Here is a 57,671-nt window from a genome sequence, read left to right as displayed (position 1 = left end):
CCAATCTCGGGTCCACCTCAGCATTATGAATAATCCACTGATCTAAACTGAAAGCACAGGCTTCAGCATGAGGAATCCCAAATTCAGAAGTTAAATAATAGCTCATAGCATGTGAACCGCTCGTTGCTGTCTGGCTGAATGCAAGACCTGCAGTCATGCTTGCCAATGCCATATTTGCACGTGCTTCTGCATTTGTCCCTTCAGTATATGCTGTTTCCAGGTTATCAAATGCCAATTTTAAAGCTGTTACAGCAAGGCCGTCTGACACTGGATTATTGTTGACCGCGCCGATGGAATCCAGCGAATGGCAAATCACATCGATACCTGAAATTGCCGTGACAGCCGGCGGGCATGTATAAGTCAGTTCCGGATCGACAATTGCGATTTTCGGATACAGCGCCTTACTGCTGATCGACGTTTTAATTCCTGCCGACTTGTCGCTGATGACAGAAAATGGGGTCACTTCAGAAGCGGATCCGCTCGTTGAAGGCAGGGCAATAATCGGCAGTGCCTCATTAATATTCTTGTCCTGAATAATCGTTCGTGCATCTGTATTTTTAACCACTGCAGCGGCTGCTGCTTTTGCAGCATCCATTGTTGAACCGCCGCCGACAGCAATTAAAGCATCGACTTGATATTCTGCTGCAGCGTTTATAATTGCATCGACATTTTCAACAGTCGGATTTTCTTCAATCTCAGATACAACCGCTTTGATTTGACCTGGCAGAAGTGATTCTAACAGCTCTGCTATACCATTTTTTACTTGAGACCCCGAGGCGATGACTACATAGGATTGATAGCTGTATTTTTCAAGTACAGTATCGATCGTCTGCAGCACTCCCTGGCCAAAATGAATCTCAGTCGGATTATTAAAAGTAAACATAATGTTTTCCCCCTGTTTTTTCTATTTATAGTGATACCGTTTAAAGCGCACAGTCAGCGGTTGGAATAATAATAAATATAGTAAAAACAAAATAAAACTGATTAACAGCGATGGCAGCATCGGCCAATCCATAATCGGTATTAAAATAAAAATAAATAATGCGACTAAAAGAATGGCAATGTAATCATAAATAATCGACAAGGTCGAAGGTTCTAGATATTCTTTGCATTCGGGACATTTAATGCGTGTCCGCGGTTTTAGAGCATAACCGAGCAGTTTTTCTTTATAAGTCCACGTATGTTTGCAGTACGGGCATTCTCCCATGACATCACCCTGCTTTATATATTCTTAAAGGTCATTATAGCAAAAAAGAAGAGCGCATTCGCTCTTCTTATTCATCATCTTCAAATTCGTAGTAATCCTGTAAAATATCTTTAATCTGATTTTCTTCTTTTGACTGAATCAGTTTGATATTCGTTGTAACTTGTTCACAGCCTTCATTTGCTAAATGCGCGTTAATTTTCTTAACTAAGTTAAAGAGCTCATCAACACTGCCTTCAACAGTCGTTTCCTGAGGGCCGACGAAGTGTGTCAAACCGCTGTTTTCAATCAGTTCAATTGCACCTGTTGTATGAGAATACAGCTTAGCATCCCCAGGGTGATAAGGCAGTACCTGGATACTCATCAAATAATTCATATAAATCTCTCCTCAAACTTTTCTCTTTTTCATTATGATACTATAATTAATAGAAAACAAACATTTTGAGGTGATACAAATGTTTAAAGTCAGTAAAGGTCTGAATATTTTACTCGTCGTCATTGCACTCGCTGCAATTTATTATTTTACACAGGACTATATCAGCAGCACATGGGATATTCCCTTCCTCATATTATTAATCATATTTGGCGCGATATCCATACTGTCGATTCTTAAAAAAGAAGAACACATAGACTAGTCTAAGTAAGGCACCACGTTCACTTTATCGCTGTATGATGTCATATGTTCTTCTACATCACTGTAGACATCATCCATGCCCATGTCGCCTAATGGATGCAAATAAAAATCTTCATATTCGTTACTGTCGACATAAGTCGGCATAAAACGCACATCCCCGACACTGGTATCATTACCGGACTGCTCAACTGTGACTTCCAATATCCCGCCGAGACGCGTGTTCAGCGACTGCTGCGCACTGAAGAAATTGGACATAGAATAGGCAATCAGCGCCTCTGAGCCGTCCTCTCTTTCATAATGCTCAATCGGCTGCAGCGTATGCGGATGAGAACCGACGATAATATCTGCCCCGGCATCTGCCATCATATGGTATTCCGGCACGTGCTCATCACGCGGGAATTCATCGTATTCTACGCCTTGATGATAGCTGACGATCAGCACATCGACTTTCTCTCTCAATGCTTCAATATCCGATGTAATTCTCGGCATATCAATTATATTAACCAGATACTCCTGGCCTTCAGGCACGGGAATGCCATTTGTACCGTATGTATAAGCTAGAAATCCAACGTCGATGCCGTTCACTGTAAAAATTCTATCGCGCGCCATATCCTCTTCACTGACATTCGCACCAACATATTCGATACCGCGTTCAGTCAGGTTTTCAGCAGTTTGGACAACGCCTTCAGTACTCCGGTCAAGCGTATGGTTATTACCGAAATTCACAATATCCGCATCAAAATAACTGAGCATATCAGCAACTTCTTCCGGCGCGTTAAATGTCGGGTAGCCGCTGAGACCCAGCTCCTCGCCGCCAATCGGTGTTTCCTGGTTCATAAAGACTAAATCCTGCTGCTGTAAATACGGTGCAACAGTTTCAACGCGCGAGATAAAATCATAACCCTCTTCAGTTCTAACATCTTCATATAAATAATCGTGAATTAAAACATCGCCGGTCGCAGCAAAAGTAAAAGAACTGTCTAAATATTGACCGAGATTTTCAAAAAATGCTTCTTTGTTTATAGAGTTAAACTCTTTTTCATAGATTTCTAAAGGCTCTTCTTCCGGTGAACCGGAAAAAATATTTAAAAATAACAATACTGATAAAATAACTTTCATTTTACTCCCCCTGTAAAGTATCACCTTGTTTAGGTTCGAAATCTAACTCTCCAAATTTGATACGTATCGACCGCGCCTTCTCATGATCTTCTGTATCCATAACGTGAAAATGCAGATGCGGTGTATCGCTGGCTCCGCTGTTGCCTGACTTCGCAATCAGATCGCCGAGTCTGACATCCATGCCTTCTTTTACAAGAATGGAACCTTCCTGCAGATGGGCTAAAAGAGAATATTCTTCTTCAGCATGTTTAATGACTACTGCATTTCCAGAAGGTGCTTCCATGTTCATAGAGAACGGTGCATTATCCTTAACCCCGTCAAATACTTTGACTACTTTGCCTGACAAAGGCGCGGTCACCGGCAGTCCATAACTGTAGTGCTGATCCAGCGTCTGACCGTCACCGCTGTATGGTTTACCGTCTTTTTTTACGATAAAATCATAGGCATAGCGCTGAGATTCATGTGGATAATGATAATTCCAAAAATTATTAGCACCGCCCCACAGCACGAACCATTCATCTCTAAAAGGAAGACTGTATGATTTTTCAGTATAGATCCTGTCGCTGTCAAATGTCTCATGCATCCCAAACTGCAAACCGACAATATCTCTTTCAACTGAAAAAGCTGCTGTAATCATCCGCATTGATTTATCATCTACATAACTGTAACGTTTGACCCCCGGCTCCAGCTGATTATGTTTAAACAGCTTAAAGTCTTCGGTCCCTTCGTGAAAAGCAGCCGCTTCTTTTTTAAATTGATTTAAAGGCATTACTTCCTGAAATCCTTTTAAAGTCTGAAAATATATTTGTTCAAATTTCTTCTGATTAAAATAGTAGCCAAGTTCTTCCGGATATATTGCAGTCATTTTATTCACTCCGTTCATTGAGCGCATCAATAATAAATTCAGTCTGATTTCGAATCGATATTAAATCATTAGTAATAAAATCTTCGCTGTTTAGTAAAATAACGTGTTCAGCTGGAATATCGAGTGCGTGTGCGAATGCTTCCCGGATGGAATCGTCAGCTGTATTTGTCACATTAACGAATAGATAATCTGTTTCGAATTCAGAAAAATCCTGCGGCTGTTTTATATCAAACAGCTCATTTTCAAGATTGCTCTTCGCGGCATCATCCATTTGAAAACCGAGAACATCATATACAGCTTCTGTACCGTAACTCATATATTCATTGTACATTAAGTAACCATCTTCATGCTGGACGGCAACAAGCGCCATCTGATCATCTGCCTGCTCGTTCAGCTGTCTTTTTAATACGGTCGTTTCTGCTTCCCATTCATCGCCGATCCGGTTAGCTTCATCTTCTTTGTTCAATATAACGCCAAGATAATACAGCTGGGTTAAGTAAACACGCGGATTGAATGGACTCATAATACCTGTTGAATATGTAATTCTGATTGTCGGAGCAATATTTTGATACGATTCGAAGTATTCGTCAGGCGAATACGTCACGATTAAATCCGGCTGGATTTCTTCCAGAGATTCTATATTCCCCGGCTCAAGGTAAGTGATATCCGCCCCAAAAGCATCCTCGACAGTCTGGTTATTTTGTATCCCCTGATTGACAGCAGAAACATCATAACCCAGTAAAGATGCATTGCCGGGATCGATTGTACGGAACAAAACAATATTTTTTGGTTCCGCCGGTATATCTATTTCATTTGTATCTTCAGTCGCAATCCGTCTAGTCTCGCCGTCTTCTGTTACATCGATTTCTCTGAAGCTGGAACAGCCTGATAATATTAATAAAGCTGTCAGCAAAAGCATTAATTTTAGTTTCATCTCGTCACCTTCGTCATTTATACCGCCATTATACACATAAAAAAAGCCGGGGGATACCGGCTTTTCCTTTAAGCAAATGCTTCTTTTTCTGTTGTATGCTGTGCTTTATATTTGTAGAAAAATTCCAGAAACTTATCGAGCTTTCCTTCTGAAATACTCTTGACACTGATGAGCAGCTGGTCATCCTTCCAAATATGAAGAATGTGTCCCACCAGTAAAAGCTCCTCTACTGTCACGCGTGTAATATTGTCAAAACTAATTTCTTCAATACATACTAAATCATGATCTTCCAAGTTCATAAAAAGTCTGTGCGTCGTTGCAACGAGTGATCCGTGGTATGTATTTTTCTCCCCATTAAAATACTCCACAGATCCGACTAAGGCAGGACCTACGACTTCTTTCGGCAGTAAATTAACGCCTTCAATGTGTTTTAATTTGTTGTACATAGACAACATCCCCTTTATTTGATGTTATTTCTTTGTTTACCACCAAACAGGGCATAATAAACATTTTTAAACTTTAAAAATATAATGCCGAGCAGAACACCAGTAATGCCGCCAATCGAATTAAGGATCGTATCATCGATACTCGTAATTCTGCCAATCGGCATTAAGTACTGCATCGTTTCGATAAATATCGACAGCAGCAGACATAGAATTGTCGTCAGCAATTCTTTTCTTATAATAATATACAGAAAGAATGATGCCGGTATAAACAAGACAATATTCATCAGCACACTGTTAATTAGCGCCTCAGTTGTCGCATAGTACCACAAATCCTTAATGCTTTCAAAAGGTGTCATCTGAACAATATCACTGTCATTTGACGTCGGCATCAGCGTGACCAGAAAAATGCCGACGAGGCTCATCGTCAGTCCAATCACCGATAAATACTTAATTTTTTTAGAAATTGAATCCAGCTGGTAGCCGTTTTTTGTATTGATCATCATCGTTATGACAGTGATCAGCATAAAAATGACTACAAATATCGGAATAACCGGCTGGAATGCTTCAAATAAAATACCCATAAAATATACTGCCTCTAATCTTCTCCAAATTGCTGTGCTGTAAATGCTTTATACATGTCGTGCGATGCCATTAATTCTTCATGTGTACCTTCACCTGTTAAGTGTCCGCTGTCGATAAAGTAAATTTTATCGGAGTTGACAATCGTCGACAGACGGTGCGCAATCACCAGTACTGTTCTTCCCGCCATCAGTTCGTTTAAGGCTTCACCAACAAATTTCTCAGATTGTGAATCGAGACTTGCCGTCGCCTCATCCAGCATTAAAATTTTAGGATTGCGTAAAAATGCCCGGGCAATGCCAAGACGCTGACGCTGTCCGCCGGACAGCTTCACACCGCGTTCGCCGACTTCTGTTTCCAGACCTTCAGGCAAGTCATTAATAAATTCGCTTGTATATGACTGCTGCACGGCACGCTTGATATCTTCATCTGTGTACTCGCCAGCCGTCAAACCGTAAGTAATGTTTTCTTTAATCGTCCCTGAAATAATTGCACTTTCCTGGGCAACGTAGCCGATACCGCTGCGGTAAAGGTCAAGCGGTATATTTTCGATATTCGTATTATCGATTGTAATCTCGCCATCCCAAACTGAATAATAGCGTTCTATCAAGGAAAAGATAGTTGATTTCCCGCTGCCGCTCGGACCGACGAAAGCAATCTTTTTATTATTTTCTGCGGTAAAAGAAATATTTTCAAGCACCGGTGTTTTATCGTAGCCGAAAGTCACATTATTAAACGACAGCGTTTCATATGTCAACAATTCTTCTGTGTCAGCAGCTGATTTTTCATTTTCCATTTCCAGTATGCCTATAATTCTCCCTGTCGCACCAAGTGCTTTATTGTATTCAGTAAAGAACATCGCAAACATTGTCATCGGCATGATAATCTGGAACAGATAAAGTAAAAAGGCCACCAGCGTACCAATCGACATCGTGCCGGCGGCGCCTCTGAGCCCCCCGTAACCGATAACTAATATAATGACAAACATCATAATAGTGTACATAATCGGCGATAGGAGCGCATTAATCACCGCTTCCTTCATGCCGTATTTAAATAGTTCATTAATGCCTTTATTACCTTTTATCTTTTCGTAAGATTCAGCATTAAATGATTTCATTAAGCGGATTTCACTCAGCGTTTCCTGAATAGAACCGGTGAATGATGCTGTTTCATCCTGCAGCTTTTTAGAAACCTTCTGCATGCGTGAACCGAGCGGCATAATGGCCACAATCGAAATCGGCAGTGCGATAAACATAATCAGTGTGAGTTTCCAGTCTAAAAAGAATAAAATGACTATAGAGCCTGCTACGCTTAAAATTCCGCTGATTAACTGCGGAAAGTGGCTGGTAATTAAATTCTGTATAATGCTGGTATCATTGACAACACGGCTGACCGACTCCCCGCTTTTAGTCTTATCAAAGTAAGAGACAGGCAGTCTGAGAAATTTATCCCACACCATTTCCCTTAAACTTTTTACAACAGTCTGTCCGATTTTAGCAAGCATGTAGTAAGAGATACCGTCTATAATGGCACTGATTAAAAATACACCAATAATTAAAGCGGCCAGCGGTGCAGTAATCAGATCGGTATTAAAACCGTCTATAAACATTTGCGTTAAGAGCGGAACAATTAATGACCCAGCCGTTCCGATTAGTGTTAGAAACACTCCTGTAAAAAATAATCCTTTTTTCACATTGGTACTTTTAATCAGCATAATAAATTTTTTGAATGATGCTTTTTCTTCTGTTTTCTCCAAGCTCTCGCCCCTCTCATATTAACCCACATTATATTATAACGTTTTTTTCAGTTTAAGCATTATGGTAAACTGACTTTAATAAGATAAAGGAGGACTTACATGGCTCTCGAAATTAGTAATCTTACTAAAGTATTCGGCGAACAGACAGCTGTGGATTCAATTAATATTAATGTGCCTGACGGCAGCATGTACGGATTTCTCGGCGGAAATGGTGCCGGTAAAACGACGACTTTCCGCATGATCTTAAAATTACTGACTCCGACTGAAGGCTCCATTTTGTATAATGGCAAGTAGCCGATGCTATCATATGACAGACAGCATCGGCTACTTGCCAGAAGAGCGCGGACTGCACCCTAAATTAACTGTATTTGAACAGATTATTTACTTAGCTGAATTAAAAGGCATGTCAAAAAAAGATGCCAATTCAGCACTGGATTACTGGCTGGATCGCTTTAAAGTAACAGAAAATAAGTTCAAAAAGATTGAAAAACTTTCAAAAGGGAACCAGCAGAAAATTCAGCTGATTGCTTCGATTATTCACAATCCGAAATTGATTATTCTCGATGAACCATTCAGCGGTCTCGACCCGATTAATGTTGAAATGCTGAAAGATGCTGTTAAAGATTTAAACCAGCAGGGTTCGACCATTATATTTAGTACCCACCGCATGGAACACGTTGAAGAACTGTGTGAAGAGTTATGCATCCTCGACCGCGGCAAGCAGATTGTCAGCGGCAATATCGATCAGATTAAACAGGACTTCGGTCAAAAAGAAATTATCATCGAAGGCGAACATGATATTTCCTTTATTAAAGATATGCCCGGCGTTCTTGAAATGAAACAGGTCCGTCATAAATCAGTCATTAAGATTGCTGAAGAAAAATATGCCGAAGAAATTTATAACAGAGTGACTGCTCTCGGATTCTTTAAACGATTCCAGATCAATGAACCTTCATTAAATGATATCTTCATATCGAAAGTAGGTCGTGACTATGAATAAATTTATGACGACATTTAATCTCACTTTCTTTTCAAAAATTAAAGCCAAATCTTTTATCTTCACTACTCTCATTATTATTGCGGGTATGTTTATCGCGTTTAACTTAGATAAAATCATCAATCTGTTCAATTCGGATGATGAAGCTTTAATGCTGGAAGTGGATGCTGAAGAATCATTCCTCACAGTATTTGAACCGACGCTCGCCTCTTTCGATGACACGATAGAAATTGTAGATTCGGACGGCAGTGCGACGCTGGAAATTGTCAGTACTGAACCCCTTCAGGCTGAAATACGCATGGATGAGGAAATATCAGATACGCGAGAACAAAATATTCAGCTGGCCTTAAATGAAACCAATCGGGCATATGTTCTGCAGACACTCAACCTGAGTGAAGCGGAGATTTCACAAATGTATGAAGAAGTGCCTGTTGATTTCCTCGTCGCTTCTGAAGAAGGCTCAGGTGGATTTGAAGCAGCAGATGCCGACGAGACCAATATTTTAAACATGGTTATTTTCTACTTTTCAGTCATTCTGATGTTTATCATCCTAATAAGCTACGCCAGTCAGATTGCGACTGAAATAGCCAATGAAAAATCATCTCGCGTCATAGAAATGATTGTCTCGAGTATTCGTCCGACTCAGCATTTAATGGCTAAAATTTTTGCTATGATCGCAGTCAGTGTTCTGCAGATTGTGCTGATTACTATTGGCGGCCTGATTGCATTTTATTTCTCAGACACGACAGAACTGCTGGACCAGTTCGGATTGGAAGCGAACGATCAGACACTTAAAATCATTATCTACTGCATCATCTTTGTCATACTCGGTTTAATACTCTACTTGTCAGTCTCAGCGATGCTCGGCTCGTTTATAAACCGTATGGAAGATCTGCAGCAGGGACTTATGCCGGTTACTTTCCTCAGCATGATTGGTTACTTTATCGCGCTTGGCGGCATTTCATTTGCAGATAATATTGCGGTGACAATCACGAGCTACTTCCCGTTCTTTACACCGTTTGTTATGCCGCTCCGCCTGCTGGTAAACGATACGGGACATGCACCGATGATTATCGGTATTGTTATAATGATTATTACAATAATTATCACGCTGCTCCTTGCAGGCTACATTTATAAGAGAAGTGTCCTGTCTACAGAAAGCGGCATCATGAAAAACATTAAAAGAATACGCAAATAATGATTAGACTCTTCATTTATGAGGAGTCTTTTTTTTTAAAATGCATCTTTCTGCATTTAATTCTCTAAAAATTAATTTCTAATTTTTTTAAATATATCTTTCAAATTCTATTATAAAATATTCTTTGAAATACTCATTGACAAAGTTAATTTATGATGTATTATGATGTAGACGAAAGTAAAGGAGTCCTGAATATGCAAGTAGAATTAACAAGATTTAGGGTGAAAAAAGGTAAAGAAGAACTGACGGACCAATGGATGGAATTTCTTAACAAGCACATGAATGATGCGCTGCTTACACTTGACGGCGAGAAGATGTTTGTTGAAACGATTATGCGTGATTCTATGGGCAATTATGAATATCTTTACTGGTATTCTATCCAGGCAGATGACGGTGACTCAAACTCGGAAACCGAAAAATGCATCGATACAAAACACCTGGAGTATTTCGACAAATGTATCGACCGCACCTACAGACCTAAAAACTTAAAAACAGAAGTGGTTATGATTCCACAGCGTATTAAAAAACAAATCGAAGCTGCGGCGGAAGAAGTTTAAAATATGTATAAGAGAAAAAATTCATAAAACGGCATTGAAATCTAATTTTAGAATTCAACGCCGTTTTTTTAATTGGTATCTTTGTTTTCTTTTTTTAACTCTCTGACACTGAGGAAAATATAATAGCCTGCGAAAAGTACTGCAATGACCTGCAGAGACCAGTTCACTTCGACCATAGTGTTTGCGAGAATTAAAAAGATAACAAGCAGTGCACCAGTGTATATTATTTTTTGTTTATGTTCATTCATTAAAAAATACTCCTAACACATTTGTATTAGAAGTATTATCTCATAATTTAAGTTTATTCACCAATCGCAGCAGTGTCTGCAATGATTGTTACATCTTTATGGTTGTTTAAAACAGAAGCCGGATTGTTCTCGCTGACTTCACCGCTTAACAATTCAGCCAGAGCTTCTTTTTTATTTTCACCTGAAATTAAAATAACGATTTTTTCAGCTTTCATTATAGAGCTTAAGCCCATAGTAAATGCTTTGTTTGGCACGTCTTTTAAATCATCGAAGAAACGTGAGTTATCTTCAATCGTTTCCGGTGTTAAATCCACGATATGTGTTACTGAATCAAATGAAGTGCCGGGCTCGTTAAATGCAATATGACCATTGCGGCCGATACCCAACAGCTGGACATCAAGACCTGCTTGATCAATAGCTGCTTCATAAGCTGTAACTTCTGTTTCAGCATCCTCTGCTTTACCATTTAAAAGGTGAATATTTTCTTCCGGGATTGATACATGGTTAAAGAAATTTTCGTGCATATAATATGAATAACTCTGTTCATGATCTTTGTCGAGACCGACATATTCATCAAGATTAAATGTCGTAATATCATTTTGGTTAACGTCGCTGCTGTTCAGTTTTTCAATCAGCGCTTTATACGTCCCTTCAGGGGTAGAACCTGTTGCCAAGCCAATAACCGGTTTGTCATTTTCTTTAATCACATCGAAAAGAATCTCCGATGCTTCGTTGCTCATTTCTTCGTAAGTGCTCACTTTGACTAACTTCATAATTTCCTCCTAGTTACTTTCCAAGTTTTCAATAATAATATGGACTGCACGTGTAATATCTTCCTGCGGCCAGCTCGGTACACGCTGTGCGATGCCGATTTCATGACTCGGCGGCACATGGACAAAACCAGCAGGGATATTGAGATTTTTCTCTTTCAAATAGTACAATTCACTGTACATTAAATTATTGCACAGATAAGTACCTGCTGAATTAGAAATATTTACAGGGATATTATCTTTCAGCAGAGCTGCCTCCAGGCGTTTTAACGGTAAAGTTGAAAATATACCGTCTGCACCATTTTCATGAATTTTTTCGCCGTTCGGTTTAAAACCTGTATTATCTTCCCGTCCGTCAATTGTATTGATGGCGATACGCTCGAGATGAATGCTGGAAATACCGCTTGCCAGCCCAAGTGATACTACAGCATCTGGTTCAACTGTTTCAATATCCTGTTCAATCAATTCATTAATTTCACCAAAAGCTACAGGATAAACCTTACCGGTAATTATATAATCCCCAATCACCTTGCCGTCTAAACTCTCTACAGCAGACTGCGTCGGATTAGTTTTAAATTTCAAAAATGGCTCATAACCTGTTAATAGTAACTTTTTCATTTGATATCACCCTTTTTATATCACTCTATAAATAAAGTAATAAGTAAATAAATAGTAGCACAAAATGATTTAAAAGTGTGAAATTTCTGTGCTCTGACAAAGACTTTTTTGCCCGTCAACAAGTGTGGACCAGCTATTTTTCACGCTCACTCTTTACCCACTTTTTCTTTCGCACATTCATATAAGTAACAATTCTGAGAAAGTATTCAAGCGGTCCGTATCTAAAGTGTTTTAAATACAAAGTCGACATATACATCTGTCCTAAATAGATAACGATTACTATCAATATGCTCCATATAAATATATCAGCACCAAATAGTCCCAAACCATAACCGTAAAATATAGATGTCGCAATTATGCTTTGTAAAATATACATAGTCAGAGACAACTTCCCCATGTTTTTAAGACCTGCGATTATTGCACTATTTTCGTAACGCTGAAAGAGTAATTTGATCAAACTCATCAGTCCAAAAGCGAGTACCATCCCGAACATTAAATTAAGGGATGAAGCGATTTCTTCATTGATGTTCCAATAGATGGTTGATTTCAGAATAATACTGACTAGAAAACTCAGTAAACCTTTATTTTTCTATGCAGACTGGCTCAGTCAGCTGTCAAACGGCTTATTATATAAACCGAGTACAGTACAAAATCTAAAGAAATCTAAAAGGATGTATAAAGAACTGGATGATGCTGTTGAGTCATTAAACAGCCAGCTCCTACACGACCGTTTATATCAAAATCAAATAGATTACTATCGAAATCAATGGCTCGGACAGATTTCTCATGATTTGAAATCACCATTAACTTCAATTTACGGTTATGCCAAAGTCATGCCTTATTTTCCTAATGAACAGAAAAAGTATGCTTTGCTGATTTCAGACAAAGCAAAGTATATGGAAAATCTTATCGATAGTTTAAACAGTAATTTCAAATGGGAAACAGCACAAATGGAAGTTTCCAAGGATATGTTCTCACTAATTGAAGTCGTTAATGATATTAAAAATACAGTCGGCTACGATAAACTTGAATTAACAGCAGATTTAGATGATGAATATTACTACGGAAATAAACTTTATATAGGAAGAATGTTTATAAACTTAATCGATAACAGTCTGGATCACAATAAAGTCAACCTGAATATTTCCATACATTTATCTGACGGGCCTGAAGGTATCAGTATTATTTATAAAGATGATGGTACTGGTATAAACAGTGAAGCGGCACAAAAATTAATGACTCACGGTGAATCGACAAAAACGGATAAGGAAAATCACGGTATCGGTTTTTCAATCATACATGATGCCATTAACTTCCACGACGGATCTTTTGTTATGATTCCGGAACAATCCGGTGTACATTTTCAAATTATACTGCGTTAAAAACCCAGTAGCTGGGTCATAAATAATCCGTACGCTAGACTCCTAGGAATCTAGCGTACGGATTTTTTTGTTTATATTTATTCGAGTTCTTTCAAGTAAGGGAAACTGCTCGGATACTGATAGTAGCCGTCTAATTCTGAATTAATTCCCGTTAATAATGTCGTATGGAAGACAGAAATTAACGGCTGTTCATCGATGATAATCTGCTGTGCATCTTCATACATCTGCAGACGTGTTTCCTCATCCATTTCAACACGTGCATTGTCGAGTAATTCATCGACTTCATCATTTTGATAGCGCGTTCTGTTTCCTGGTGCTCCAATGTTATCAGAGTGGAACATCGGATACAGACCATAATCTGCATCGAGTGTTACTGTGCCCCAGCCGCCCATGAACATTTCATGATCGCCGTTTGCAGTGTATTCCTGGTATGCACCAGCTTCCATCAATGTGATCTCAAGCTCAATACCGATTTCAGAAAGTACCTGCTGCATATATGTCGCAACATCCTGGTGTGTTCTTGAGTTCAATACGACTTCAGCTGTGAAGCCTTCAGGATAGTCACTGTCTGCCAGATATTCTTTAGCCTGTTCAAGATCGTATTCGATTGGATCAAGGTTTTCACTGTATCCGTGAACTGTCGGATTTAAAGGTGTTTCCGCCACTTCGTGAATGCCGACTAAAATATTTTCTATAATCGCATTTTTATCGATCGCAGATGCAATCGCCAGTCTGACATTTTGATCGTTAAATGGTTCCTTTTCAGTGTTGAATCCAAGGTAAGTCATGTTAGCACTTGGACGCTGCTGAACCTCACTGCCATCATTAGCATCAACTTGTTCAACATCATTCGGGTCCATCGGATAAATAATGTCTGCCGTACCTGAAGTTAATTCAGCGATACGCGATTGGTCTTCCGGCACTGCTCTAAATGTAATACCTTCAGGTTTTGCAGGCTCACCCCAGTACTCTTCGTTCCGTACAAGAGAAATCTGTTCTCCTTCAGTAATCTCTTCAAATTTAAAGAAGCCCGTACCGACTGGTGTGCGGTTGACTTCTGTCAGCGGATTGCCGCCTTCTTCCATTTGTGCATAATCCGCATCGATGACTTCTTTACTGATCATATGACCGCCTGGATGTGCCAGGTGAGCAGGCAATGCTGCAAATGGTTCTTTTGTATGTATTTGAACCGTATAATCATCTATAATTTCTACTTCATCAATTTCTGTAAATAAGAATGAGAGCGGCGATGCGACTTCTTCATCGCGCACACGGTCTAAGTTTGCTTTTACAACTTCAGCATTAAAGTCACTGCCGTCATGGAATTTAACGCCTTCTCGCAATTTAAATTCCCATGATGTATCTGAAATTTGTTCGTAACTTTCAGCGAGACCTGGCTCTAATTCCAAATCCTGATTTAACTTAACCAGTGTTTCATAAATATTTGTCATCACGTAAAGTGAATAACCATCGTTGGCTGCGTGCGGATCCAGTGAATTTGGCAATGCCATAATACTGAAATCAATCGCTTCAGCGCCTGATCCGGCATCTTCTTCTGATTCAGACACCTCTTCTTCAACATTGCTGTCACTCGTACATGCAGCGAGTACGAGCATGAATGCTGTTATACACAGCATTAATAATTTCTTCATTAATTATTCCCCCAATTTTCAAAATCCATATTATTATACTATGAATTGGTAATTTCCGCCACAGCCATTTTTTGTAATAAAAAAAACAGGCGAAATATTCACCTGTTTAAACGCCGCGCTCACCTATATCATTACGATAAAATAAGGCTTCATTATCAAATTTAATCTGCGCTGTATTGTTATATGCTTCTGTTTTAGCTTCATCCAGACTTTTTCCGCGCCCTGTTACGAGCAGCACTCTGCCGCCGGATGTTTCGTAATTGCCATCTTCAAGATACTTCAATCCGCTGTTAAATACGATATCTTCCAACTCAGCTGGAATACTTACTTTTTCACCTTTTTTATATTCTTTTGGATATCCTTTACTTGCTAAAATAACACCAAGCATCGAATCCGAACTGAATTGTAAATCGAACGGTTCTTTATTTTTTACCGCTTCAAGCACATCGATAAAATCCGAATCAAGCAGTGACAGCAGTACTTGAGCTTCCGGGTCGCCAAAACGCGCATTAAATTCGATGACTTTAACTCCATCTTCTGTAATGATGGCACCGAGGTACATCACGCCGAAATAATCGAGTCCCTCTTTAGTCATTGCCTCTGCCATCGGTTTAACAATCTGATGAACTGCTTCATCAATTACCGCCTGTCCAATGTGCGTCACTGGTGCATATGCACCCATACCGCCGGTATTCGGTCCTGTATCCCCGTCATAAGCCCGCTTGTGATCCTGGGCAACAATGTCAAACGGCAGTATGTAATTGCCGTTTACAAGCACCATTAAGCTGAACTCCTCACCTTCCAGAAATTCTTCAATGACGACCGGATGATTTTCGCCTTCAGCCAACATTTCTTTGACTGCTTCTAACGCTTCATGTTCCGTCATCGCTACAGCAACACCCTTGCCTGCTGCCAGCCCGTCTTTCTTAATAACAATCGGAGCCCCCTGCTGCTTAATATATGCAGCGGCATCGGCAAGATTAGTAAAAGACTGATAGGCTGCAGTTGGAATACCATATTTGATCATAATTTTTTTCGCAAATGCCTTAGACGATTCAAGCTGTGCTTCTAACTTTCTTGGACCGAATACTTTAACTCCAGCATCTTCCAGACTGTCTGCGAGTCCATTATTTAAAGGGGCTTCCGGTCCGATAACAGCCCAAGTAATATTTTTTTCCTGGGCGAGTCTAACGATACCTTCTGTATCTGTTTCTTTCATATCACCGTACACTTCAGCATATTTTGTCATGCTGCTGTTGCCGGGGACAGCATAAAGATTTTCTGTATGGCGCGAACGGTTTAATATTTTGACGAGTGCATGCTCACGCCCGCCGCTGCCGATTACTAAAACATTCATCGATTTTCGAACCTCCAGTATTAGTGTTTGAAGTGGCGCATTCCCGTAAATACCATTGCAATACCGTTCTCGTTACAAAAATCTATCGATTCATTATCGCGTTTAGAACCGCCTGGCTGAATGATTGCTGTAATGCCTTGTGCATGAGCAAATTCTACTGTGTCCGGCATCGGGAAAAATCCGTCGCTGGCCATTACTACATTATCACCGAGCTCAATGGCACGTTCTGCTGCAATTTTAAGCGCACCTACACGGTTCATTTGACCAGCACCGATACCTACAGTCTGCTTGCTGTTTGCTAATACAATCGCATTAGACTTCACGTGTTTTGATACTTCCCAGGCCAGCGCCAGTGCTTTTAACTGTTCTTCATCGGGTTGGTTATCTGTCACATATTCCAGAGATTCTTTATCGAGCCGCCCGCTGTCTGTGGACTGTACTAAGTATCCGCCGGACACACTGACAAACTCATCTGAAGACTGATCTTCTGTAAAATCAACTTGCAGCAGACGAATATTTTTCTTTTTAGTTAAGATATTTAAAGCTTCTTCTGAGAAGTGCGGTGCAATTATGACTTCTAAAAATACTTTGCTCAGTTTTTCGGCAGTGTCTTCATCTACAGTTTTGTTCAATGCAACGATGCCGCCAAAGATAGACTGATTGTCTGCATCAAATGCATTTTGAAATGCTTCAGCAATCGTTTCACCCGTGCCAACACCGCAAGGGTTCATATGTTTTACCGCAACTGCTGCCGGCAAATCAAATTTCTTCGCCAGGGCAAAGGCGCTGTCCGCATCTCTTAAGTTGTTGTAGCTTAATTCTTTGCCGTGAAGCACATCTGCATTTAAAATCGTATTCTTATCGTCTGTCGTTTTAACATATTTTGCACTTTGATGCGGATTTTCACCATAACGAAGTGTTTTTTCACTTTGCGCAAAAAAGTTTACAATAGCCTGATCATAGTCATTCGTATGACGGAACACTTTAATCATTAACTGTTTTCTAAACTGCTCATCGAGCGTTTTGTCTTTAAGACGGTTTAATACTTCATCGTAATCGAACGGATCAACTACCGTTGTAACATGCTTGTAGTTTTTAGCCGCTGCACGCAGCATTGTCGGACCGCCGATATCAATATTTTCCACCGCATCGCTTTCTCTTACATCTGCTTTTCTGACAGTTTCTTTAAAAGGGTAAAGATTAACTGCAACGAGATCAATGGTCTCAATATTGTTATCACTGAGGTCTTTCATATGTGCTGCATTGTCACGATCTGCTAAAATGCCGCCGTGAACTGCAGGGTGCAGTGTTTTTACACGTCCATCCATAATTTCATTGAAGTGAGTTAAATCACTGACTTGTTTTACAGCAATATCCGCATCTTTTAATGCCTTAAATGTACCGCCTGTTGAATACAGTTCAAAGCCCTGTTCAAGCAGACCTTCTGCAAATTTTTCTATGCCTGTTTTATTCGATACGCTTAATAATGCTTTCATATTTTAAACTCTCCCATCAAATACTTTCTTAAGCGCAGCCGGGTATAGTTCGTACTCCGTCTGATGTATTTTTTCTTCCAGTGTTGCAAGTGTGTCACCATCTTCGATGATAACTGCAGTCTGATCAATAATTTTTCCCGTATCAATTCCCGCATCAACAAAATGTACCGTCACACCCGTCACTTTGACACCGTAATTAAAAGCATCCTCAATACCGTTTTTTCCTTTAAAAGCAGGCAGCAGAGAAGGATGCAGATTAATAATTTTATTCTCATAGCAGTTTATAAAATCTGCCGATAAAATTCTCATAAAACCCGCGAGTACAATGTAATCAATTTCGAAGTCTGCTAAGGCAGACATGATGCCCGCTTCAAATTCTCTTTTTGATTTAAAGTCTTGCCGGTTTACGATACGGCATGGAATTTTTAACCTTTCGGCGCGTTCTGCTGCATAGATTTCTGGAGAATCTATAATCAACACTTTTATCTTCATATTTAGAAAATCGCTTTTGACTGCGAGGTTTTCAAAGTTAGAACCGCCGCCGGAAGCCATTACAGCAATATTTTTAACCATTGATTTCAATACCTTGATGCGCGGTCACTTCACCGATAATTTGTGCATCTGTATTTAAGTTTTTTAAAATATTTAAAGCAGATTCTGTTTCATTTTCAGCGATCACAATAATAAAACCGATGCCCATGTTAAAAACATTATAGGCTTCTTTTTTTGTCATGCCGCTGTGTTCAAGCAGCCAGCTGAGTATTTCAGGCACTTTAACATTGGAGACATCCAGGCTGACACCTAGATTTTCCGGCAGCGCCCGCGGAATATTTTCGATAAAACCGCCGCCTGTAATGTGACTCATCGCTTTAATATTCACTTTATCTTTTAAAGCTTTAACATCTTTAACATAAATCTGTGTCGGTTCCAGCAGTAAATCGATAAGCGGTTTACCGTTTAATTTTGTGCTGACATCTATGTTTTCATCTTTTATTATTTTACGGACTAAGCTGTAGCCGTTTGAATGGATACCGCTTGAAGAGAGTCCGATAATTTTATCGCCTGCTTGAACAGTACTGCCGTCAATATATTCATTCTTTTCAACAGCACCGACAGCAAATCCTGCAATATCGTACTCACCGCTGCCGTACATCTCGCCCATTTCAGCTGTTTCTCCGCCAATTAAAGCACATTCAGACTGGCTGCAGCCTTCAGCTATGCCCTTTACGATTTCACCAATGTGTTCAGGCACTACTTTATTTACAGCAATATAATCCAGGAAATATAACGGTTCTGCACCGGTAGTAATGATGTCGTTGACGCACATTGCGACAGCATCAACACCGATTGTATCGTGACGGTTATTATCTATCGCCAGCTTAAGTTTCGTACCGACACCGTCTGTACCTGAGACAAGTACTGGTGCTTTCATATTTAACTGAGAGAGATCAAATGCTGCACCAAATCCTCCAAGTCCCCCGATTACTTCCGGACGCATCGTACGTTTCACATGGTCTTTCATCTGTTCGACCGCTTCGTAACCGGCATTAATATCGACACCGGCTTGTTTATATTGTTCAGACATCGTTATACTCCTTTCGTTTTCGCATCTTTTTCCTGCGGTAATAAACCGTCGATATTTTCAATTGGATAATTCCCTGTAAAGCAAGCGTCGCATTCACCGCGTGAACCGTACTTTTTATAAACTTCATGCATTTTTTCTACCGATAAGTAGGTCAGTGAATCTGCACCAATTTCATCTCTGACTTCGTCAGTCGATTTTGATGATGCAATAATTTCAGCATGTGTCGAAACATCGATACCGTAATAGCATGGATTTTTTAACGGCGGTGATGACACACCCATATGCACTTCTTTTGCACCTGCTTCTTTTAAAGCTTTCACTATAAATTTACTGGTCGTTCCGCGGACGATAGAATCATCGATAACGATCACACTTTTACCTTCCACAATATCTCTTACCGGTGACAATTTCATGCGGACTGCTCTTTCACGCGCTTCTTGTCCCGACGCGATAAATGTTCTGCCGACGTAGCGGTTTTTTAACAGACCCTGTTCACTCGGTATACCGGATGCATCGCTGAAACCTTTAGCAGCTGCAAGACTGGAATCCGGCACACCGATAACCATATCGGCTTTAATATCCATCTCTTTAGCCAGTTCCTCACCCAAGGCCTTGCGAATCGTATAAGTCGAAGTGCCCCGGAATTCTGAATCTGCGCGTGCAAAGTAAATGTATTCCATCGAGCACATATTCGGGTTTTCATACTCAGTATAGCGGTCAAAATCGATTCCCTCATCACTGATCGTAATCAGTTCACCAGGTTCTATATCCCTTATATATTCTGCTCCAATTGCATGAAACGCACATGTTTCACTGGCAACGCAATAAGCGCCGTCCAGCTGTCCAAGCATCAATGGGCGCACACCGTGATCATCTAATGCAACGGTCAATGCATCCTCATGTAAAATTACGAAAGCAAAGGCACCCTTAAGCTGCTGTAATGTCGTTTTAATTCGTGCTTTTCTCGTCGGTCCTTTTGCACGTCTTAAAAGATGTGCAAAAACTTCAGAATCAGATGTCGTTTGGAAAATCGCACCTTCATCTTCCAGAGCTCTTCGAATATGCAGTGCATTCACAATATTTCCGTTATGCGCCAGCCCTAGATCACCGATATGACTTTTAAATAAAAACGGCTGTACGTTGGAAAGTGCACTGGAATCCGTCGTTGCATACCGGACGTGGCCGATAGATTTGGAAAATGGTTTTAATGACTCGAGCTGAGTTTGAGTCAACGCTTCAGTCAGCAGTCCCATACCGCGTGCACCAAATAGGTAATCACCGCCGCTGGCAACGATTCCTGCCCCTTCCTGGCCCCGGTGCTGCAGGCTGTGAAGTGCCATATACGTTAATTCACTGGCTTCAGGATGTCCCCAAATACCAAAGAGTCCACATTCTTCATTTAGTCCTCTGAGTTCATACATGACGGGATTGCCGCCTCCCATGCCTTTTTGACTTCCGTTAATTCGCGATTGATTTCAAAATTCTGTGCTTTGACTTTAAATTGTGTGCCAGTCATTTTGCCGATCTCAACAGCACCTTCAATATTTAAGCCGCTCTCTGCTGCAACAAGATAATTTGAAGCGCCCTCAGAAAATAGTAAATCTTGACGCACATCGATATTGACGTCGATACCGATATTAACAAAGCTTGACAGCTGAGCCAGTTTAGCAATCAGACCGCCTCTGCCAAGCGGTGCAATTTTATTAATTTCACCATTGACCAGTTTGTCACGAAGCATTATGCCGCGTTTATATTCAAGTTCAAGATCAATTGGACGCTTAGTTTTGCGAATTTTATTTTCAAGCAGTTTTTCAAGCTGGCTGCCTGCAAATGACGGCGTGAGTTCTCCGACTAAATACAGTGCATCTCCCTCTTTAATACCCTCATGCTGCAGCTGGTTAATATCTTCAATTAAACCGACCATGCCAATAATCGGTGTCGGCAGAATACCGCCCGTACTGTGTTCGTTATATAAGCTGACATTTCCTGAAACGACCGGTGTTGATAATGCCAGGCACGCTTCAGCCATACCTTTAGTAGACTGCTCAAGCTGGTTATATATTTCCGGTTTCTCCGGCGAACCGTAGTTCAGACAATCCGTCATGCCGAGCGGTTCTGCACCTGTTGCAATAATACTTCTGAACGTTTGGGCAACCACTTCTTTACCGCCGTTATACGGGTCTGCATAGACATAGCGGCTCTTGCCGTCAAGCACCATGCTGACAGCTTTGTTTGTTCCTTCAATACCAACAATTCCTGCGCCAAAACCTGAACCTTGTACAGTGTTGCCGCCGGCTGTACTGTTGAAATCATTATAAATATACGATTTATCAGCAATTGTCGGATGCGTAATCAGCTGATCAAATGCTGCTTCTAAATCTTCATTGCTGTAGTCTGTCTGTGCTTCATCCGCTGCGTCTTCTTTACCTTCTAAAACATAGACCGGCGCATCATCAGATAATGGCGCGACAGGCAAGTCAGCATACAGCTCATCATTATAAAAGAGTTTCAGACGATCCCCGTCAGTCACTTCCCCAATGACAGCAGTTTCAAGTTTCATTTCTTTAAATAGTGTCAGGAATTTATCTTCTGAGCCGTTTTCAACAACTAACAGCATACGTTCCTGAGTTTCCGACAGCATCATTTCGTATGGTGAAATATCACTGTCCGTAACTGGAACTGTGTCCAGATACAGTGTCATACCAGAACCGCCTTTGTCTGCCATCTCTGCACTGGATGACGTTAAACCTGCGGCACCCATATCCTGAATGCCGACCAGTTCTTTCATGCCGATTGCTTTTAGTGTAGCTTCCATTAAAATTTTACCCGCATCAGGATTTCCTTTTTGAATTTCCGGACGGTTATCATCGCTTAATTCTCCTGAGGCAAAGCTGGCCCCATTAATACCGTCTCTGCCTGTTGGCAATCCAAGGTAGACCACTTTATTGCCGATCCCCTTAGCTGTACCTTTTTGAATATTGTCATGTTCAACCAGTCCGACACCCATCGCATTAACCAAAGGGTTTTCATGGTAAGATGCATCAAATTCGACCTCGCCGGAAACTGCAGGGAGTTCCATTGTGTTACCGTAATCTGCCATGCCGTCAATCACACCTCTAAGCAGCCACTTATTCTGCTTGTTATCCAGTTCACCAAAGCGTAGAGAATTCAGTAAACCAATTGGACGTGCCCCGATCGAAACAATATCGCGGACAATGCCGCCGACACCTGTTGCTGCGCCCTCATACGGATCAACAGCTGAAGGATGATTATGAGATTCCACTTTAAATACAATCGCCTGATTATCTCCGATATCCACAACTCCAGCACCTTCGCCCGGCCCCATTAAGACACGTTCACCTTTAGTCGGAAATTGTTTTAAAAACGGTTTTGAGTGTTTGTAAGAACAATGCTCACTCCACATCGCAGAAAAAATACCAGTTTCAGTATAGTTTGGCTCACGGCCTAAAATCTCATTAATTTTTTCAAATTCTGAATCTGTTAAACCCATTTCTGCATACAATTTCTTTTCTTTGATTTCCTGCTTAGTCGGTTCGTTGAATGTCATCTTAAAATTCCTCCAGCTTAATTTAGATTTAGTAACGGCTCTGCAATCACTATACGTCGTATTAAATTTCTAAACTTCTTTTTCGAAACTCGTTTTCAGCTTTTCTAACTCACTGGCAATGTCATCCGTTAAGATAGTCACATGTCCCATTTTTCTTTGAGACTTACGTTCTGATTTTCCATACAAGTGAACATTCCAATCCGGGTGCTCAAAAAGCTCTGAATCCAGCCTGTCAAGATCTTCACCCAAAAGATTTAACATAATTGCATCCTGATGCTGATAAACTTCAGGCATCGGCTGATTCGTCACGCTTAAAATATGTGCATCAAACTGACTGATGTTACACGCTTCGATTGTGTAATGTGCTGAATTATGCGGTCTTGGCGCTATTTCATTAACATAGAGTTCTCCATCCTTATCGATGAAAAATTCAATGGTAAAAACGCCGACAAACAGCATGGCTTTCATTATCTTTTCTGCTTCTTTTTTAGCCTTTTCAAAATAATCAATTCTGGCAGGTGCTATGGTCCGGTACAGAATCTGATTGCGGTGAAGATTTTCCTGTAGCGGGAAATATATTGTCTCACCATCAGCACTTCTTGCAGCAGTGAGCGATACTTCCCTTTCTAAATCAATATATTTTTCTGCGATAAAGTCAGCATCTTCAAATGGAATCTCAGCTGACTTCAATGCTTCTTCAGTTTCTATATAATACTGCCCTTTACCGTCATATCCGCCAGTAGCTGTTTTAACAATCAGCGGATAGGAATATTCTCCTGCAAATGCTGTTATGTTTTCCTTTGATGAAACTTCAGCAAAAGGAACGATAGAGGCACCCGAATGTTTAATCGAATTTTTTTCACTCGTCCGGTTTTGCAACGTCAGTACAGTATCGGCACCCTGAGGTACGTAGTAATTATTGACGAGTGTTTTTAAAATATGCGCATCTATATTTTCAAATTCATAAGTTACAACGTCCGACAGTTCGCTCAATTCAATTAGTGCAGCTTTGTCGCTGAAATCTGCCTGTATAAATGTATGACATACCGGACGGGCCGGGGCATCTTTTGAAGGATCCAGCACAGCAACTTTATAACCCATTCTAAGCGCACTTTGAGCAAGCATTTTCCCCAGCTGCCCGCCGCCGATAATTCCGATTGTTTCAGGCGGGTACAAACGTTTATTTAAGGTCATTTTGCATTTCCTCAACTTTCTGTTCTAAACTTTCCTTATAATTTTCTAATCTTTTTAATATTTCCTTGTCAGATACTGCCAGCATTTTTGCAGCAAGAATTCCTGCATTTTTTGCACCAGCTGTACCAATCGCCTGAGTCGCCACAGGTATACCCCCCGGCATTTGAACGATTGAAAGCAGAGAGTCCATTCCTTTTAACGCTTTTGATTCAATTGGAACACCGATAACCGGTGCGTGTGTCAGAGAAGCGACCATGCCTGGTAAATGTGCTGCACCGCCGGCACCTGCAATAATGATGTCGATACCGTTCTCGCTTGCCTGCTTTGCGTAATCCATCATCATTTCAGGCGTACGATGCGCGCTGACAACTTTCGTTTCATAGCTGATTTTAAAATAATCCAGCATTTCAGCACTGTGTTTCATCGTCTCCCAGTCTGAAGAACTGCCCATAATAATTCCTACTGCCATGTTTTCTCCACTCCTATTTGACGAACATTTAATATAATATTAATTATAATGTGCGTATTTTAATTGTCAATAACTAAATTGATAATATAATCGTACGTATTTTATGCTGTTATTACTTAAAAGACAAAAAACCGGGCAACCGCCAGGTTTTAACTTTTATATTCTTCATTATTAATATCTGTAATAAACATATGTCCTGGTGCATGACTGATTAAAATTTCCGGTTTTGCATTCAAGACCACGTTTTGAGGTGTGACACCGCAAGCCCAAAATACGGGAACTTCATCCTCGGCAATTTCAATGCTGTCGCCGTAATCCGGTTTATCAATATTGCGGATGCCAATTTCTTTAGGATCTCCTGCATGTACCGGTCCACCGTGCATATTTGGAAATTCGTTCGTAATTTCTGTCACTTTATCGACTAGCGACTTTTTGAACGGACGCATTGACACAACAGTATTACCTTTAAATACCCCGGCCGGTTCTGTCTCAATGTTCGTTTTGTACATCGCGACATTACGTCCTTCATCGATATGTTTAATGCTGATGCCGGCATCTAAAATAGCCTGTTCAAAAGTAAAACTGCAGCCGATTAAAAACGTTACAAAATCATCGCGCCAGTATTTTTTAATGTCGCTGACCGTCTCTGTTAATTCACCATTTTTATAAATATTATATTGCGGAATATCCGTACGGATATCTGATTTTTTTGCATAACGGCTAACAAATTCTCCCGCTTCCAGCACTTCAATAATCGGCACCGGTTTGCTGTTTCTTATTGCAAACAAGAGAAAGTCAAAAGCATACTCTTTTGGCAGAATTGCCAGGTTAGCCTGGACTTTATCTCCTGCTATACCTGAAGTTGGACCTGTATGTTCGCCGTCTCTGATTTTCTTTCTAATTTCTTCTGTATTCATCTAATCACCTATCCATTCCATAAGTCTGCAAGACCTTGCAGCGACATAAATCCTGCGATAAGCGTAACGATTACTGCAATAATACCAAAACCAATCATCCATGTCGGATGGTGGTAATTTCCAACGATGCTCTTCTTCCTAGAAGCAAGCAGAATCGCACCGAGCGTCAGCGGTAAAATCAGTCCGTTAAATGAACCTGCTAATATAAGCAGTGTGACCGGACGGCCGACGAATAGGAAAATTAAAGTAGATGTTGCGATAAACACGACAATCACTATGTTGTTGTATCTGTCGAATACTTTGTTGAATGATCTCATAAAGCTCGCACTTGTATATGCTGCACCGATAACAGAAGATAAGGCAGCTGCTAATAGAACGACACCGAATATCTTCATACCGATATCGCCAAGCGCAAATTCAAACACAGAGGCAGGCGGATTTTCTTCAGATAACACTGCACCCTGAGAAAGCACACCGAGTACTGCTAAGAACAGCAGGACACGCATCACACCTGTTGTGATAATTCCCCAGTTAGAAGAATGACTAACAAATCGGAGATTCTTTTCTCCAGTCATACCTGCTTCAATTAAACGGTGAGCACCGGCAAATGTAATGTATCCGCCGACCGTACCGCCGACCAGTGTAATAATCGGCAGCAGCATTGCAATAGGATCTTCAGGCATAATCGCACGTTTGGCCGCTTCAGCAACCGGCGGCTCTGAAATAATCATGACATAAGCCACAATACCGATCATTAGAACTCCGAGTACTTGTGTCACAATATCCATAACTGCCCGGCCATTTTTAATCAGGAAGATAACAATAGCAAAAATCCCTGTAATTGCGGCGCCTACTCTGACATCCCAGCCGAAAATTGCATTAAAACCGAGACCGGCACCTGCAACGTTACCTATATTAAAGGCGAAACCCCCGATAACGATTAAAACAGCGACGACGGAGCCGAGGCCCGGAAACACTGCATTCGCAACATCCTGTCCGCGCTTGCCGCTGACTGACAGAACTCTCCAAATATTAAGCTGGGCGCCGATATCAATAACGATTGACGCTAAAATAGCAAAAGCAAAACTTGCCATAAATTGTTGTGTGAATACTGTTGTTTGAGTTAAAAATGCAGGTCCAATTGATGATGTTGCCATCAGGAACACTGCACCGAACAGCAGCCTGCGCTGTGCGGCAGTAATTTTCGGTTTATTTTCCATGTGTGCACCCCTTTTTAAAATGTTTCTATGTCAATTCCCTGTTCTTTTAAATTGCGTCTAATTTCTTTAACAAATTCGAGCGCTTTTTCCCCATCGCCGTGAACACAAATACTGTCCGCTTTAATGTCGATATCTTTACCGCTGATACTTTCTACTTTGCCTTCTTTAAGCATGCGTATGACACGTTTCGCTGCAAGATCACTATCAGTAATCATCGCACCTTCTTTACTGCGTGAAACAAGCGTGCCGTCTTCTTCATATGCACGGTCGGCAAACACTTCATTTTTAACTTCAAGACCTGCAGCCTCGCCAGCCTTAACTAAATTATTATTAGCCAGACCCATCAGCTTTAATTCCGGATTAAAATCTTTTACTGCCTCAGCAATCACACGCGCCAGGTTGTCATCTTTAAATGTTGCATTATACAAGGCACCATGCGGTTTAACGTGATTGATTGATAGTCCGTAAGTTCTCGCAATCCCGTCAAGTGCAGACAGCTGATAGAGCATCATTGCATACACTTCATCATCTGACAGCTGCATATAACGGCGGCCAAAGCCCATCAGGTCAAGAAAGCCGGGGTGTGCACCCAATCCTGTAGAGCCGGACGCTTTAATTCTTTTAACCGTTTCAATCATCACACCCGGATCACCAGCATGAAATCCGCAGGCAACGTTGGCTGAAGAAATCAGCGGAATTATTTCCGAGTCATTGCCTATTGAATAATTTCCAAAACTTTCACCTAAGTCTGCATTTAAATCGATCGTTAATTTACTCACTTCTCTCATCCTTTACTCGATAATATTTTCGGTATGAATAAACTTAATATCATAATCATTTGCCAGTACTTTCGGATGACCGGTCAAATAATACTGGAAGTCCAAATTAGTCTTAACCGGTTCAATGACCGTTTCACCGAGCACCAGCTGCAGCTTCTCAAATGCTGAATGACGATCTTTTGCCGTCACAATAATTTTAGCAATCATCGAGTCGTAGTAAGGCGGTATCGTATAACCGCTGTATATGTGCGTATCCACACGTACATTTCTGCCTAATCCCAGATGAAGCGTTTCAATTTTCCCCGGCGAGGGCATAAAATTGCTGGCGGGATCTTCAGCATTTATACGAGCTTCAATGGCGTGCCCCGTAAGCTGAACATCATTTTGAGAAAAACCAATATCATCGTTAAAAGCGACATCAATTTGAGCCCGGATAATGTCGACGCCGGTCACTTCTTCGGATACGGTATGTTCTACTTGTACCCGTGTATTCATTTCTATGAAGTAGAACCTCTTTTCTTCCGGCACGTATAAATACTCTATCGTTCCGGCACCGCGGTAATTCAATTGCTCTATCGCTTGCCGCGTCGTTTCCGTAATATCTGCTCTTTCTTTTTCGCTCAAAATAGTCGCTGGTGCTTCTTCCAGCAGCTTCTGGTTATTTCTTTGAATCGAACAGTCACGTTCATATAAATGAACGGCACCGCCATGTCCATCACCGATAATCTGAATTTCAATATGCCGGGCTTTTGGAATATATTTCTCGACATAGAGACGATCATCATTAAAAGAGCTTTTCGCTTCTTTTTTGGCTTCCGCATATAACTTGTCGACATCTTCGTCACTGTGCGCAAAACGCATCCCTTTACCACCGCCGCCGGAAACTGCTTTGATGACTACAGGATATGTAATATTTGCTGCCAGAGTTTTTACTTCTTCTATAGAATTCACAATGCCGTCGCTTCCTGGTATCACAGGCACGCCTGCTTTTTCCATCGTTTGGCGGGCCATTGATTTGTTCCCCATCTTCTCCATCGTTTCAGCCGTCGGACCGATAAATATCTTGCCCAGTTCTTCAGTTCGGCGTGCAAATTCAGGGGTTTCCGATAAAAACCCGTAACCCGGATGGATCGCATCTGTCCCGCTCATCAGCGCAGCCTGCAGAATATTATCGATATTTAAATAGCTGTCCGCACTCGACGGGCTGCCGATACAGTAAGCTTCATCCGCCAGGGCGACGTGGAGACTGTCTTTGTCACCGCTCGAATATACAGCGACACTGGTAATATTCATCTCTTTTAAAGTTCGGATGATTCTTACCGCAATTTCTCCTCTGTTTGCGATCAGAACTTTTTTCATGCTTACGCCTCCTCCGGTCGCACCAAGAGTAATACGTCGCCAAATTCTACTGCATCACCATTGTCTATTTTAATCTCTTCAACGACACCAGAGACATTGCTTTTAACATCATTAAACACTTTCATCGCTTCAATAAAACCGACCTGATCGCCTTTTTCAATTTTGTCACCGACTGTTACAAATACTTCTTCACTGTTTTCGTCTTTCTGATTATAAAAAGTACCGATTTGCCCGGCAGTAATTTCAAGCAGTTCTGAAGATTTCTCAGATACTTCTGCAGCTGGTTCATTATTACTGATTGCAGCCGGCTGATCTGAAATTACTGTCCCCTTTTGCTCGATATGAATGTGCGTATTGTCATCTGATATGCTGAGTACAGCCAAGTCTTCTTCTTTTAATAACTTCACTAATTTTTTTATCTCTTTATAATTCATCGTGTTAGCCTCCAATTAATTGTTCGATCATTAAGGCATCCCGGCGTCTTACATCATTAAACTTCACCGACGTTTCAATATAAGTCCCATCGGTCAGTGCTGACAGACTGTCTTTATATAAGACAAGAGCTTCTTTAGCACTTATTTCTTTAAATGTAATTTTTTCTCCGGGTTTTTTCTGGGCAATTTTAGGCAAGTCTACCTTGGCCACAGTACCAATCTTTTTATAACCGCCTGCTGTCTGCCGATCGGCCAGCAGCACAATCGGCTGGCCATTTTTAGGCACCTGAATACTGCCAAACTGTGTCGGCTCGCTTAAAATATCCCTGCTGTCTGCTGCTTCAACAGCTGGACCATCCAGACGGCAGCCCATCCTGTCACTGTCTTTCGTGACGGTGTATTCACTGCTGCAAAAAACAGACACCGCTTCTTTATCAAACCGGTCATACTGTTGCCCCGGTATAAAGCGAATTTCACAGTCTGACGGTAATTTCTTATTAATTTTTGACAAGTTATGATTGACCGTTTTTCCTGTTACCAGCAGCACATCGCCTTTTTCCAGGACACGGCCTTTATAACCGCCCATACTGCTTCTCGTATGAGTGGAGTAACTCCCAAGTTCTTGTTTTAAAGCAAAACCGCCGCTGAAAGCGGCATAAGTTCTGGCACCTTCTGTCACACCGCCAAATTTAACGATGTCTCCTTTTATCAGATCGATGCTTATCCCAATATCAAATGGTGTTTCATTAATGGTTAATTCCATTGCTGCACCGGCCGTAGCCATACTTGTACTCTCTGTCACTTCAAAAGTGACACCGTATAAAGTCATTTCTAGGACAGCGCATGTATAATCATTTCCAAGTAAAGCATTCACCAGATAATAACTTTCGTAGTCCATGACCCCGGCAGGCGTAAATCCGTAGGATTCATAGCCGTAACGTCCCAAATCCTGAACCGTCGTAAAAAGTCCGGGATTAATAATTTTAAGCGCCATTTTCTTCACCTCTGTATTCAATATCCACCGTATATTGGCCTTTTTCATATGCCTCCTGGATACGGTAATATTCGTCTTCATCGATCGATGTATAAATGATTCTGTCTCCCGCCTCGTACAAAATAGCAGACTCTCTGGAACTGTCATAGAGCGGAATTGGCGTTCGGCCTAGCAAATTCCAGCCGCCCGGTGAATCAAAGGGATACATCCCGGTCTGCTGTCCGCCGATGCCCACCGAACCTGCGGGTATTTTTGTCCGAGGAGAATCCAGTCTTGCTTTGTAAAGCGATTCATCCAGACCGCCTAAAAATGGAAAACCCGGCATAAAACCGAGCATATACACTAAATATTCTTTTTCACTGTGCCTGGCAATCACGTCTTCAGGCTCCAGTCCGTCCGCTTTAAAGCTGTCCAGATCCGGTCCGAATTTCCCGCCGTAGCATACAGGTATTTTAATGACTTTATATGAATATGTACTGTCAGTTAAGTCGCTTAAGTCTAATGTACTTAAACTTTCTTTCAGTTTTTCTATATTTGTTTTTTGGACATCAAAATACACGATCAGACTTGTATATGATAAAACGATATCCGTGATACCTTCAATTTCCAGCTTTTCGATTGCAGCCTTTAATATAACAAGCTGTCTGTTTATTTTTTCATCTACCTCATTACCGAGATTAATCGTCAGTGCATCTTCGGCATATTGCATAACTTCCATACTGCTGCCCTCCGTTTTACTCACTGTTATTTTTGCGCTGTAGCTTCGACAGCTTTATTAAATTGTTTTTTTACTTTCGGTATTTTTAATGAATACAGAGCAAAGCTTACCGGCGAGTCGGTGACAAGTTTAGCTGATATCGTCAGTTCAGACCTGTCTTCTACAGGCACAATATTAATCATTGCTTTTAGAGTACCGGCAGGAACGTTCATATCAAATTCAATTCTTCTGTCCGCCTTGTACTGAACAACTTCCGTATCAACTTTTGAACCATCGTAAAAAAGCACAGCTTTTGTTCCAGGTTCTCTAGTATCAGGTGCTGCATTTTTATATTCAATATCTGTCAGCTTATCGAGCTGGCTGATCAACTTTTTATCATTGTTCAAAACTTCGAACACCGCTTCGGGTGACATGTTCAGTTCATCATGATAAAAATATAATTGAAGTTCCATTTACTCCACCCTGTTTCTAAAATTATTTGTTTTTAATGTTGTTTTCATTTGAAACCGTATACAATATAATTATAAACAAAATTTATCAATCTTTCAATATTCTGAAGATTCTTGCTATAATAAGTTACTTATATAAAATACGGGGTGAGTCATGGTCACGATTTCAACTGAAAAAAACATATCTATTGAAGATGTTAGAGGGCTGTATGATTCTGGAGACAGTGCACTCTACAATAATAATGAACAGCTGCTCAACAATATTTTAAGTTCGGACTTTTGTATCACTGCCTGGTCTGAAAATACTTTAGTCGGTATTATCCGCTCTGGTGGAGACGGCAATAATAAACAGTACATTTCTGAAATTGTAATGCATGCCGATCATCCATCGCAGGGCGTCGGCTCAAGGCTGCTCGATACATATCTAAGCGAGACAGCGGATGTTAAAAAAATCTATATCGTTTCACATGAATATTTCCGCACCTCTTTTTCAAAAACCTGGCTGAATTACAAAGGTTTTAATCTTATCGCAGAAAATGACGATATTATAGTTTATCTGCTTGACCGGGAACATTAATCTCAGCTTTTTGCTATAGAATATTGGAGTGATAAAAATGATCAGCATTTATGAATTAAAACCAAAATTCCAGCAGCTGCTTATGCCGATAGTCAATTTTCTGCACAATAAAAAGGTCACCCCTAACCAGGTGACCATATCAGCATGCCTGTTATCTATTCTTACAGGTGTGCTTTTTTATTTTAATACTGAATCTGCATGGATTTATGCTGTCATTCCAGTGTTCATGTTTATTCGGATGGCAATGAATGCTATAGACGGTGTACTCGCTAAAAAATTTAATTTACAAAGCCGGCTCGGTAAATTTTTAAACGAACTGACCGATGTGATCAGCGACACAGTACTGTTCATCCCTTTTATACTTCTCGTCCAGACTTTCCCAGTCAGCGTCGTTATTTTTATTGCGCTGTCCATTATTAGTGAAATGGCCGGAGTTATTTCAGAATCAGTCAGCGGTGGCAGAAGGTATGATGGCCCGATGGGTAAAAGTGACCGTGCTTTTTTAATCGGTGTAATCGCTATCCTTTTACTGTTTAGTATTCCGCTTCAGCCTTATCTGCACTTTATCTTCCTTGCAGCTTCACTATTAATTTGTTTGAACATTTATAAGCGTGTCATTAATGGAATGGAGGTAAAAAGATGAATATCAATCTGCTGACAGATGAAGTTCTCTACGTTTTAATCGGTATTGTTGCTGTGCTTATTATATCTACATTTATTACAAAAATAATGAAACAGAAAAATAACACCAGCGGTTTGAAAGAAGTTGAGATGCGCATACGTTCTTGGTGGGTCATGTTTATAATTTTTACATTTGCACTGCTTATTCACTCGACAATCTCATTAATTTTCATGGCGCTCTTATGTTTCTTAGCACTGAAAGAATATTTTTCGCTTATTCCTTTTAACCGTTCCCACCGGCTGGTCCTGTTTTGGGCATACATGACGATTCCCATTCAGTTCCTGTTGATTTATCTTGGCTGGTACGGCATGTTTATCGTCTTCATTCCAGTCTATATGTTTTTACTGATTCCGATTCAGGCAATTATCGTCGGTGAAACTAAAAACTTCCTCCGTTCGATTGCAACTGTTCAATGGGGAGTCATGCTAATGGTATTTGGTTTGTCTCACCTGGCCTTCCTTCTCGTCTTGCCTGGACAGGAAGAAAGCATTGCCGGAGCCGGTCTCGTACTGTTTCTAGTTGTACTGACACAGGCTAACGATGTCGCCCAGTTCCTCTGGGGGAAAATGCTCGGCAAAAAGAAAATTGTGCCAAAAGTATCACCCAACAAAACATGGGCCGGATTTATTGGCGGTGTGCTGACAACAACAGTACTCGCTGTCATCTTAGCCCCATTGATCACCCCATTCTCACTCTTTTCCAGTATTATTGCAGGTTTGTATATCGGCCTGACCGGATTTATTGGGGTTGTGAATATTTCTGCACTGAAACGCGACTTAAACATTAAAGATACTTCAGCAATTATTCCCGGCCACGGCGGCATACTTGACCGTGTCGATTCACTGACTTATACAGCACCGCTGTTTTTCCATTTTACGAGATACTTCTACTTTTAGGTGATAACTATGAAAAATCTGCTGTTTGCTATTTTAGTAAGACCTGTTATTCTGTTCGTTCTCGGTCTGAATATCCGTAACAGAGATAAACTGCCGAAACGCGGTCCCTGTGTGATTATCGCAAACCACAACAGCCATCTCGATACGCTCGTACTGATGTCGCTCTTTAGAGGAAAAAGTTTTTCCAAAGTCCGCCCGGTCGCAGCGGGAGATTATTTTATGAAGAATAAATTTCTGGCTTTCTTTTCAACAAAAGTCATGAATATTATTCCGATAGAACGTAAAATGACACGCGATTTCAGAGGGATGTTTAAACCGGTGCTGTCCGCTCTGGAAGATGACGGCATAATCATTCTTTTTCCGGAAGGATCCCGCGGCCAAGCAGAACAGCTCAGTAAATATAAAAGCGGCATCTACTATCTCATGCGCGAAAAACCGGATGTACCGATTGTTCCGCTGTTTATACACGGTCTCGGCAAAGCCCTGCCTAAAGGGTCTTTCGTCTTCGTCCCCTTTTTTATAGATATATTTGTCGGCGATAAATTTCACTATATTGATAACCGCCATGAATTTATGACAGAATTAAACACACGAATGGACGGCTTGCAGGAGGAAGGACAATTTAACGAATGGTAATGATGATACTGATATTTATTTGGGGATTCAGCGAAGCTGTATGGTTTTTTATTATACCGGATGTTATTTTAACGTTTTACGCGCTCTGTAATAAAAAATTTAAATATGTAGTATATGCGAACGCCGCTGCTGTATCTGGTGCAATGATCGGTGGTATTACTGTATTTGTCTGGAGCAGTATTAGCCCGGAACACGCTGAAAATTTTATGCTCGGTATTCCTGCTGTTCACGAATACATGATTGAACACGTTCATCAAACGCTGGAAAACAGTATTTTTACCGCGCTGATTACCGGTCCCTTATTCGGTGTGCCTTATAAACTCTTTGCATCCGCAGCTCCTGAATATACAGGAATGTTAATCTTTCTGCTTTTTACAATTCCGGCAAGACTGCTGAGATTTTTACTCGTCTCTTCAATCGCTTATCTGCTGTCGCACTATATCTTTAAAAATTTATCATTTTGGCTTAAGACAGTCATTTGGCTAATCGTCTGGATCATTGTTTATATCATTTACTTCAGCATACACAGTTTCTTTTAAATAACTTATTCTTATTATTTTAAATTAATATAATAAATTATACTTATTGTTTATATATGCTAAAGTGAAATAAGCAGCACATATCTAATGATTCATCCAAAAAATAATAAGGGGATTATATTTATGGACACAAAAAAGGATGTTAAAAGCCAATTTGGACGGAGTGCTGATGCTTATGTCAGCAGTAAACTGCATCGGCTCGGCAGCGATTTAAAGACATTAATAGAAATGGCCCGCTGTGAAAAATCAGATATTGCACTCGATGCTGCAACTGGCGGCGGGCATACAGCAAACGCATTAGCACCGCTTGTTAAAAAAGTTACGTCTTTAGACCTTACACCGGAAATGCTTGCTTCAGCTGAAAAATTCATTATTGCTAACGGTCATAAGAACGTCGAATTCATAGAAGGTGATGCAGAGAATATGCCTTTTGATGACGATACATTTGACATAGTGACTTGTCGTATTGCACCTCACCACTTCCCAAATCTAAATGTCTTTATTAAAGAAGTTTACCGCGTGCTTAAACCAGGTGGCCGTTTTCTTTTAAATGATAATGCTGCGCCTGAAAAAGATAAGTTTGATCAGTTTTATAACACAATCGAAAAACTTCGCGATTACAGTCACTTCCGTGCCTGGAAAAAGACAGAATGGTTCCAGATGCTCGAGATGACCGGCTTTGAAATCTTTGAAATGCATCGTTTTGAAAAATATTTCGAATTTGATGACTGGTGCAGACGAATGCAGCTGACAGATGAAGAAATTAAAAATTTAACCGAAATAATGACTGGAGCTGACGAAGAGATACAGCAAAAATTCCGTATCAAAATTAATAATGATAAAATTGAGTCTTTTCAAGGGGAAGCTGTTTTGTTAAGCGCAGTGAAAAGGTAGAACTCAATGTATACAAAAATCCGTCCGTCAGCTGCCTGACAGACGGATTATTTACTTTAGAGATATTTCTTAGATCAGGTAATTTCCCAACACACTATTCACATCGTGAACAACAACGAAGGCCTGATCATCATTCGCTTTAATAAGCCGTTTCAAACGGTTCAGCTGCGACTTATTGATAACTACAAATAATATATCTTTTTCTTCTTTAGAGTAGTAGCCATGGCCATCTAAAATCGTCACGCCGCGGTGTATTTTCGTATTGATTAAATGAGCCATAAGATCTGGCTGTCTGGAAATAATTGTCACAGCTTTTTTCGGGTTCATACCTTCGATAATGAAGTCCATCACCTTAGTTGCAATATATAAGGCAATGACAGTTAAAAGAACCTGTTCAAGCGACATTACCGTCAGCCCGATTGTAATAACGATTAAGTCAAAGAATAATAATGCATATGAAACGTTCACATCGAAAAATTTATTTGCCATTTTAGCTAAAATCGTCGTTCCGGCTGTCGTAGAACCGATACGGATAATTAAGCCGATACCCATACCGATAAAGAGTCCCCCGAATACGGTATTAATTAAAATTTCATCTGTTTGAATTTGCCATGATTCCGTCGCCCAAAGCGCAAGGGATGTCATTGGAATTGTAAATATTGTATAGAGCATTGCCCGTTTGCCTAAAAATTTAAAGCCGACAATAAGTATAATAAAGTTCAGAATTAAGTTTGACAGTGCTGTCGGAATGCCGTAAGCGTAAAACAGTATAATGGAGATACCGATAAAGCCGCCTTCCCCGAGGTTGCCTGCAATCATAAAGCCGTTGACACCGATAGCGAATAGAAATGATCCTACGATGATTGTCAAAACGTTAATTAACGTTTGAACGGTAAACTCTGAATTTAATGATAGTTTTATCTTTTCGAACCGTGTAGTTTTTAAAGCTTTTCTGATTTTCATGCATATCCCCCTTTATATACTGTACTTTTTCTATGTTATATTACTTTAACACATCTTTCAACGCATGAAAAAAAGCCGTCACAACGGACGGCTTCTATTTTATATAATATTTTTAAGTACTTTTCCATCTTTGGCAACGACTTTAATTTCATCGTTATTTTTAAGAATGCCAATATTTTCAAGCGGATTGCTCTCCGTTAAAATAAAGTCAGCAATGTAACCTTCTTTAACCAGACCCAGGTTTTCAATTTCCATACATTCAGCAGCATTTTTCGTTGACATAACAATCGCATCCATCGGTGTGGCGCCCGATTCTACCATCAATTCAAGTTCGCGAAGGTTCGTACCGTGTTTAAATACACCAGCGTCTGTCCCCATAGCAATTTTAACCCCGGCATCATACGCCTTTTTAAAGCTTGCTTTATGGTCTTCCATTACTTCTTTAGATTTTTTTAGACCTGCTTCTGAAATACCAAGCTCATCTGCAAACTCTATAACTGAAACTGGCGCAAGCAGCGTTGGAACTAAGTAAGTCCCTTTTTCAATCATTTTCTCTATGACTTCATCATCTAAATAAATGCCGTGTTCAATAGAGTGAATACCTGCTTCAACACAATTTTTAATCCCTTCCAGACCCTGAGCATGAGCCATGACTTTAACGCCGTTCCTAAACTGCGCTTCCTCTACGATGACTTTTAACTCTTCCAATGAGTACTGGGTAAATTTAGGATGGTCTGTCGGGCTTGATACACCGCCTGTCGCCATGACTTTAATCACATCAGCCCCGGCACGCAGCAGTTCACGCGTTTTCTTTCTGACCTCGTCTACTCCGTCTGCGATACCGTCCGGCATGCCTTCATAGGGTTTGACCAGACTGAGATCAATACCTGAGTAGTTATAGCCGTCACCATGCCCGCCTGTAATTGACAAGGCATTGACTGAAACCTGCATACGCGGCCCAGTTACCAGACCGTTATTAATCGCCTGTTTGAAACCTAAAGAACTGCCAAGTGCATCTCTCACCGTTGTAATTCCAGCATTAATTGTTCTTTCGGCATATTGGGCAGCTTCATAGAATTGATATGAAAAAGGTGTTGCCACCCGTTCAGCCAGCGGTTTGAACTCTGTCGATAAATGGACGTGTGTATCGATCATACCCGGCAGCATGTACTTGCCCCCGCCGTCGATAACTTCAGCATTTGCCGACTCTACGTCATTTCCAATCCCTGTAAATTTTCCATTCTCAATAATAACTGAAACATTTTCTTTCACTTCGGCACCTGTACCGTCGATTAAATTAATATTTTTTACAATTAAAGTACTCATTTAAAAGTCTCCTTTTTTATAGCATTCCCATAACAAATGATGCAACGACAACTGATGCGACTGTAACGGTAACGAAACCGCCGATCAGCATCGGTGTCACGATTTCATTAAATACTCTCGTCTGATCTGTCTGGTTATCTGTTGTACTCCGGGATACTTCCTCACAAATAATATAGTCTCCCGGGAAACCGACAAGCGCAGTCAGTGCAACAGGCATTCCTTTTAACGGATGCCAGCCGACCGCTTTTGAAGCGATAAATCCGCCCAGTGCTAAACCTGAGACTCCGCATATTAAAATCAATATCACTGCAGGAATATTATTAATGACATCCTGAGGCGTAATCCCGCCCATAGTTCCAATAATAACAAATATGAGTGCAACCATCATAAAACTGAATGAATTCGATTTTTGCAGCACAGCCTGCGGGAACAAGCGCCCATTCAGCATTAGAATACCGAAGAGCAGGCAGAACAATGTAAAGTGAATGCCTGTCCATTCGCTTAAAACCGTCGCGACTGCAGCGAATACAAATACTATAAATAGCAAGATAATATTATTTTTCAATAAATTAAATCTGACTGGTGTTTCATCTTCCTCCATCGATTCCATTTCTGCCTGCGTCGCTTGAGTAGTACTCACGAAGCGAGAAGCATAGCGTTTTAAAAGAAATGCTATCAACGGCATACCGATAGGCGTCTGGAAAGCTGCAATTAATACAGGTACAACAATTAAAGCAGTCAATCCAAGTTCAGTCAGTTTTTCTGTAGTAATCAATAAGGCAACAACTCCGCCTGAAATTGGACCAACACCGCTTGCTGCGGTTTCAAAATCGAAGAATAAAGGAACAATTAATAAAACTAAAGCCAATGCTCCAATTAAGCCGCTCACTGAAATAATCACGGCACGCCATTGTTTCTTTAATATACTTAAAGGCATCAAAGTTCCCATATGTATAATCAGCGGCCCGATGAGTATTGCACCAAGTGCAGGCAGCGTCGATAATTCTAAAATGTTTTCAGGGAAAACGCCTGTCCAGGTTAAAACCAGATAACCGATCATTGCTGTCATCAGCATCGGTATGCGTGCTCTTGAGTAAATTGAAATGACTTCCCCCAAGGCCAGAAGTGCAAACAGCATGACTGTTGCTACTATAGGTTCTTCAATCATGTTTTTTCCCCCTCTAAAGGTTATTGTTCGAATTATACGACAATTCTTACAATATTAAAACATGATTCCGTTTTCAAAATTAAAATTTTCTGAATTAACTATTTTTATCCTCTAATTTTTTCTTCAGCTGTCTGATCATATTTTTAAATTCAGCAAGTTCCAAAGCAGTTAAATCTTTACTGTCATAGCGGTAGCGTTTATATTGCTCAATCATAGCTTGATTATTAATATTCACTCTGCTGCTCCACTCGTCGATTGTTTCACCATAGTATCTGCCAAGTTTTCTCTTCGCCAGCCATTTCTCAAATGCATAGTATTCTTTTCTCACTTTGCTGTTCGGCGGCGGCTGGTTTTCTTCGGTATAAGCTTTTGTTTGTATGCTTTCAATAGAAGTCCGATACGCTGCGGCCTGGATCTTTTCTTTCTCAGGTCTGCTCCTTTTCTTAAAGTAGATAATTAGGACAATCGCACAGCCGATAATTAAAACTGTCAGCAGTATCGCCATGACGGGTGTGTCATTGATAATACTTTCTCTTTCAAAAGTGTCTTCGACTGCATCTCCTGACTCATTTACTTCCATTTCTTCCTGCGGCATTTCAGGGAATTTCCACTCTACCGTTTCAAGAAATGAAAAGAACGGCCGCAGCAGCATGATAAATCCATTCAGCAGAAAGATAAATGCTGTTTGGATGCCGAATACAACATACTTGTATGCCAGTGTAAAGATCGCCGCCGCACTTAAAAGTGCAGCTGAAATAACAGCAAAGTTAAGCAGCTGCTGACTGAATTTATAGCCGCTTCCTGTCATCAGCATCACCGCACGTCCTAAAAAGTAAAAGATAAACATGCTGATAGCAATCATATGAAGCAGTATTGCTTCTTCTGCAATTGCTTCAGACCTGATCAGATTAATGATGATAAGAAGCCCGAGCATAATCATCATCATCGTTTCGTTATGGTGATTGTTTATATTGTCGTACAGCTGTTCCAGCGTCCAGACAGCAAAACCGGTTAATAATATTGCGGTCAGCCAGTATGAACCAAAAAGCATCATCATAATAATCCCTGCCGGCACCAGGATATAAATATAGGCCAAGGGAAATTTTCTGGTTATTAAGCGGCTTAAGATTAATAGTAATATCAATGTCACACTCATATGAATCACGCCGTTTTTATCAGTGTTGTGAATATTTATTAAAACAGCGGCAAACAGCGGCACGAACATTTCTACTGTAAAGTAAAATATAAAAGCTGCGTAATATTTCAAAGGTTTCATTATCTCACCGCCCTTTTTTCACCGTAACGTTCAAGACCGTTTTCATCCAGCTGGTAGACTGTCACGCCGCGGTGAAGAAAGTGAGTCAGTTCTTTATCGATCAGCGGGTTTGTCTGTCCTGTAAAAATGATGTGTGAAGGTATTTTTTCATACAGCTGTACATGATTTAAAAATCTTTCAAATGAAATGGTAAATGTCACAGTTTTAATTTTAGCCAGTGCCTCCAGCATCGGCCTGCAGCTCCTGACTCCATTTAAATCATCAATTCTGTAATAATTCCCTTCATCGAAAGTTTTCATATTTGCAATCATGCTGTAATTAATATTTTCTTTGGCAATTTCTCCTGTTAAAAAACTCAGTTTCTCAAAGATATTTTCTATGTTTTTCGGCGGTGCAAAAATTGAGCCGGAACGCAGATTTATAAGAATCAGCCATTCTGTATATGTCGTTTTCTCATATACTTTCGCCTGCAATTCCCCTGTTCTCGCTGATTGTTTCCAGTTAATATCCCTGAGTGAGTCAGACGTCATATACTCTCTGTTGCCGATAGTCAGGAGCGGATCAGTGTATAAAGATTCATTATTTCTAAATATGCCTTCAGCAACTTTAAATTTGATTTTTTCATTATGAACAGCGAATTTATCGGGATATATCAATATCTCATGCTGAGCAGACCCAAGCTGTTTTAAATCCATGTTGCCGAAACTAAAAATTTTAGGAATTTTAATGCGGCTGTCGACGATATAACTTACACCCCGATGTACCGCAGTATAAGGCACTTCGATAACTGTTTCACTTTTTGGCAGCACTGTAAAAACAGTCTTCGTTTCTGTCTGCTGCCGGATTTTTAAAGCCTGATCATGATCAAATTTAATATCATTGCCGGCTGTAATCGTCATTTCAGCACCTAAAACCGGCATGATGCCTTCCTGACGGATTCTAATTTTTAAAATACCCGCTTCACCTTTATAGTGTCTTACTTCTTTATTCACGATATCAATCGACAGCTTTTTCATAACGCCGCGCTCATATAATCTGTTCAGCAGTATCGATGCCAGAATAATACCGAGTATAAATACGATATAAATGTTTAGAGAAGCAGCGTAAAATATATCGAAAATAATCAGCACAGCTGTAGCAACTGACAGGAGAGCTGCCGTCTGTGATTCTTTATAATCGTACTTATACCTCATCACGGCTCACTCCGTACTCTACCGGTACAACAACTTCATTTAAAATTTCTTCTAATAATTGTTCATTTGCTGTAATTGTCATTCCTTCAATATTTAAAACCAGCCTATGCGAAAGCACATATGGCGCCATCGCTTTTATATCTTCAGGAATGACGTAATCCCGTCCGTTTATTAAGGCAGCGGCCATACTCGCACGCATTAAAGCGAGTGTCCCCCTTGGCGAAACACCAAGTGCGATATATTTATGATTTCTTGTTTTCTGTACGATATTAATTATGTATTCTTTGACTGTATCATTCATTCTGACGTCCGCCGCTTCTCTTCTGAACTGTAATATATCTTCTCTGGTAAAGACTTGTTCAATCCGGGGTCTTTGCTTGCCTCTGTGCATATCCATCATCAGCAGCTCTTCATCTTTTTTTGGATAGCCGAGAGTAATCTTCATTAAGAATCTGTCCATCTGAGCTTCCGGCAAATCAAATGTCCCCTGTCTCGATTCAATTGGATTTTGCGTGGCCAGCACTGTAAATAAATCATCGAGCACAATCTTTTTACCATCGATGGTCACTTGTCCTTCTTCCATTACTTCTAAAAGTGCTGACTGAGTTCTTGGTGTTGCCCTGTTAATTTCATCAGCTAAAAGAATATTCGTCTCTACCGGGCCCATTCTCAAATCGAAACTTTGAGTTTTTGGATTATACATATTCATTCCCGTTATATCTGACGGCAGCACATCCGGCGTAAACTGTATACGTGAAAATTTTCCGCCGACCGTTTCAGCAACCGCTTTAGACAATACTGTCTTCCCCGTTCCAGGCACGCTGTCAAATAGTATATGCCCCTTTTGAATCAGGCTGATAAACACCAGTTCCAGTACTTTATCCTGCCCGATAATGACTTTTCTCAACTCATTTTTAAACTGCTCCAGCTTTTCTTGAATTCCCATCGTATATCCCCCTCGAAATTGTATGCACTTTCTTAATTATAGCAATATTTAAACAAAATAAAAAAGCACCGAGTAAGGGAGGTCAAACTCGGTACTTCCAATAAAATTATTCTGCAGGCTGACCAGGTTCAAACGCCGGTGTAAACATATCGTGTTCGGCAGTCTCCATTAATACATCGTAGACTTCCTGAGATGTCAGCGCGCGTTTTGCCGCCTGCATTTTTTCACTATCTGCTTTGCCTTCACGCGTTACCAGCTGGAAGGCAAATCTTTTTTCATCTTCATCTTCAAGTAAAATTGCATCTTTCGGATAAAGACCGATATTTGCAATTAAATTAGGATGTTCAAAAACCAGTTCAACCCCGTCCTCGTATGCTGCTGTTAAATTAAATAAATCGACAGGAGTGAATTGTAAATTTTTAGGGTTTTCAACGATGTCAGCTACAGCAGCATCAATACCTGTGTCTTCGGCCAGAGTAATCACACCCGCGCTGTCGAGAATTAAAAGTGCCCGGGCTTCATTTGGCGGATCACTTGGTATTGCTACTTCTGCACCATCTTCTATTTCTTCAATAGAATCGTAAACCGGCGAATAGAAACCGACATTTGAAATATAGGCTGGCTGAATTGCAACAAGATCCGCACCGACTTCCTCATTAAAGCCTTCCATATATAACTCATGCTGCGCCAGACTTCCGTCCACTTCATCATTAAAAGTAGCCTGGTTGTATTGTATATTGTCGTTCACCGGCAGCAGTTCCATCGTATACGGTTCTTCTATGACTTCAGCAGCAGTTTCAACCATTGTCGTCAAAGGCTCTGACTGAGAAGCGATTATAATGTGTGTGTCTTCTTCTGTTTCTGATGATGCTTCTTTTGTATCGTTGCCACATGCAGCAAGAATCAGTGTCAAAGTGAGAAATAAAGGAAATAGAAATTGTTTTTTCATTATTCTCCCTCCGGCTCAAATGCAGGTTCAAGATGCGATTTGTCTGCAAGTTCGTTTAGAAAATCGTAAACTTCCTGTGACGTGAATGCTTCGTTCAGCGCCTGTATTTTATCTGAATCCGCATTGCCTTCACGCGCTACAACACGCAGTGCAAATGTATTATCTTCATCTTCTTCAAGCAGCACGGCATCTTCCGGTGTTAAGCCAAGCGGTTCTATGTATGTTGGATAGTTAAACACCAATGGAATACCATCTTCATAAGATGCACTTAAATTCAGCAGATCGACATGGGTAAATTCCAGATTTTTTGGATTTTCTTCAATGTCATCTACAGAGGCTTCAAAGGTTACACCGTCAGGCAATGTAATAATTCCTGCATCATCTAAAATCATCAGGGCACGCGCCTCGTTCGTTGCATCACTTGGTATAGCAACTTCAGCGCCGTCTTCCAGTTCATCTATCGAGTCGTAAACAGGTGAGTAGAAACCGACAATCGCATTATAAATTTCTTCCATCGCCACTAAATCAGCATCATTTTCAGTATTAAATTGTTCCATAAACGGTTCATGCTGAGCAAAACTCGCATCAGCTTCATCGTTAGATACGGCCTGGTTATACTGGATATTATCCGCAACTTCTACCAGCTCTACCGTATAGGGTTCTTCAATCACTTCCCCGACAATTTCAACTACATCAGTCATCGGCGGAGTCTGCGCGACCACTGTAATTTCAGTGTCTTCATCTGAAGTTCCTTCTGAGCTCTCCTCATCATTCCCACATGCCCCCAGCACTAAAACAGCTGCTGAAAAAATACTCATTAACCAGTACTTGTTATTCATTTTTCTTTTCTCCTTTTATCTTTTATCAATTTTTCTTGCCAGCCACAGCCCAAACCACTGTGCAATCTGGACAAAGATAATAATAATAATAATTGCTGTGTACATGATGTCTGTTTCATAACGCTGATATCCATATCGGATGGCAAAATCACCAATTCCGCCGCCGCCGACAACCCCCATGATTGTGGAATATGAAATAAAACTTACAAAAGCAGTTGAGAAACCGATAATTAAAGAACTTCTGGCTTCTACAAATAAAAAGCGGTAAACCAGCTGAAATACAGAAGCACCGAGTGCTTGTGCAGTCTCTACGACACCTTTAGGTACATCGAGCAGTGACTGCTGCACAAATCTTGCGTATAAAGCAATCGCAATCACCATCAGCGGAAATGATGCTGCAACGGGATCACCCGTTGCTCTGCCGTATATTTCGCGAATTAAAGGCTGCATGGCGATGACGAGCAAAAGAAACGGAAATGAGCGGACGATATTAACAAGGACGTTCGCTGTATGATAAACAAATTTGTTTTGCAGCGGTTTATCTTCATCAGTTAAATACAGCAGCGTGCCGAGAGGCAGACCAAGTAAAATTGCCGCTGCTGTCGCAAAGCCCATCATTATTCCCGTCTCATTAAGACTCGTCAAAAGATTCGGCCAGTATTCTACTACTCTTTCAAAATAGATCGTAATGATTTCACTCATTTTTTAACACCTCTAGTATCCGCTCGTAATACGACTCTTCAGATACTGTTGAAGAAGAGGGTTTTATATCAATCGTATCGATGACATTGCCCTTTTCTAAAACGAGCGTTCTGTCACACAGCTGTTTAATGACGTTTAATTCATGCGTCACAACGACAATTGTCATACCGTACACTTTATGTGCACGTTTTAAAACCTGTACAATTTCATCTGTCGTCTTCTCATCCAGTGCACTCGTCGGCTCATCGCAGAGCAGGATCTTCGGATTGGTAATCAAAGCCCGCGCAATACCGACACGCTGTTTTTGTCCGCCGGACAGCTGAGATGGATAATTATTCTTTTTGTCGCTTAATCCTACAAATTCCAAAACTTCATCGATATCTAAAGCGGATTCAAAATGGTGCAGTTTTAACGGGAGCATAATGTTCTCGATGACTGTTTTGTTATTCAGTAAATTAAACTGCTGAAAAATCATGCCTATTTTCTTCCTGTACAGCCTTAAAGCTTTTGCCGATAAAGAACTGACATTATTGCCGTCAACGACGATCTCGCCGTGATCAGGTGTCTCCAGTGCATTAATCATACGGAGCAGTGTTGATTTACCGGATCCGCTCTCGCCGATAATGCCGAATGTCTCACTTTGCTCTATGTGAACTGTAATACCATTCAAGGCCTTAACGGGACCATCGTCACCTTTAAATTCCTTAACGACATTTGTTAATGCAATCATTCTCTGCCTCCTTTTTCAAAAAGATCATAATGGACTGTTATAATAAATATGTAAACATCTCAAACTGTATCAGTCTGTTCTCACAAAATTGTAAACAATACTATATCAGTTGTAAAGGAGAAAAATATTATGAAAGCAGCAATGCCACTATTAACCTTTGAGGGACGTGCTTTTGAAGCACTCGAATATTATAAAGAGGTGTTCCATCATTTCGATATTATTCAACTCGTAAACTATGCGGACTCAAATAAAATACAGCAGTCAGTCATTAGAATTGGTGATATGCACTTAATGATTAAAGATTCTGAAATACCGTTTGAATTTACATTTACACCTAGCATGTCTGTATACATTGAGTGTGAAGACTTGAATGAAATTGAACTATTGTACAGAAAGCTGAAGAAAAACGGAGCGATACATGTACCGCTCGATGATTATAATATGAGCAGGCGTTATGCGTGGATTCAAGATCAGTTCGGTGTTTCCTGGCAGTTAAACTTAATTTAGACACACAAAAAAAAGCCATTCCTCTCTCTTCAGGAATGGCATCATTTTTATTTAATTTGAAATTAAAGAGATAAAGCGCTGATTAATTTGTTTAAAAATGGACGTTTAACATTTTTGCTGCTTTTTTTCTCTGTTAAAATTGAATTATTATACGCAACTTGTTTGTATTCCTCCATGCGGACCTCTGCAGTAAGCTTGTGTGAAATTATCATTATTTTTTCCTCCTCATTTGAAATTTTTATATTAGAGTATTTCTCTGTACCTCTTTTATGTATCTTAATAATACTATATATACCAAGGCTTTTCAAAGATTATGTGATGGTTTTATCAAAGTAAATCTATTAACAATTTTTAGTTAATTCAATTATTGCCAATAAGTAATGTAGTTAAATTTTATGCAAATATACAATATGACAATCTTATTCATCTGTATGTATTTTTAATCACTTTGTTATCGTTTTCATTAATTTCTTTTGTATTGAAACGTTTTCATATTTTATGCAAAAAAATAAAAGAGAGCGAAATTTTACGCTCTCTTTTGATATATTTATTTATATTTATTTTTTAAAATTGCAACATTCAGGACATGCGGCACTTTATGTTTACTCTCATTATCTTTAGAATCCAGCTGCTCTGATATTTTTTCCATTGTTTTGTCCATCTGTTTCTTTTTAAAACTGACCAGCCATGAGGATGTTCCTAATCTGCCCAGCCATTCCTGATCTGTAAATTTAATTCTGTATTCATGTTTGAAAAATTCTTCAAGGTCTAGTCTTTCATGGCGCCAGTCGCTGAACCATTCAACTGGAAAGCCATTGATCATTTGGATTGAATCTTCTTTTGAACCTGCAGGTCTAAGCTCTTCGTGTTTCGAATTTTTCTTAACAATCCTCATAGAGTCTTTCATCATTTTACTCGCTACTTTAAAACCGACATCGGCAACAATTAACAGACCATCCGGTTTTAAAATACGTCTCATTTCTTTTGAAGCTTTATCACTTTCAAACCAGTGCCAGGCTCGCATGACAATGACAATATCATAAGTATCGTCATTTAAACCCGTATGTTCTGCAGTCCCTTTAGTGAAACTGATTCTGTCATCATCACCGACATATTTCTTACCAATTTTAATAAATTCTTCTGACGGCTCGACAGCATCTACAATTGCGCCGTGTTCACTTAAAACTTTACTGACAAATCCGGGCCCAGCCCCGATATCTGCCACTTTACTGCCCGACAGCTCAATATTCCTCTTAGTCAGTTCTTCAAAAAATGCACTTGGAATATCATTTCTGTGTTTAAAATATTCTTCGGCATAATTATGAAAATTTGTTTTCATAATAAGTTGACCCCCCCAGTCATCCTGATTACTTTACATTATCAAGGTATTTTGCTCACATGTCTAGCTTAAGGTCTGATAAGATTTACAAGAAGGATGTCTTTTTAAGGAGGAAAATTATGACACGCACATTAATTTCTATCATCGTCATGGCATTATGCTTTGCCGGAATTTACTGGATTATTGAAACATTCTTACCATCAATCCCTGACACATATGCTTTGCCAATATCAGTATTACTGGGGATAACAGTCGGTTACTTTATTTTCATTCAGATTGATAATCGAATCGGATAAAAAATTAGTGAAATTTTATTTAATATGGGGTATAATAGTTAGATTGATTTTAAGGTAAAGGGGAAACTAAATGTCCGAATCACCACAAAGCAAACCGGATTACAGATTAATTATTATTTTGCTGTCCGGTGCTTTTATTTCGTTCTTATCGAACACTTTTTTAAACGTCGCTCTTCCCGCAATTAAAAATGATTTCGGGATATCCACTTCAGCTGTGCAATGGGTTTCTACAGCTTACATGCTTGTTTCAGGTATTATCATCCCTACAACAGCCTATCTAATGCAGAAATTCAGTGCACGTACATTATTTTTAACAGCGATGATGCTGTTTCTGGCCGGGACTATTATTTCCGGTTTTTCACCTGCCTTCTTCGTTCTGATTATAGGACGTATGGTCCAAGCAAGTGGATCAGCCATGCTGATGCCGCTCTTAATGAATATTATGATAAGCAGCTTCCCGCCTCATAAACGCGGGACTGCCATGGGCTTATTCAGCTTAGTTATGTTCTTCGCTCCTGCAATCGGCCCGACTGTGTCGGGGATTGTAGTTGAAAAATACTCTTGGCACATGCTGTTTTATATGATGATTCCGCTGCTTGTTATCGTACTTGCAGTCGGGTTCTGGAAGCTGCCTGAAGTTCAGCAGCATCGCCAGGCGCACATCGATATTCCATCTATTATCTTATCGACAATCGGTTTTGGCGGCGTGCTTTACGGTCTGAGTTCCGCAGGTGAAAACGGCCTTGCGAGTTCCAGCGTGCTGATACCCTTACTGCTCGGTATTGCAGGTGTCACCTTATACGTCGTCAGACAATTTAAATTGGAGCATCCTATGCTCGACTTCAGAGTATATAAATTTCCTATGTATACAATTGCTTCTTTAATTATCGGTGCTGCAAACATGGCACTTTTTGCGGGCATGATTCTCATTCCTATTTTCATGCAGGATATTCAGGGTCTCAGTCCGCTTGATACTGGACTGCTGATGCTTCCCGGCGCTTTAATAATGGGCTTCATGAGTCCTGTATCTGGTAAATTGTTTGATATGTACGGTCCAAAAATAATGGCTATTACTGGACTGACGCTGGCTGTTGTCACGACATTCTTCCTGAGCCGATTAGAGATCGACACACCTTTCACATATCTGCTAACAATTTACATGATCCGTGCACTCGGCATGACGATGGTAACGACACCGGTGATGACTAACGGTATGAACTCTCTGCCGCCTCATTTAACACCGCACGGTTCGTCGTTAAACAGTATGCTGAATCAGGTCAGTGGCTCAATAGGTATTGCACTTTTAATTACCGTAATGCAGACCTATACAAATATTTCTGTCAATAATATGAATCATCCGACTGAAGCGATGATTAACCAGGCAACACTTGAAGGGATCAATCTGGCATTCTTAGTCGGAACAGGATTTTTATTCCTGGCTTTAATTGCTGCACTTTTCTTAAAACGCATAGGGACAGATGATGTCATTGGCAAATCTATCGCAAAAGCCCGTCCAATACAAGACGATACTAAAAACATTAATAATGAATAAATAAAAAAACTGGAAGTTCGACATTGCAATGTCGAACTTCCAGTTTTTTATATTACTCAGCATTCAATTCAATAATTTTAACAATCGTCTGTGCTGATTTTTCCATATCGTTAACGGATGCAAACTCAAACTTGCCGTGGAAGTTTTCTCCGCCAGTAAATAAATTTGGTGCAGGCAGTCCTTTATATGACAGCTGTGAACCATCAGTGCCGCCGCGAACAGGTTCGATAACCGGTTTAATACCCAGTGATGTCATCGCCTTTTCTGCCAAGCTTACAATCGTCATATCTTTTTCTATAACTTCTCTCATATTATAATACTGATCATTCATATCCAGCTCTATTTCCGCTTCAGGATATTTATCTTTAAAATGATTAATTTTCTTTTCAATTGAATCTTTGCGCGCTTTAAACGCTGCAGCATCAAAATCGCGGATAATCATCGTAAATTCTGAGTACTCAACATCTCCGGAGAAATTCAGCACGTGATTAAATCCTTCATACCCTTCAGTCTTTTCAGGCGTATCTGCCGCATCAAAATCAGCAATAATATCTGCTGCAATCCGTACAGCATTGACCATCTTGTTTTTAGCAGTACCAGGATGGACACTGTTGCCTTTCACTTTTACTGTTGCACCCGCAGCATTGAAACTTTCATACTGTAATTCACCGAGTGGACCGCCGTCAACTGTATAGGCAAAATCTGCAGCAAAACGGTCGACATTAAAGTCATGCGGACCGCGGCCAATTTCCTCGTCCGGTGTGAAGCCGACCTTAACTGTGCCGTGCTTAATGTCCGGATGACCAATTAAATACTCTACAGCTGTCATAATTTCTGCAATACCTGCTTTATTATCCGCACCAAGCAAGGTCGTACCGTCTGTAGTAATCAGCGTATGCCCCGTGTAATTATTCAAGTTGGGGAACTGTTCAGGAGTCAGCACAACATTAAGTGCCTCATTTAAAACAAGGCTGCCTCCTTCATATTGAACAAGCTGCGGCTTAACATTCGTACCGGTAAAGTCTGTCGCTGTATCTACATGAGCTAAAAATCCAATCACTGGTTTTCCTTCAGTATTCTGAGGCAATTCAGCGAACAAATACCCTTTACTGTCCAGGCTGACATTGCTCATGCCAATCACATTTAATTCGCTCTCAAGTTCTTTTAAAAGATCCCATTGTTTAGCTGTCGAAGGAACGGACGCACTGCCCGCATCCGACTGTGTATCAATTTTTGTGTATCTTGTTAAACGTTCAATTAATTCTTCTTTCAATTCTGTCATCCCCTTATTAAATTTTGCTGATGTCGTCGTAACCGTAAAATGACTCCGCTATTGCTTTACCGTCAATTGTAATCGTCTCTTCTCCGAGAAAATGGCCGCCCATATGCTTATAAAAATCAACAGCCGGATTTTCAGATAAAACGGAAACAACCATTTTTTTAAAACCCCGTGCCGATAAATTGCGGGCAGTCTGTTCAAATAATTCACGGCCAATACCCCGTTTATGAACTCGTTTCAAAGAATATATCGCATACAGTTCTCCGTCGTATTCCGGATATGTATCCTTATCTCTGTTCTCACCGCCGATGGCAAAACCGACGATGTCACCTTCCAGCTCCGCCACATAAAGCGGCTGGTTTTGTGCTGCCTGTTTCCATATTTTTTCTCGTTTTTTCACATCAAGACTGTCGAGATAACTTTTAGGAACGATGCCTGGATAAGTCGTATGCCAGCTCTCTACTTGCACCCTGGCGATTCCTTTGGCATCTTTCACATCTGCTAAACGGATGATCATACAATTATCTCCTTCTCTTAAGAAATATCTGTTTTCAGTCTCTCTGAACGCTCATATCTTTCCAGGCTTAATTCTATTAGTTTGTCCAGTACTTCTGTATACGGCATCCCCGACGCTTCAAGCAGTTTCGGATACATACTGATACTCGTAAAGCCGGGTAAAGTATTCACTTCATTCACAATCACTTTTTCATCAGCTGTTAAAAATACATCCACTCTCGCCATCCCTTCACAGTCGAGCACTTTAAAGGTCTCACGTGCAATTTGACGAATTTTTTCAAACGTCTCATCTTCCAGCTGTGCCGGGATATTTAACAGCGCACCATTTTCATCCAGATATTTTGAACTGTATGAGTAAAAATCAGTCTGTGACACAATCTCACCCGGCACTGAAACAAATAACTCTTCGTTTCCAATGACAGAGACTTCAATTTCACGGCCTTCAATACCGCTTTCGATCATTACTTTTGTATCAAATGAAAACGCAGAATCCACCGCTTCATAAAAAGAATCTTCATCCGCAACTTTTGATACACCCACTGACGAACCTTGATTTACCGGTTTGACAAACATTGGGATACCTAGCTTTTCTTTAGCCGCTTCATATTTCAGTGCATCTTTATCGTAGTAATTGACGACAAGCGACGGTGCAACGTCGATACCTGATAGCTGCAGTAGCCGCTTTGTCATGTCCTTATCCATACACACTGCAGAACTCCGAATACTGCATCCTGCATACGGTATATCGGCCAGTTCTAACAGTCCTTGAATACTGCCGTCTTCTCCTGCAGTTCCGTGGAGAATCGGCAGCACCGCATCCAGTTCTATAACCTCGCCGCCGGCTGTCAGCCCTATCGAAGGGACTACAGACAGTTTTTCACTGTTACTTTCATTTAACGAAACTATCTCCTGGCTGTCTTTGGCAAGAAGCCATTCACCAGTTTTAGTTATATTGATCAGTGTAACCGTATATTTTTCCTTATTCAGCGCTTCGAAGACGCTTTTGGCAGAACGGATCGATACTTCATGCTCCGTCGATTTTCCGCCGTATATTATTCCCACGTTTATTTTACTCATGTATAAACTCCTCAAATGTGTCTAATCTTTATTCTTAATTTTACACCACTTTAATCCATAAGTTAATTTATATAAAAGAGAAACAGTCAAATATTGAATTCACCTTAAATTTAACAGTGGTATACTCTAAATACTTATACTACATAAGAAAGGTTGGGGCACGGTGAAGAAGTTTTTATCTTATTACGCACCTTATAAAGTTTTATTTACAGTCGATTTTCTATCTGCTGTTATCGTCGGCTTGCTGGAACTTGCTTTTCCGGTGATCGTCAGCACGTTCATCGATGAACTGCTTCCTACAGGAAACTGGCAATGGATTTTAATCGCTGCGCTTGGACTGGTACTCATATATCTGTTCAATACATTGATGCAGTTTATCGTAACATACTGGGGGCACATGCTCGGGACGAATATCGAGCGGGATATCCGGAACGATTTATACCGACATATCCAAAAATTATCATTCCGCTTTTTTGATAATACTAAAACCGGAAAATTGTTAACTCGTCTGACTAATGATCTGATGAACATCGGAGAGATGGCTCACCATGGTCCGGAAGATTTATTTATTGCAATTATGACTTTGCTCGGGGCTTTTGGAATCATGTATTACATCCATCCAGAACTCGCAATTATTGCATTTATTATCGTTCCGCTGATTTTAGTTATTGCTATTTATTTCAATAAAAAAATGACAGTCGCTTTTCGGGAATTATTCGGCCGCGTGTCTGAATTTAACCATTTAATCGGCGATAAAATCGGCGGTATTCGTTTAGTGCAGGCTTTTGCAAGCGAAGAGAAAGAATTGCAGGAATTCAAAAAAATAAATGACCGCTTTAGAGCAACAAAACTAAAGGCATATAAAATTATGTCATTTAATACATCGAGTACATATATGCTCATGCGCTTAGTCACCGTCTTCATACTGATCGCCGGTGCCTATTACGTTATGAGAGGCGAACTGTCATACGGTGAATTTGCTGCCTTTATTTTAATTTCCAATGTACTGTTTAAGCCGCTGGAGAAAATTAATGCAGTCATTGAACTGTATCCGAACGGTATCGCAGGATTTAAGCATTTCCTCGACACTATGGCAGTTGAACCGGATATAAAAGATAAAGAAGATGCGCGTGATTTAACTAACGTTAGAGGCAGTATTTCATACGATAACGTATCGTTTAAGTACGAAGAAAAAAATGTCCTGTCAGATATATCGTTTAATATTGCACCCGGAGAAACAATTGCTTTCGTCGGTCCTTCCGGCGCAGGTAAAACGACATTATGTTCCCTGCTTCCAAGATTTTACGAAGTGTCTGACGGCAGCATTAAAATTGACGGTCAGGATATTAGAGACTTAACGCTCTCTTCTCTTAGAGAAAACATCGGTACAGTTCAGCAGGATGTCTTCTTATTTGCAGGCACTTTAAAAGAAAATGTCGCATACGGCAAGCCCGATGCAACAGATGAAGAAGTTTACGATGCTTTAGAAAAAGCACAATTGAAAGAATTGGTCGACAGTTACAGAGATGGTCTCGACACAATTGTCGGCGAACGCGGTGTTAAACTGTCCGGCGGACAAAAACAGCGTATTGCCATTGCCCGCATGTTCTTAAAAAATCCGCCGATTCTAGTACTGGATGAAGCAACGAGCGCACTCGATACTGCGACCGAAATGTATATACAAGATGCTTTAAACAGACTGGCTGAAGGCAGAACAACTTTAGTAATCGCCCACAGGCTTGCTACAATTAAAAATGCCGACCGGATTATGGTCGTTACGCCTGACGGTATTAGCGAAAGCGGCACGCATGACGAACTCTTATCTATTGATGCAGGAATTTACAAAGGACTCCATCAGGCACAGTTTGGTCAAATTTAAATTGACAAAAGAATTCATAATTGTTAGACTAATTAACATTATTAAAACTTTAAATGATGAGAGTGATTTTTATGTTGAAGCAAACAGAAATATCACAATTAAATACATTCTTTTTCAGCTATTTTAGATAGCGTCTGTATCCATCGTGGATATAGGCGGGACCTAAATCTATGATGGCTGAATTAATGATGCAGTAAACCAGCCATTAGAAAATCTAATTGGCTGGTTTTTTTATATCTACCTTTACCGACCGATTGGATTTCTGTAACAGAATTCAAGCGGTCTTTTTTAATATTAAAAATAAGGAGTGTTCTAAATGAAAATTGGTTATCAAGGTGTAGCAGGCAGCTACAGCACCCTCGCGTGTGCAGCATATGCCGGCAATGAAGAATATACAGCAGAAGGTTATATGACATTTAAACTGCTCGTTGACGCACTGCTTAACGACGAGGTCGATTACATTGCACTGCCGGTTGAAAATTCAACCAGCGGGCCGATTACGAGAACGATTGATCTGATGAAATATCTCGATGTTAAGGCGGTAAAAGAAGTCTATGTAAAAATAGATCATGCACTGATTTCTAAAAAACCCGTCACACTGGATAAGGTCACTGAAGTCTACTCTCATCCGGAAGCTCTGGAACAATGCTACACCTATTTAAGCCAGTATCCCGATATCAAAGTAAAAGAATACAGCGATACGGCCGGTGCTGTTCATATGGTCAAGGAATCAGATAATGAAACTATCGCAAGTATCGCGGGCAGTCATGCCGCCGAGCTCTACGGCATGCATGTGATTCGTGAAAACATAAGCGATAACCCGCTGAACACGACACGTTTTCTAATTTTCACTAAAGAACTGAGCGAAAAAGTTCTGCATGAAAAAACTTCGCTCTATATTGAATCCGATCACAGCACTGGTTCATTGAGCGATATTCTCGACATCTTTAAAACGTATAACATCAACCTGCTCTATTTAATGAGCCGTCCAATTCAAAACAAACCGTTCTCTTACGGCTTTTTTATAGACATAGAAAACGATGTGGACCGGCCGAACTTTGACAAAGCACTCACTGTTTTGACTAAGGAAACATCATATATAAATATTTTAGGAAGTTACGATAAGGGACAAATTCCCGAATACGAAGGAGTAATTCAAAATGAAGAATATACTGACAGGTAAAAACCACTTATTTACGAGAATTGCGATCGGCTTCGCTTTAGGTATTCTGCTCGGAATATTTCTGCCCGAGTTTTCCATACAAATTAAATTCATCGGAGATATTTACCTGAATATTATTCAGGCTATGATTATACCAATCATATTTGTTGCAGTATCTACAGGGATAATTAATATCGGCAGCGGCAAAGACCTCGGCCGGATCGGCTTTAAGAGTGTATTTGTATTTATTATTATGTTTATTGCCACTGCCGCTATCGGCTTATTAATTTCATATCTGGTCAGACCGGGAAATCACATTAACATCGGCTCAAGCAGCTATGACGGTGAAGTGACCTCGCCTTCTGTCGAAGATTTCTTTATGAATATAATTCCTGATAATTTATTTATGGCCTTATCTGAAGGCGATATACTGGCAACAATTATTTTTACTGTTATTTTCTCCATTGCGATTGTTGCAGTCGGAAAAGAAGCAGAGCCGGTTAAAAATTTCATTAACAGTTTATCATCAGTCATTTTTAAAGTTTTAAATTATATTATGGAACTGACGCCAATCGGTATTATTTCACTGATGGCTTTTGCTGTAGCAGAATACGGTGCAGGGATTTTCTCAGCGCTTGGACTGTATATCATCACAGCTTATGCTGCATGTATTATTGCCTTCATCGTCGTAATGCTCATCCCTATTTGGCTATATACAGGCATGACCCCTGTTCAGTTTTTAAAAGGTATCTACAAAGTATGGCTCGTCTCATTAGCAACAACAAGTTCAGCTGTAACGATGCCAACAACAATTCGTGTTACCAAGAAAGATTTTAAAGTCAGTGAATCGATCACTAATTTTGTCGTCCCTCTCGGAACGACGATTAATATGGCCGGCGGCGCAATTTCTTTCAGTCTGCTTGCCGTCTTCGTATCTGATTTTTATAATATTCCATTGGGTGTCGGACAGATTATTTATCTCGTCATCATTGCAACAGTTATAAATATGGCTGCACCTGGCATTCCAGGCGGGGGTATTGTACTCGGCGCCTCATTCCTCACTCTGCTCGGTCTGCCGATTGAACTGATGGGACCAATTGCTGCGATATACAGAATACTCGATATGGCTTACACGACTATGAACATAACAGGCGATGCTGCCGCTGCTGTCTTAATTGACGAATCGGAAAAACGCCGCTTTAAAAAGAAAAGTTCAGCTGCCTGAACAAAAAACGATACTCTGCAAGCCTGACTGCAGAGTATTGATTCCTCATGTTTATGTAAATACAGAGTAGAATACTGTTGACACACCAAAAAGCGCACTTGCCTCCTAGGGGAGCAAGTGCGCTTTTTGATCTGGAGGCTAGACTCATGTCCCAGCCTGTTTGTGTACTGTATTTATTTTGATTTAACGAGAATATCTCTTTCATCGATATCTTTTACTTCGTCTTTTAAGTAATACTTACCTTTAGTTACGTAAGCAATAACGATAGTCAATATTGCAGCTAAGGCTGCCGCGAAAAATGCAGCTGTACTTTGCAGGAAAGTTCCCATGTAGCCAAGGGCTGCAACTGTGCCTAAAAGACTTGAGATAATCAATGACCAGACGCCGACAGGATTCCATTTATATAAATGTTCCTGACGTTCCTCATAATATCCGGGGCCGATTTTCATAGCCTTTTTAACAACGAGAAAGTCCGTTACTAAAATAGCTGCCCATGACATCAGGAATACACCCTGGAAGGTTAAAGCATTATCGAGGTGATCTGTAATTCCGCCAAGCATGAGAATCATCGCTGTAACACCTGCAACGACAACCCAGAATCTGCGTCCCGGTTTAAAGTTAAGAACGTTCTCAAAGAAGTTCGATAATGATAGTGAGCTGCTGTAGATATTTGTAACATTAATACGAACCTGCGTCAGCATTGTAAACAATGCACCGCCGATTCCAAGCAGGTGAACGATGTATACACCAGGGTTGGGTTCGTTTAAACGTACGCCAAACCATACACCGAGGCCGCCCATAACACCGTAACAGAAAATTTGCGGGATAAAACCAATCGCTAGTGATCCGCCTTTAATATGTTCCGGTTTTAAAAATCGGGCATAGTCCGATGCAATCAGTGCTGTCAGTCCGATAATTCCATGCTGCATACCGATACATAAGAGCAGTGCTGTTCCGCCAATCTGCATACCTTCAGGCATATATGTCCAGAATGCACCGTCGTATTGTGATGGTGTCATAAATGA

General features: G+C 40.4%; 62 protein-coding genes and 1 pseudogene (2 of these 63 only partly in view). 17 read left to right on the top strand and 46 right to left on the bottom strand.

From position 1 onward, the window contains the following. The 3 genes from IEU81_RS10385 to IEU81_RS10375 all read right to left on the bottom strand — a co-directional run. A protein-coding gene (locus IEU81_RS10385; protein WP_186090945.1) for an iron-containing alcohol dehydrogenase family protein crosses the window boundary here: on the bottom strand, nt 1-883 show its 5' portion. Its footprint begins 224 nt before the window's first position; only the first 883 of its 1,107 coding nucleotides appear in the window; the start codon lies at nt 881-883; its stop codon lies beyond the left edge, outside the window. 21 nt (nt 884-904) lie between these two features. Continuing rightward, nucleotides 905-1,207, bottom strand: a complete 303-nt coding sequence (locus IEU81_RS10380) for a TIGR04104 family putative zinc finger protein (RefSeq protein ID WP_186090943.1) — start codon at nt 1,205-1,207, stop codon at nt 905-907. Nucleotides 1,208-1,274: 67 nt separating this feature from the next. Further along, nucleotides 1,275-1,580: a thiamine-binding protein gene (locus IEU81_RS10375; RefSeq protein ID WP_092596417.1), complete on the bottom strand. Its 306-nt coding sequence runs from the start codon at nt 1,578-1,580 to the stop codon at nt 1,275-1,277. Between the two features lie 79 nt (nt 1,581-1,659). Here IEU81_RS10375 and IEU81_RS10370 point away from each other — a divergent pair, with 79 nt between their 5' ends. Beyond that, nucleotides 1,660-1,839 (top strand): hypothetical protein, encoded by a 180-nt coding sequence (locus tag IEU81_RS10370; protein WP_092596420.1) that lies wholly within the window; start codon nt 1,660-1,662, stop codon nt 1,837-1,839. On the opposite strand, the gene IEU81_RS10365 is transcribed toward IEU81_RS10370, so the two are convergent. From IEU81_RS10365 to IEU81_RS10340, 6 genes are all read right to left on the bottom strand, one after another. Continuing rightward, nucleotides 1,836-2,957 carry a CapA family protein gene (locus IEU81_RS10365; protein ID WP_186090941.1) on the bottom strand — a complete coding sequence of 374 codons (1,122 nt, stop codon included), beginning with the start codon at nt 2,955-2,957 and terminating at the stop codon, nt 1,836-1,838. The two genes, IEU81_RS10370 and IEU81_RS10365, sit on opposite strands and share 4 nt — an antisense overlap. 1 nt (nt 2,958) lies before the next feature. Further along, a complete protein-coding gene (locus IEU81_RS10360) occupies nt 2,959-3,822 on the bottom strand; it encodes a M23 family metallopeptidase (RefSeq protein WP_092596426.1) in 864 nt (287 codons plus the stop codon). Nucleotide 3,823: 1 nt separating this feature from the next. Then, nucleotides 3,824-4,756 (bottom strand): ABC transporter substrate-binding protein, encoded by a 933-nt coding sequence (locus IEU81_RS10355; protein WP_186090940.1) that lies wholly within the window; start codon nt 4,754-4,756, stop codon nt 3,824-3,826. Between the two features lie 68 nt (nt 4,757-4,824). Continuing rightward, entirely contained in the window at nt 4,825-5,202 is a 378-nt protein-coding gene (locus IEU81_RS10350; RefSeq protein ID WP_186090938.1) for a PH domain-containing protein, read from the bottom strand. Between the two features lie 14 nt (nt 5,203-5,216). Then, on the bottom strand, nt 5,217-5,783 hold the full coding sequence (locus tag IEU81_RS10345) for a VanZ family protein (RefSeq protein WP_092596435.1): 567 nt from the start codon (nt 5,781-5,783) through the stop codon (nt 5,217-5,219). 14 nt (nt 5,784-5,797) lie between these two features. Further along, nucleotides 5,798-7,495: an ABC transporter ATP-binding protein gene (locus tag IEU81_RS10340; protein ID WP_186091036.1), complete on the bottom strand. Its 1,698-nt coding sequence runs from the start codon at nt 7,493-7,495 to the stop codon at nt 5,798-5,800. Between the two features lie 141 nt (nt 7,496-7,636). On the opposite strand from IEU81_RS10340, the pseudogene IEU81_RS10335 reads away from it, so the two are divergent. The 3 genes and pseudogenes from IEU81_RS10335 to IEU81_RS10325 all read left to right on the top strand — a co-directional run bounded on the left by IEU81_RS10335 (nt 7,637) and on the right by IEU81_RS10325 (nt 10,289). After that, nucleotides 7,637-8,537: pseudogene (locus IEU81_RS10335) on the top strand (ABC transporter ATP-binding protein). Further along, entirely contained in the window at nt 8,530-9,732 is a 1,203-nt protein-coding gene (locus IEU81_RS10330; protein ID WP_186090936.1) for an ABC transporter permease, read from the top strand. Before IEU81_RS10335 ends, IEU81_RS10330 begins: the two are co-directional and overlap by 8 nt. Nucleotides 9,733-9,926: 194 nt before the next feature. Then, complete coding sequence (locus IEU81_RS10325; RefSeq protein ID WP_186090935.1) at nt 9,927-10,289, top strand: DUF6176 family protein; 363 nt, start codon at nt 9,927-9,929, stop codon at nt 10,287-10,289. Between the two features lie 68 nt (nt 10,290-10,357). Here IEU81_RS10325 and IEU81_RS10320 read toward each other — a convergent pair whose 3' ends face one another. The 4 genes from IEU81_RS10320 to IEU81_RS10305 form a co-directional block, all read right to left on the bottom strand. After that, on the bottom strand, nt 10,358-10,537 hold the full coding sequence (locus IEU81_RS10320) for a hypothetical protein (RefSeq protein ID WP_186090933.1): 180 nt from the start codon (nt 10,535-10,537) through the stop codon (nt 10,358-10,360). Between the two features lie 53 nt (nt 10,538-10,590). Next, nucleotides 10,591-11,310: a glucosamine-6-phosphate deaminase gene (gene nagB, locus IEU81_RS10315; protein ID WP_092596447.1), complete on the bottom strand. Its 720-nt coding sequence runs from the start codon at nt 11,308-11,310 to the stop codon at nt 10,591-10,593. 9 nt (nt 11,311-11,319) lie between these two features. Then, complete coding sequence (locus IEU81_RS10310) at nt 11,320-11,925, bottom strand: pyroglutamyl-peptidase I (protein WP_092596450.1); 606 nt, start codon at nt 11,923-11,925, stop codon at nt 11,320-11,322. Nucleotides 11,926-12,058: 133 nt separating this feature from the next. Beyond that, nucleotides 12,059-12,418, bottom strand: coding sequence for a DUF418 domain-containing protein (locus IEU81_RS10305; RefSeq protein ID WP_186090931.1), 360 nt, complete (start codon nt 12,416-12,418; stop codon nt 12,059-12,061). A gap of 43 nt (nt 12,419-12,461) precedes the next feature. Between IEU81_RS10305 and IEU81_RS10300 the strand changes: the two genes are divergently transcribed. Next, nucleotides 12,462-13,307 carry a sensor histidine kinase gene (locus IEU81_RS10300; protein WP_186090930.1) on the top strand — a complete coding sequence of 282 codons (846 nt, stop codon included), beginning with the start codon at nt 12,462-12,464 and terminating at the stop codon, nt 13,305-13,307. Nucleotides 13,308-13,384: 77 nt separating this feature from the next. Here IEU81_RS10300 and IEU81_RS10295 read toward each other — a convergent pair whose 3' ends face one another. From IEU81_RS10295 to IEU81_RS10215, 17 genes are all read right to left on the bottom strand, one after another. Further along, nucleotides 13,385-14,959 carry a glutathione ABC transporter substrate-binding protein gene (locus tag IEU81_RS10295; RefSeq protein ID WP_186090928.1) on the bottom strand — a complete coding sequence of 525 codons (1,575 nt, stop codon included), beginning with the start codon at nt 14,957-14,959 and terminating at the stop codon, nt 13,385-13,387. Nucleotides 14,960-15,065: 106 nt separating this feature from the next. Beyond that, the gene (gene purD / locus IEU81_RS10290) at nt 15,066-16,316 is read right to left on the bottom strand and encodes a phosphoribosylamine--glycine ligase (protein ID WP_186090927.1); all 1,251 of its coding nucleotides are present in this window, start codon (nt 16,314-16,316) and stop codon (nt 15,066-15,068) included. Nucleotides 16,317-16,336: 20 nt separating this feature from the next. After that, on the bottom strand, nt 16,337-17,812 hold the full coding sequence (purH, locus tag IEU81_RS10285) for a bifunctional phosphoribosylaminoimidazolecarboxamide formyltransferase/IMP cyclohydrolase (RefSeq protein ID WP_092596465.1): 1,476 nt from the start codon (nt 17,810-17,812) through the stop codon (nt 16,337-16,339). Nucleotides 17,813-17,815: 3 nt separating this feature from the next. Then, a complete protein-coding gene (purN, locus tag IEU81_RS10280; RefSeq protein WP_186090925.1) occupies nt 17,816-18,385 on the bottom strand; it encodes a phosphoribosylglycinamide formyltransferase in 570 nt (189 codons plus the stop codon). Continuing rightward, nucleotides 18,378-19,397 (bottom strand): phosphoribosylformylglycinamidine cyclo-ligase, encoded by a 1,020-nt coding sequence (purM, locus tag IEU81_RS10275; protein WP_092596471.1) that lies wholly within the window; start codon nt 19,395-19,397, stop codon nt 18,378-18,380. The genes purN and purM overlap by 8 nt, the downstream gene beginning before the upstream one ends. Nucleotides 19,398-19,399: 2 nt before the next feature. Continuing rightward, nucleotides 19,400-20,818 carry an amidophosphoribosyltransferase gene (gene purF, locus IEU81_RS10270; RefSeq protein ID WP_186090924.1) on the bottom strand — a complete coding sequence of 473 codons (1,419 nt, stop codon included), beginning with the start codon at nt 20,816-20,818 and terminating at the stop codon, nt 19,400-19,402. Continuing rightward, on the bottom strand, nt 20,797-22,965 hold the full coding sequence (gene purL / locus IEU81_RS10265; RefSeq protein WP_186090922.1) for a phosphoribosylformylglycinamidine synthase subunit PurL: 2,169 nt from the start codon (nt 22,963-22,965) through the stop codon (nt 20,797-20,799). The genes purF and purL overlap by 22 nt, the downstream gene beginning before the upstream one ends. A 69-nt stretch (nt 22,966-23,034) precedes the next feature. Continuing rightward, complete coding sequence (gene purK / locus IEU81_RS10260) at nt 23,035-24,159, bottom strand: 5-(carboxyamino)imidazole ribonucleotide synthase (protein WP_186090921.1); 1,125 nt, start codon at nt 24,157-24,159, stop codon at nt 23,035-23,037. After that, nucleotides 24,146-24,628: a 5-(carboxyamino)imidazole ribonucleotide mutase gene (gene purE / locus IEU81_RS10255; RefSeq protein ID WP_092596483.1), complete on the bottom strand. Its 483-nt coding sequence runs from the start codon at nt 24,626-24,628 to the stop codon at nt 24,146-24,148. Before purE ends, purK begins: the two co-directional genes overlap by 14 nt. A gap of 149 nt (nt 24,629-24,777) precedes the next feature. After that, nucleotides 24,778-25,545 carry a putative hydro-lyase gene (locus tag IEU81_RS10250; protein WP_186090919.1) on the bottom strand — a complete coding sequence of 256 codons (768 nt, stop codon included), beginning with the start codon at nt 25,543-25,545 and terminating at the stop codon, nt 24,778-24,780. An 8-nt stretch (nt 25,546-25,553) separates the two neighbouring features. Then, entirely contained in the window at nt 25,554-26,765 is a 1,212-nt protein-coding gene (locus IEU81_RS10245; RefSeq protein WP_186090917.1) for an NRAMP family divalent metal transporter, read from the bottom strand. A gap of 14 nt (nt 26,766-26,779) precedes the next feature. Next, complete coding sequence (locus IEU81_RS10240; protein WP_231957235.1) at nt 26,780-27,544, bottom strand: LamB/YcsF family protein; 765 nt, start codon at nt 27,542-27,544, stop codon at nt 26,780-26,782. Nucleotides 27,545-27,556: 12 nt separating this feature from the next. Continuing rightward, entirely contained in the window at nt 27,557-28,903 is a 1,347-nt protein-coding gene (locus tag IEU81_RS10235) for an acetyl-CoA carboxylase biotin carboxylase subunit (protein ID WP_186090916.1), read from the bottom strand. A gap of 2 nt (nt 28,904-28,905) precedes the next feature. Beyond that, nucleotides 28,906-29,337, bottom strand: a complete 432-nt coding sequence (locus IEU81_RS10230) for an acetyl-CoA carboxylase biotin carboxyl carrier protein (RefSeq protein WP_186090914.1) — start codon at nt 29,335-29,337, stop codon at nt 28,906-28,908. 4 nt (nt 29,338-29,341) lie between these two features. Further along, on the bottom strand, nt 29,342-30,331 hold the full coding sequence (locus IEU81_RS10225) for a 5-oxoprolinase subunit C family protein (RefSeq protein WP_186090912.1): 990 nt from the start codon (nt 30,329-30,331) through the stop codon (nt 29,342-29,344). Further along, the gene (gene pxpB / locus IEU81_RS10220) at nt 30,321-31,049 is read right to left on the bottom strand and encodes a 5-oxoprolinase subunit PxpB (RefSeq protein WP_186090911.1); all 729 of its coding nucleotides are present in this window, start codon (nt 31,047-31,049) and stop codon (nt 30,321-30,323) included. The genes IEU81_RS10225 and pxpB overlap by 11 nt, the downstream gene beginning before the upstream one ends. A 26-nt stretch (nt 31,050-31,075) precedes the next feature. Beyond that, complete coding sequence (locus tag IEU81_RS10215) at nt 31,076-31,501, bottom strand: SRPBCC family protein (RefSeq protein WP_186090909.1); 426 nt, start codon at nt 31,499-31,501, stop codon at nt 31,076-31,078. Between the two features lie 151 nt (nt 31,502-31,652). Between IEU81_RS10215 and IEU81_RS10210 the strand changes: the two genes are divergently transcribed. From IEU81_RS10210 to IEU81_RS10185, 6 genes are all read left to right on the top strand, one after another. Beyond that, nucleotides 31,653-32,075, top strand: coding sequence for a GNAT family N-acetyltransferase (locus IEU81_RS10210; protein ID WP_186090907.1), 423 nt, complete (start codon nt 31,653-31,655; stop codon nt 32,073-32,075). A gap of 37 nt (nt 32,076-32,112) precedes the next feature. Further along, complete coding sequence (locus IEU81_RS10205) at nt 32,113-32,718, top strand: CDP-alcohol phosphatidyltransferase family protein (protein ID WP_186090905.1); 606 nt, start codon at nt 32,113-32,115, stop codon at nt 32,716-32,718. Continuing rightward, nucleotides 32,715-33,653: a phosphatidate cytidylyltransferase gene (locus IEU81_RS10200; protein ID WP_186090904.1), complete on the top strand. Its 939-nt coding sequence runs from the start codon at nt 32,715-32,717 to the stop codon at nt 33,651-33,653. The genes IEU81_RS10205 and IEU81_RS10200 overlap by 4 nt, the downstream gene beginning before the upstream one ends. A 9-nt stretch (nt 33,654-33,662) precedes the next feature. Then, nucleotides 33,663-34,289: a lysophospholipid acyltransferase family protein gene (locus IEU81_RS10195; RefSeq protein WP_186090902.1), complete on the top strand. Its 627-nt coding sequence runs from the start codon at nt 33,663-33,665 to the stop codon at nt 34,287-34,289. Continuing rightward, nucleotides 34,289-34,828, top strand: a complete 540-nt coding sequence (locus IEU81_RS10190) for a hypothetical protein (protein WP_231957234.1) — start codon at nt 34,289-34,291, stop codon at nt 34,826-34,828. The genes IEU81_RS10195 and IEU81_RS10190 overlap by 1 nt, the downstream gene beginning before the upstream one ends. Nucleotides 34,829-34,951: 123 nt before the next feature. Then, the gene (locus IEU81_RS10185; RefSeq protein ID WP_186090899.1) at nt 34,952-35,722 is read left to right on the top strand and encodes a class I SAM-dependent methyltransferase; all 771 of its coding nucleotides are present in this window, start codon (nt 34,952-34,954) and stop codon (nt 35,720-35,722) included. 69 nt (nt 35,723-35,791) lie between these two features. Here IEU81_RS10185 and IEU81_RS10180 read toward each other — a convergent pair whose 3' ends face one another. From IEU81_RS10180 to IEU81_RS10135, 10 genes are all read right to left on the bottom strand, one after another. After that, nucleotides 35,792-36,685: a YitT family protein gene (locus IEU81_RS10180; protein ID WP_092596530.1), complete on the bottom strand. Its 894-nt coding sequence runs from the start codon at nt 36,683-36,685 to the stop codon at nt 35,792-35,794. A gap of 99 nt (nt 36,686-36,784) precedes the next feature. Further along, nucleotides 36,785-38,011 carry a metal-dependent hydrolase family protein gene (locus IEU81_RS10175; RefSeq protein WP_186090897.1) on the bottom strand — a complete coding sequence of 409 codons (1,227 nt, stop codon included), beginning with the start codon at nt 38,009-38,011 and terminating at the stop codon, nt 36,785-36,787. Between the two features lie 16 nt (nt 38,012-38,027). Further along, the gene (locus IEU81_RS10170) at nt 38,028-39,179 is read right to left on the bottom strand and encodes a hypothetical protein (RefSeq protein WP_092596536.1); all 1,152 of its coding nucleotides are present in this window, start codon (nt 39,177-39,179) and stop codon (nt 38,028-38,030) included. Nucleotides 39,180-39,273: 94 nt separating this feature from the next. Beyond that, nucleotides 39,274-40,455, bottom strand: a complete 1,182-nt coding sequence (locus IEU81_RS10165; protein ID WP_186090896.1) for a hypothetical protein — start codon at nt 40,453-40,455, stop codon at nt 39,274-39,276. Continuing rightward, entirely contained in the window at nt 40,455-41,648 is a 1,194-nt protein-coding gene (locus IEU81_RS10160; protein WP_186090894.1) for a DUF58 domain-containing protein, read from the bottom strand. The genes IEU81_RS10165 and IEU81_RS10160 overlap by 1 nt, the downstream gene beginning before the upstream one ends. Next, complete coding sequence (locus IEU81_RS10155) at nt 41,638-42,594, bottom strand: AAA family ATPase (protein WP_176760589.1); 957 nt, start codon at nt 42,592-42,594, stop codon at nt 41,638-41,640. Before IEU81_RS10155 ends, IEU81_RS10160 begins: the two co-directional genes overlap by 11 nt. Before the next feature lie 106 nt (nt 42,595-42,700). Further along, nucleotides 42,701-43,543: a MetQ/NlpA family ABC transporter substrate-binding protein gene (locus IEU81_RS10150; RefSeq protein WP_092596546.1), complete on the bottom strand. Its 843-nt coding sequence runs from the start codon at nt 43,541-43,543 to the stop codon at nt 42,701-42,703. Next, nucleotides 43,543-44,382, bottom strand: coding sequence for a MetQ/NlpA family ABC transporter substrate-binding protein (locus IEU81_RS10145; RefSeq protein WP_092596549.1), 840 nt, complete (start codon nt 44,380-44,382; stop codon nt 43,543-43,545). The genes IEU81_RS10150 and IEU81_RS10145 overlap by 1 nt, the downstream gene beginning before the upstream one ends. Nucleotides 44,383-44,397: 15 nt before the next feature. Further along, nucleotides 44,398-45,084: a methionine ABC transporter permease gene (locus IEU81_RS10140; protein ID WP_092596552.1), complete on the bottom strand. Its 687-nt coding sequence runs from the start codon at nt 45,082-45,084 to the stop codon at nt 44,398-44,400. Further along, complete coding sequence (locus tag IEU81_RS10135; protein WP_186090893.1) at nt 45,077-45,814, bottom strand: methionine ABC transporter ATP-binding protein; 738 nt, start codon at nt 45,812-45,814, stop codon at nt 45,077-45,079. The genes IEU81_RS10140 and IEU81_RS10135 overlap by 8 nt, the downstream gene beginning before the upstream one ends. 129 nt (nt 45,815-45,943) lie before the next feature. Between IEU81_RS10135 and IEU81_RS10130 the strand changes: the two genes are divergently transcribed. Then, the gene (locus IEU81_RS10130) at nt 45,944-46,321 is read left to right on the top strand and encodes a VOC family protein (RefSeq protein ID WP_092596558.1); all 378 of its coding nucleotides are present in this window, start codon (nt 45,944-45,946) and stop codon (nt 46,319-46,321) included. A gap of 62 nt (nt 46,322-46,383) precedes the next feature. Here IEU81_RS10130 and IEU81_RS10125 read toward each other — a convergent pair whose 3' ends face one another. Continuing rightward, the gene (locus tag IEU81_RS10125; RefSeq protein ID WP_176760590.1) at nt 46,384-46,533 is read right to left on the bottom strand and encodes a hypothetical protein; all 150 of its coding nucleotides are present in this window, start codon (nt 46,531-46,533) and stop codon (nt 46,384-46,386) included. 335 nt (nt 46,534-46,868) lie between these two features. Beyond that, nucleotides 46,869-47,660: a class I SAM-dependent methyltransferase gene (locus IEU81_RS10120; RefSeq protein ID WP_186090891.1), complete on the bottom strand. Its 792-nt coding sequence runs from the start codon at nt 47,658-47,660 to the stop codon at nt 46,869-46,871. A gap of 119 nt (nt 47,661-47,779) precedes the next feature. Between IEU81_RS10120 and IEU81_RS10115 the strand changes: the two genes are divergently transcribed. Beyond that, nucleotides 47,780-47,956, top strand: coding sequence for a hypothetical protein (locus IEU81_RS10115; RefSeq protein WP_176760591.1), 177 nt, complete (start codon nt 47,780-47,782; stop codon nt 47,954-47,956). 70 nt (nt 47,957-48,026) lie between these two features. Then, nucleotides 48,027-49,508: an MDR family MFS transporter gene (locus IEU81_RS10110; protein ID WP_186090890.1), complete on the top strand. Its 1,482-nt coding sequence runs from the start codon at nt 48,027-48,029 to the stop codon at nt 49,506-49,508. Between the two features lie 52 nt (nt 49,509-49,560). On the opposite strand, the gene pepT is transcribed toward IEU81_RS10110, so the two are convergent. The 3 genes from pepT to IEU81_RS10095 are packed head-to-tail and all read right to left on the bottom strand — an operon-like array spanning nt 49,561 to nt 52,380. Next, a complete protein-coding gene (gene pepT, locus IEU81_RS10105; protein ID WP_186090888.1) occupies nt 49,561-50,781 on the bottom strand; it encodes a peptidase T in 1,221 nt (406 codons plus the stop codon). Between the two features lie 16 nt (nt 50,782-50,797). Continuing rightward, the gene (locus IEU81_RS10100) at nt 50,798-51,304 is read right to left on the bottom strand and encodes a GNAT family N-acetyltransferase (RefSeq protein WP_186090887.1); all 507 of its coding nucleotides are present in this window, start codon (nt 51,302-51,304) and stop codon (nt 50,798-50,800) included. Nucleotides 51,305-51,321: 17 nt separating this feature from the next. Next, nucleotides 51,322-52,380 carry a D-alanine--D-alanine ligase family protein gene (locus tag IEU81_RS10095; RefSeq protein ID WP_186090885.1) on the bottom strand — a complete coding sequence of 353 codons (1,059 nt, stop codon included), beginning with the start codon at nt 52,378-52,380 and terminating at the stop codon, nt 51,322-51,324. 163 nt (nt 52,381-52,543) lie between these two features. On the opposite strand from IEU81_RS10095, the gene IEU81_RS10090 reads away from it, so the two are divergent. From IEU81_RS10090 to IEU81_RS10080, 3 genes are all read left to right on the top strand, one after another. Further along, a complete protein-coding gene (locus IEU81_RS10090) occupies nt 52,544-54,259 on the top strand; it encodes an ABC transporter ATP-binding protein (RefSeq protein ID WP_186090883.1) in 1,716 nt (571 codons plus the stop codon). A 316-nt stretch (nt 54,260-54,575) separates the two neighbouring features. Continuing rightward, complete coding sequence (locus tag IEU81_RS10085; RefSeq protein WP_186090882.1) at nt 54,576-55,442, top strand: prephenate dehydratase; 867 nt, start codon at nt 54,576-54,578, stop codon at nt 55,440-55,442. Beyond that, nucleotides 55,420-56,646: a dicarboxylate/amino acid:cation symporter gene (locus IEU81_RS10080; protein WP_186090880.1), complete on the top strand. Its 1,227-nt coding sequence runs from the start codon at nt 55,420-55,422 to the stop codon at nt 56,644-56,646. Before IEU81_RS10085 ends, IEU81_RS10080 begins: the two co-directional genes overlap by 23 nt. 173 nt (nt 56,647-56,819) lie before the next feature. On the opposite strand, the gene IEU81_RS10075 is transcribed toward IEU81_RS10080, so the two are convergent. Beyond that, on the bottom strand, nt 56,820-57,671 hold the 3' portion of the coding sequence (locus IEU81_RS10075) for a purine-cytosine permease family protein (RefSeq protein ID WP_186090878.1). Its footprint extends 555 nt past the window's final position; 852 of the gene's 1,407 nt are visible here — the last part of the coding sequence; its start codon lies off the right edge, out of view — the gene reads right to left on this strand; it ends in the stop codon at nt 56,820-56,822.

It is taken from the genome of Jeotgalicoccus aerolatus, from assembly GCF_014635205.1.
GTDB classification, from domain to species: Bacteria; Bacillota; Bacilli; order Staphylococcales; family Salinicoccaceae; genus Jeotgalicoccus; species Jeotgalicoccus aerolatus.
Note: the sequence above shows the minus strand (reverse complement) of the source record. Positions and strands in the feature narration are given on the sequence as shown.

Coding starts and splice junctions, on each gene's coding strand:
- IEU81_RS10380 (WP_186090943.1), bottom strand. CDS start 1,207: ATGGGAGAATGCCCGTACTGCAAACATACGTGGACTTATAAAGAAAAA.
- IEU81_RS10375 (WP_092596417.1), bottom strand. CDS start 1,580: ATGAATTATTTGATGAGTATCCAGGTACTGCCTTATCACCCTGGGGAT.
- IEU81_RS10370 (WP_092596420.1), top strand. CDS start 1,660: ATGTTTAAAGTCAGTAAAGGTCTGAATATTTTACTCGTCGTCATTGCA.
- IEU81_RS10365 (WP_186090941.1), bottom strand. CDS start 2,957: ATGAAAGTTATTTTATCAGTATTGTTATTTTTAAATATTTTTTCCGGT.
- IEU81_RS10360 (WP_092596426.1), bottom strand. CDS start 3,822: ATGACTGCAATATATCCGGAAGAACTTGGCTACTATTTTAATCAGAAG.
- IEU81_RS10355 (WP_186090940.1), bottom strand. CDS start 4,756: ATGAAACTAAAATTAATGCTTTTGCTGACAGCTTTATTAATATTATCA.
- IEU81_RS10350 (WP_186090938.1), bottom strand. CDS start 5,202: ATGTACAACAAATTAAAACACATTGAAGGCGTTAATTTACTGCCGAAA.
- IEU81_RS10345 (WP_092596435.1), bottom strand. CDS start 5,783: ATGGGTATTTTATTTGAAGCATTCCAGCCGGTTATTCCGATATTTGTA.
- IEU81_RS10340 (WP_186091036.1), bottom strand. CDS start 7,495: ATGCTGATTAAAAGTACCAATGTGAAAAAAGGATTATTTTTTACAGGA.
- IEU81_RS10330 (WP_186090936.1), top strand. CDS start 8,530: ATGAATAAATTTATGACGACATTTAATCTCACTTTCTTTTCAAAAATT.
- IEU81_RS10325 (WP_186090935.1), top strand. CDS start 9,927: ATGCAAGTAGAATTAACAAGATTTAGGGTGAAAAAAGGTAAAGAAGAA.
- IEU81_RS10320 (WP_186090933.1), bottom strand. CDS start 10,537: ATGAATGAACATAAACAAAAAATAATATACACTGGTGCACTGCTTGTT.
- nagB (WP_092596447.1), bottom strand. CDS start 11,310: ATGAAGTTAGTCAAAGTGAGCACTTACGAAGAAATGAGCAACGAAGCA.
- IEU81_RS10310 (WP_092596450.1), bottom strand. CDS start 11,925: ATGAAAAAGTTACTATTAACAGGTTATGAGCCATTTTTGAAATTTAAA.
- IEU81_RS10305 (WP_186090931.1), bottom strand. CDS start 12,418: ATGTTCGGGATGGTACTCGCTTTTGGACTGATGAGTTTGATCAAATTA.
- IEU81_RS10300 (WP_186090930.1), top strand. CDS start 12,462: ATGGTTGATTTCAGAATAATACTGACTAGAAAACTCAGTAAACCTTTA.
- IEU81_RS10295 (WP_186090928.1), bottom strand. CDS start 14,959: ATGAAGAAATTATTAATGCTGTGTATAACAGCATTCATGCTCGTACTC.
- purD (WP_186090927.1), bottom strand. CDS start 16,316: ATGAATGTTTTAGTAATCGGCAGCGGCGGGCGTGAGCATGCACTCGTC.
- purH (WP_092596465.1), bottom strand. CDS start 17,812: ATGAAAGCATTATTAAGCGTATCGAATAAAACAGGCATAGAAAAATTT.
- purN (WP_186090925.1), bottom strand. CDS start 18,385: ATGGTTAAAAATATTGCTGTAATGGCTTCCGGCGGCGGTTCTAACTTT.
- purM (WP_092596471.1), bottom strand. CDS start 19,397: ATGTCTGAACAATATAAACAAGCCGGTGTCGATATTAATGCCGGTTAC.
- purF (WP_186090924.1), bottom strand. CDS start 20,818: ATGTATGAACTCAGAGGACTAAATGAAGAATGTGGACTCTTTGGTATT.
- purL (WP_186090922.1), bottom strand. CDS start 22,965: ATGACATTCAACGAACCGACTAAGCAGGAAATCAAAGAAAAGAAATTG.
- purK (WP_186090921.1), bottom strand. CDS start 24,159: ATGACCTTAAATAAACGTTTGTACCCGCCTGAAACAATCGGAATTATC.
- purE (WP_092596483.1), bottom strand. CDS start 24,628: ATGGCAGTAGGAATTATTATGGGCAGTTCTTCAGACTGGGAGACGATG.
- IEU81_RS10250 (WP_186090919.1), bottom strand. CDS start 25,545: ATGAATACAGAAGAAATTAGAAAGAAAATCAGAGACGGCGAACATACA.
- IEU81_RS10245 (WP_186090917.1), bottom strand. CDS start 26,765: ATGGAAAATAAACCGAAAATTACTGCCGCACAGCGCAGGCTGCTGTTC.
- IEU81_RS10235 (WP_186090916.1), bottom strand. CDS start 28,903: ATGAAAAAAGTTCTGATCGCAAACAGAGGAGAAATTGCGGTAAGAATC.
- IEU81_RS10230 (WP_186090914.1), bottom strand. CDS start 29,337: ATGAATTATAAAGAGATAAAAAAATTAGTGAAGTTATTAAAAGAAGAA.
- IEU81_RS10225 (WP_186090912.1), bottom strand. CDS start 30,331: ATGGCGCTTAAAATTATTAATCCCGGACTTTTTACGACGGTTCAGGAT.
- pxpB (WP_186090911.1), bottom strand. CDS start 31,049: ATGGAAGTTATGCAATATGCCGAAGATGCACTGACGATTAATCTCGGT.
- IEU81_RS10215 (WP_186090909.1), bottom strand. CDS start 31,501: ATGGAACTTCAATTATATTTTTATCATGATGAACTGAACATGTCACCC.
- IEU81_RS10210 (WP_186090907.1), top strand. CDS start 31,653: ATGGTCACGATTTCAACTGAAAAAAACATATCTATTGAAGATGTTAGA.
- IEU81_RS10205 (WP_186090905.1), top strand. CDS start 32,113: ATGATCAGCATTTATGAATTAAAACCAAAATTCCAGCAGCTGCTTATG.
- IEU81_RS10200 (WP_186090904.1), top strand. CDS start 32,715: ATGAATATCAATCTGCTGACAGATGAAGTTCTCTACGTTTTAATCGGT.
- IEU81_RS10195 (WP_186090902.1), top strand. CDS start 33,663: ATGAAAAATCTGCTGTTTGCTATTTTAGTAAGACCTGTTATTCTGTTC.
- IEU81_RS10190 (WP_231957234.1), top strand. CDS start 34,289: ATGATGATACTGATATTTATTTGGGGATTCAGCGAAGCTGTATGGTTT.
- IEU81_RS10185 (WP_186090899.1), top strand. CDS start 34,952: ATGGACACAAAAAAGGATGTTAAAAGCCAATTTGGACGGAGTGCTGAT.
- IEU81_RS10180 (WP_092596530.1), bottom strand. CDS start 36,685: ATGAAAATCAGAAAAGCTTTAAAAACTACACGGTTCGAAAAGATAAAA.
- IEU81_RS10175 (WP_186090897.1), bottom strand. CDS start 38,011: ATGAGTACTTTAATTGTAAAAAATATTAATTTAATCGACGGTACAGGT.
- IEU81_RS10170 (WP_092596536.1), bottom strand. CDS start 39,179: ATGATTGAAGAACCTATAGTAGCAACAGTCATGCTGTTTGCACTTCTG.
- IEU81_RS10165 (WP_186090896.1), bottom strand. CDS start 40,455: ATGAAACCTTTGAAATATTACGCAGCTTTTATATTTTACTTTACAGTA.
- IEU81_RS10160 (WP_186090894.1), bottom strand. CDS start 41,648: ATGAGGTATAAGTACGATTATAAAGAATCACAGACGGCAGCTCTCCTG.
- IEU81_RS10155 (WP_176760589.1), bottom strand. CDS start 42,594: ATGGGAATTCAAGAAAAGCTGGAGCAGTTTAAAAATGAGTTGAGAAAA.
- IEU81_RS10150 (WP_092596546.1), bottom strand. CDS start 43,543: ATGAAAAAACAATTTCTATTTCCTTTATTTCTCACTTTGACACTGATT.
- IEU81_RS10145 (WP_092596549.1), bottom strand. CDS start 44,382: ATGAATAACAAGTACTGGTTAATGAGTATTTTTTCAGCAGCTGTTTTA.
- IEU81_RS10140 (WP_092596552.1), bottom strand. CDS start 45,084: ATGAGTGAAATCATTACGATCTATTTTGAAAGAGTAGTAGAATACTGG.
- IEU81_RS10135 (WP_186090893.1), bottom strand. CDS start 45,814: ATGATTGCATTAACAAATGTCGTTAAGGAATTTAAAGGTGACGATGGT.
- IEU81_RS10130 (WP_092596558.1), top strand. CDS start 45,944: ATGAAAGCAGCAATGCCACTATTAACCTTTGAGGGACGTGCTTTTGAA.
- IEU81_RS10125 (WP_176760590.1), bottom strand. CDS start 46,533: ATGATAATTTCACACAAGCTTACTGCAGAGGTCCGCATGGAGGAATAC.
- IEU81_RS10120 (WP_186090891.1), bottom strand. CDS start 47,660: ATGAAAACAAATTTTCATAATTATGCCGAAGAATATTTTAAACACAGA.
- IEU81_RS10115 (WP_176760591.1), top strand. CDS start 47,780: ATGACACGCACATTAATTTCTATCATCGTCATGGCATTATGCTTTGCC.
- IEU81_RS10110 (WP_186090890.1), top strand. CDS start 48,027: ATGTCCGAATCACCACAAAGCAAACCGGATTACAGATTAATTATTATT.
- IEU81_RS10100 (WP_186090887.1), bottom strand. CDS start 51,304: ATGATCATCCGTTTAGCAGATGTGAAAGATGCCAAAGGAATCGCCAGG.
- IEU81_RS10095 (WP_186090885.1), bottom strand. CDS start 52,380: ATGAGTAAAATAAACGTGGGAATAATATACGGCGGAAAATCGACGGAG.
- IEU81_RS10085 (WP_186090882.1), top strand. CDS start 54,576: ATGAAAATTGGTTATCAAGGTGTAGCAGGCAGCTACAGCACCCTCGCG.
- IEU81_RS10080 (WP_186090880.1), top strand. CDS start 55,420: ATGAAGAATATACTGACAGGTAAAAACCACTTATTTACGAGAATTGCG.